This window comes from Thermus amyloliquefaciens (assembly GCF_000744885.1).
GTDB lineage: Bacteria > Deinococcota > Deinococci > Deinococcales > Thermaceae > Thermus > Thermus amyloliquefaciens.
Genome location: NZ_JQMV01000003.1, coordinates 1,698,020 through 1,751,469, shown reverse-complemented (window position 1 = coordinate 1,751,469; position 53,450 = coordinate 1,698,020). Strand labels below are relative to the sequence as shown.

The following is a 53,450-nucleotide window of genomic DNA, read 5'->3' as shown; positions in this document are numbered from 1 at the left end:
GTAGAACCAGCCCGTGTCCCACATCACTAGGGGCTTGGCCTCAAAGCGCACCCCCGCCCCCACCACCTCCGCCACCACCACGCTGTGGTCCCCACCTTCGTAGATGTGGCGCACCTCCGCCTCCAGCCAGTAGGGGAGCTCGCGGAGAAGGGGAAGGCCGAGGATGGGGGAGGGCTCAAAGGGGTGGCCGTTCAGGGTGTTCCCCTCCCTCTGGGTGGGCTTGAAGAAATCCTGGGCGATGGCCTTCTGGTCCTGGGCCAGGGTCATGAGGGCCAGCTTCCCCGTGCGCCCAATCAGCTCGTGCAGGCGGCTATCCCGCTTCACGCCCAGGGCGATGAGGGGTGGGGTGAAGGAGGCCTGGGTGACCCAGTTCACCGTGCCGGCGGCGTACTCCTCGCCGTCCTTCGCGGTCAGGATGTACAGGCCGTAGGTGAAGCTCCGGAGGACTTTCTTTTTGGCCTCGAGGTCCATACCGGCTTTCATTCTAGCCCTGGGCCAAGAGGGTCTGGATGAGGGCCTCGTGGATGTGCCCGTTGGTGGCCACGATGTAGCGGTGGCCCAGGCGGTAGGGCTTCCCCTCCAGGTCGGTGACCCGGCCCCCCGCCTCCTCCACGATGAGCCAGCCCGCGGCCACATCCCAGGGGTTCAGCTTCACCTCCCAGAAGCCGTCCAGCCTCCCGGCGGCCACATAGACCAGGTCCAAGGCCGCCGCCCCGGGACGGCGCACCAGGAGCCCCTTGGACAGGGCCCGGTGGAAGTAGGTGAGGTTCTCCGGGTCCTTGGCCACGTCGTAGGGAAATCCCGTGGCGAGGAGGCTTCCCAAAAGCTCCTTCCGTTCCGTGACCCGGATGGGCCGGCCGTTCAGGAAGGCCCCCTCCCCCCGCACGGCACAAAAGGCCTCGTCCCGGCTGGTGTCCAGCACCACCCCCACCTGGATGGCCCCCTCCACCTCGAGGGCCAGGGAGACCCCGTAAAAGGGGAAGCCGTGGGCGTAGTTCACCGTGCCGTCCAGGGGGTCCACGATGAAGCGCAGGGCCTTGCCCCCCTCGCTCCCCCCTTCCTCCCCCAGGAAGCCCGCCTCGGGGAAGCGGGAGAGGAGGAGCTCCTTGATGGCCTCCTCCGACTCCCGGTCCGCCTGGGTGACCAGGTCGGTGGGGCCGGACTTGGTGCTGTGGGTGAAGCCCTTTTCCAGGTAGTAGCGGTGGATCCCCTGGGCCAGGTGGGCGGCTTCCAGCATGGCCTCCAGGTAGGGGAAGTAGGGATGCTTCCTGCCAATCACTTCCCCATCATACGCCGGGATCCCAGGCCCTTACTTTAGCGAAAAGGGCGCGGAGCTTGGCCTCGTCCTTTATCCCCGGTGCCCTTTCCACCCCGCTGGCCAGGTCTATGGCGTAGGGCCTGAGGGCCAGGACCTCCTCGAGGTTCTCCGGGGTGATCCCCCCGGCCAGGATGATGCGCTTGCCCGTTGGCAAAAGGGGCTTGGCCCAGTCCCGGGGGTAGGCTTGGCCGCTTCCGGGGGCCTTGCTGTCCAGGAGAAGGGCCTCCGCGGGGTACTGGGCCCATCCCGGGTCCGCGGGCCCCGTGAGGGGAAAGGCCTTGATCACGGGGAAGTGCCTGCCGATGGCCTCGGCCCACTCTGGGGGTTCCTGGCCGTGGAGCTGGGCCACCTGGAGCCGGGCCTTTTCCATGAGCCTTAGCACCGCCTCAGGCTCCTGGTCCTGGAAGACCCCCACCCGCACCACGAAGGGCCCCAGGGCCTCCGAGATCCTCCGGGCGGCCTCCGGGGACACCCACCTCCGGGAGGCGGGGGCAAAGACGAAGCCTAGGGCATAGGCCCCCAGGGCTTCCGCCAAGAGGGCGTCCTCGAGGCGGGTAAGGCCGCAGATCTTCACCCGGACCCTCATGGGGGAAGTATAAGGCCGGGCCCTTAGGCCCGGCCCCTGGCGCTCAGCGCCTTACCCGCACTTGGAGTACCCGCACACCTGGCACTTCCAGCACCCCTCTTCCCGCACCAGGGCCTTTTCCCCGCAGGAGGGGCATTGAGCCGCCCCCGCCAGCTCTATCCCGCCCCCGGAGAGGCTGGGGAGGGGCTCCGCCTCTTGGGATGGGGCCGCCGGGACCCCCTTGAGGTCCTTGGGGATGGTCTCCAAGGCCACGGCGATGAGGTCCGCCTTGCTGGACACGAGCCTCCCCTGGTAGGTGCCGTAGAGCCCGCCGTTGATGCCCCGGAGGGTGCGGATGATGGCCTCGGGGGGCACCCCGTACTGTAAGGCGATGGACACCACCCGGCCCAGGGCTTCGGAGTCGGCGTTGGCCTCATCCCCCGCCTTGCCCGAGGTGAGGATGACCTCAATGGGTTTGTCCCCCAGCAGGTTCACCGTGACCAGGAAGCTCCGCTTCCCTCCGTCCGGGGAGAGGAGCTTCACCATGTCGGTGAAGCCGAGAAGCCTCCCTGGGCGCTCGTGGAGGGGCTGGCCGGGCCGGGAGGGCATGGAGGCCTCTCCCCCGGGAGCGGGGCTTGCCGCCTGGGTTGCGGGCGAGACCCGCGCCTTGGCCTCTTTGGGCTCGGGCGCAGGCTCGGCCTTCTTCTCCACCCCCTCCTCCTTCTTCACCGTGAGCACCTGGAACTCCCTGGAGCCGTCCCGGTAGACGGTGATGCCCTTGCACCCCGTGCGGTAGGCCTCCAGGTAGGCCTCCTCCACCTCCAAGACCGTGGCGTGGTTGGGCAGGTTCACCGTTTTGGACAGACTGTTTGCAGCTAAGCCCTCCGCATCAAAGGCCCGCTGCACCGCCCCCTGCATGCGCACATGGTCCAAGGGGTGGACGTCGTGGGCGCACTCAAAGACCCGCCGGATGGCTTCGGGCACGAAGGAAAGCCCCTTCACCGAGCCGTGCCCGTCCTCCTGGATGGCGGCGATCACCTTGTCCCAGTCCCATCGCCCGTCCTTGGCGTAATCGGGATGGGGCGGGTAGGCCTCCATGAGCTCCACGAAAAGGGGGTGGAGGAGGGGCTTGTACTCCCCCCCGATCCGGCGCCAGACGAAGGGGCTGAAGACGGGCTCGATGCCGCTGGAGACCCCCATGAGCATGCTGGTGGTGCCCGTGGGGGCCACGGTGAGGACGGCCACGTTGCGCCTGGGCCGCACCCCCAGGGCCTGGAAGTACCCCCGGTGTTCCTCGTAGAGGGGGAAGACCCCCCGCTCCTCCGCCAGGGCCTCCGAGGCCCGGATGGCCTCCTCCCGCAGGGCGGACATGATCTCGTAGACCTTCTCCCTGGCCGCCTCCGAGGAGTAGGGGAGGCCCATCTTGATGAGGGCGTCCGCCAGGCCCATGACCCCGAGGCCCAAGCGGCGAAGCTTCTTGGCCGCCTCCTCGTTGTCCTCGAGGGCGAAGCGGTTCACGTCCAGGACGTTGTCCAGGAAGCGGATGGCGGTGTGGACGTCCTTCCGGAACTCCGCCATCTGGAACTCCCCGTCCTTCACGTAGGCCGCCAGGTTCAAGGCCCCCAGGTCGCAGGGCTCGCCTGTGGTGAGGGGTATCTCCCCGCACGGGTTAGTGGAACGAATCCAGTATTTAGGCCCAAGCCCCTTGAGGGCGGAGAGCTCGTTCACCCGGTCCACGAAGATGAGCCCCGGCTCCCCCGTGGCCCAGGCGTGCCAGGCGATCTCGTGCCAGAGCCAGCGGGCGGGCACCTTGCCCCCGTAGAGGGGCACGGCCTTGGCCCCGTCCTCCCGCTCGGGGAGGTTGGGGATCTGGCCCGTGTAGGGGCCTTCCAGGGGGTAGGGGTAGTACTTCCCCGGCACCTCAATGGGGGTCACGGGCCAAAGGGCGTCCTCCTCGAGGGCCTTCATGAAGGCCTCGGTGACCAGGACGGAGATGTTGAAGGTGGAGATGTCCCCCTCGGCCTTTTCCCGGTCCAGGTCCTTGGCGGTGAGGAAGTCCAGGAGGTCGGGGTGCTCTATGGAAAGGGTGGCCATCCCCGCCCCACGGCGGGTGTTATGGCTGACCAGCCCGTTGGCCAGATAGGTGTGGTTGCCCTCCACGGACAGGTCCAGGGTGAGGATGGGGCCGCCCTCCTCCACGGAGGCCACCCGGACGTAGTACTCCTTGAAGTCAAAGTCTGGGGCGGAAAGACCCGCGTGGTGGGCTTTCTCCAGGACCAGGGTGTACCCCGTGGCGGTAAGCCGCCTCTCTCCCCGCATGTAGCGGAGAAGGTCTTTGCGCAGCGGGGCGTGGGGCGAAGGGTGCCCCCTCTTGCCGGCCTGCGTGGCCCCAAGAAGGGGCTCCAACAAGCCCTTGGCGTGGGGAAGGGGCCAGCTGGACTCCCTGCGCGTGTCCGGCTGCCCGGCCAGAAGGGCTTCAAAACGGGACCCCCGGGGGACGCCCACCCGTTCCAAATAGCGCTCGAGCCCCTTGGCGGTCACCACCCGCACCCGGTAGTGCTCGGCCTTGGAGAAACGCCCAGGCAAGGGGTTGTAGCGCATGAGCTTTGCGGGGATGCCCAGGCCGCCCAACAGGACCATGACCTCCTGGGCCAAGCGCCGGGAGGCGGTGGTGAGGGTGGGGTAGCCTGCGGTTATGAAGCCATCCGCCTCGAAGAGCCCCCGCAGGAAGGCACCTAGGACGGGCCTGGGGCTTTGCCGGATGGCCCGTGGGACCTCGAGCTCCCGCGCCTTTCCCTTGAGGAGGCCATTTTTACGGAGCCAAGCCACGAGGGGCGCGCTCCGCACCACCAGGGTCACACCCCTGTCCTGGGGTTTCCTTTCCTCCCGAAGCTCCAGGCCAAAGAGCTCCCGGAAGAGCCGCTTGGCCTCTTCCCGCATGGGCTCGTCCTCGTGTAGGGAGAGGCCTACCCGGTCCCCGCTGACAAACCCCTCTCCCCACAGAAAACCCAACAGGAAGGCCAGCTCCTCCGTCAGCAGGTGAGGGGTGCGGATGGGGGTGGCGTTGGGATGGAGGGGCTCATCCAAAGGGGCCAGCGAAACCGGCGTGCCCGTGTGCTCGTCCAGAACCCAGATAACCCAGTCCCCCGGCCTCAGGTGCTGTAGCTCTACCCATTCCCGGCTGCCGTCTTCCCGGAGCACCTTTAGCTTGTGGTTGGGGGTCCCTTGGACCTCGAGGCCGTTTTCCAGGACCACCCGGAGCGTGGGCGCAACCCCGTTGTTGTAGCCCTCGGGGCTAAAGCGCCATCCCTGGTCGGTGGCCACGCTTAGGACATGGCGCTGCCAACCCTTGCGGAAAGGGTCCACGATTTCCCGAAGCCGGAGGGTTCCCCGGTCGGTGTGCACCAGGGTGTCGGGGTGGAGGCATCCCCCTTGGCGCACCACCCGGAGGACCGGGGCGTACACGTAGCGCAGGGTGGCCACCGGGCCCGCCTCCTCCGCCCCCAGGGCGGCCCACTCCAGGAAGTGGTCAAAGATCTCAAAGAGGAAGCTCACCGGCCCCGAGCTGGTCCCCCCGGAGCCCCGGATGGGGGCCCCCTCCGGCCGCAGGAGGCTGAAGTCCACGTGGGGCTCCTGGCCCTTTCGGGCCAGGTCGGCGGCCTCCTTGGCGGCCTCGATGATGCCCCCCATGTCGTCCGGCACCAGGATGCGCTCCTTGGGAGGCTCCTTCACCGTAAGGACCCCGTGGCGCTCTGCCAGGGCCTTCAGCTCAGGGGCCAGCTCCCCGTAGACCACCCGTGCGAAGTTCTTGAGGGCGATCTCCTCCTTGGGCCCCTCGGGGTTGGTGGGGGGGCGCATGAGGCCCCGGATGAAGTCCTCCACGTCCGGGTGCCCCGCAAAGAGGTAGGCCACCCCCCGCACCCCCTGGCGCTTGCGGTTCCCTTTGGAGCGGTAGGGGTCCAGGTTGACCCCATTCCCCCCGCCCACCTTGGTGACCAGGGCCAGCTTCTTGGCCACCTCCATGATGCCCGCAAAGCTCTCCGGCGGGTTTTCCGTGGCCCCTTGCACGAAGCAGTTCAGGAGGTTGCCGTGGGGGGTGCCCGCCCCCGCCAGGATCCGCCCCCCGGGGGAGAAGCGCTTGCTGGCCATGAGCCGGAAGAAGCGCTCCTCCCAAAGGGAGCGCTCCTCGGGCTTTTCGGGCTTGGCGATCTCCCGGGCCACCCGACGGAACATGCCCAGGATGTCCCCGTCTCCTTCCTGCAAATACTGACGTTTGGCGATGGCCTGTGCGTGTTCGTCAAAGAAATGCTCCATAAAATCCTCCCCGCCCCTTTGGGCAAACAGAACCGCCAGCCCCGAGGGCGTTCCCCCATATCTTGGGGCGGACGAGGGTGATACTACAATCCCTGGGGTTTGCCCCGCAAGTGGGGGGGATCACACTCTGGCTTTAGCTGTTGACTGGGCCCCCTTAGCCTACCAGAATGGAAGGGATGCGCGCGGCCTTTCGCACCTTGGGGTGCAAGGTGAACCAGGTGGAAACCGAGGCCTTGTTGGGCTTCCTCAAGGCCCTGGAGCCCGAGGTGGTCCCCCTCGAGGCGGGGGCCGACCTGGTGGTCATCAACACCTGCGCCGTGACCACCACCGCCGAGGCCGACGCCCGCAAGGAGATCCGCCGGGCCAGGCGGGCCAACCCTGGGGCCTTCATCGTGGTCACGGGGTGCTATGCGGAGCTCTCCCCCGAGGCGGTGCGGGAACTGGGGGCCGACGCCGTGGTGCCCAACGCCCGCAAGGCGGAGCTTCCCAAGGTGATCCTGGAACACTTCGGCCTCCCTTCGGATCCCGTCACCACCCCCCCCAACGAGTTCTGGGGGGCGGGGGAGCGGGGGCTACTCAATAGCCGGGTGCGGGCCTTCTTGAAGGTGCAGGATGGCTGCCAGGCGGGGTGCGCCTACTGCATCATCCCCCGGCTCAGGGGCAAGGAGCGGCACCGGGACCACCGGGATGCCTTGGCGGAAGCCGAGGCCCTTCTCCGGATGGGCATCCAGGAGATCGTGCTCACGGGGGTGCGGCTTGGCAGCTACCGGGGCCATCCCAAGGGCCTTGCGGGTCTGGTGGAGGACCTCCACCACCTGGGGGCCAAGGTGCGCCTTTCCTCCATTGAACCCGAGGATACGGGGGAGGACCTCCTTGAGGTCATCGCCCGGTACGCCCCTGGGGTCAGGCCCCACCTGCACCTTTCCCTGCAGACGGGCTCGGACCGCCTCCTCAGGCTCATGGGCCGCCGCTACGACAAGGCCTACTACCGCCAGCTGGTGCAACGGGCCTACGAGCTCATCCCCGGCTTTGCCCTCACCACGGATGTCATCGCCGGCCTACCCACGGAGACCGAGGAGGAGCACCGGGAAACCCTGGCCTTCCTGGAGGAGCTTAGGCCCACCCGGGTCCACGCCTTCACCTACACCCCCCGCCCCAAGACCCGGGCGGCTTCCATGCCCCAGGTGCCCCCGGAGGTGCGCAAGCGCCGCACCAAGGAGATCATCGCCCTGGCCCAGCGCCTGGCGGAAGAGCGCATGAGGTCCAAGCTGGGGAGCCAGGTGGAGGTCTTGGTGGAGAGGCTCCAGGATGGATGGGCCTTGGGCCACACCCCTGACTACTACGAGGCCCGGCTTTCCGGCCCTGCCCGGCCAGGGGATACGGTCTGGGCCCGGGTGGAGGGGGCGGAGGGGTACACCCTTTTGGGCCGGGTGGAGGGGGTGCAGGAGGAGGCTTCGCTTCCCTTGGCCCTCCCCTTAGGGTAGCCTTTTCCCATGGGGTGCGTGTTCTGCCGCATCATCGCCGGAGAGCTTCCTTCCCGGAAGGTCTACGAGGATCGGGACTTCGTGGCCTTTCACGACATAAGGCCCAGGGCCCCGGTGCATGTTTTGGTGGTGCCCAAGGAGCACATTGAAAAGCTTTCCGACTACCCCGACACGGAAGAGGGGGAGAGGAAGCTCGGGGCCCTTTTCCGCACCGCCAACCGGGTGGCGAAGGCCCTTGGGCTTGAGGGCTACAAGCTCCAGGTGCACGTGGGGGAGAAGGGGGGGCAGGAGGTCTTCCACGTGCACGTGCACGTCATGGGGAGCCCTTCCTGAGGGTGAAGCGGTCCAAGACCCGTCCTTCTGGGGTCAGGGCGTACCCCAACAGGGTCTCCTCGCCCACCTCCAGGAAAAGGGCGTGGTGGGCCACCGCCAGGGCCTGGGTATAGGGGGAAGGGGGCTTGGTGGGGTAGAGGCCCGCCCCACCCCCGCCCACCACCAGGTGGGTGGTGGGGCCCACCTGGAGGCGCTCGTAGTGGTGGTCGTGCCCCGCCAGAACCAGGGGCAGGCGGTGCTGGCGCAAGAGGGGCTCGAGGAGGCTCCGTAGGCTGGGGCTTCCCCCGTGTAGCCCCGAGGAGTATAGGGGGCGGTGGAGGATCACCACCCGCCATGGTGCCTGTGTTCGGCTAAGGGCCTGGGCCAGCCATTCCCGCTGGGCCTTTAGGTCTCCCTCCGTGTAGAGGATGAAGAACGCCATTACCCCTAGGCGCACTTGGTAATAGGGGCTTTCCAGCTGGAAGCGCTTGAGCTGGGCCTCGAGGTGGGGGGCGTCGTGGTTGCCGAAGGCGGGGTAAAGGGGTATGGGAGGAAGCTCCCTTAGGAAACGCTCCACCACCAGCCCCCGGGGATAGAAGTTGTCCCCCGCGGTGAAGAGGGCGGCCATGGGCTTGCGGGCGTGCTCGGCCCGAAGCAGGCTGGCCACCTGGGCCCGGCCCGGGGTGTCCTGGCCCCAATCCCCTATGACCGCCAGGCGCTGGCCGAGGGCCCACCCCAGGAAGAGGACGAGGAGAAGGACCCGCACTAGGCCTCGGCGGCCCCATGGGGTTTGAGGCTGGCCTCCTCCACCCCGGCCTTCTCCACCACCTCCTCCGCCACCAGGATGGGGGCCCCGGCCCTTAGGGCTAGGGCCATGGCGTCGGAGGGCCTTGCGTCCACCTCCAGCTCGATGCCCCGGTGCTCCAGGATGAGGCGAGCGTAGAAGGTGCCGTCCCGCAGGTCAATGATTTCCACCCGGAGGAGTTTTCCTTGAAGCATTTCCATCACGGAAAGGAGGAGATCGGGGGTGAGGGGGCGGGGGGGTTTTTCCCCTTGCAGGGCCACCACGATGTGGTGGGCCTCGAGGGGACCAATGACGATGGGAAGGAGCTTGTCGTTTTCCGTCCTGAGCAGGACCACCACGCTTCCGTTTTGGGGATCCACGCCCAGGGTTTCGATCTTGGCGCTTAGCATACCTAGAGTATAGACTAGCGGCGTGAGGACCTACCCTGTGGAGATCGCTGGGGTTCGGCGCGACCTTCCCATCGTTCAGGTGGGCCCGGATGTGGCGGTGGCCCTTTTGAACCTTCTGGGGGACACCGAGCTCACCGAGGCCGCCGCTGAGGCACTGGCCAAGCATCTTCCCCCCGAGGTGGAAACCCTGGTTACCCCTGAGGTCAAGGCGGTGCCCTTGGCCCACGCCCTTTCCCGGATCACCAAGAAGCCCTACGTGGTGGCCCGGAAGACGGAGAAGCCCTACATGATCAACCCCGTGAGCCGCCAGGTGCTCTCCATCACCACGGGCAAGCCCCAGCTTTTGGTGCTGGACGGGGCGGATATCCCCCTCATCCGCGGGCGCAAGGTGGCCATTGTGGACGACGTGGTGTCCACCGGGTCCACCCTTTCCGGTCTCAGGGAGCTCATTGAGAGCGTGGGGGGCCAGGTGGTGGCGGTCCTGGCGGTCTTCACCGAGGGAACCCCCCGCCAGGATGTCATCGCCCTAGGCCACCTGCCCCTCTTTAAGCCGGAATAGGAGGTCTTATGGAAACCTATCCCATCACCATCGGCGGCGTTACCCGCCACGTTCCCCTCATTGAGCCCTTACCCGGGCGGCGCATCCCCCTGGTGGAGTTTTTGGGGGATCCTGAGCTGGTGCGGGCTGCGGCCCAGGCCCTAAGGCCCTTGGTGCCTGCGGGCACCGAGGTGCTTTTCACCACCGAAACCAGCCCCATCCCCCTCACCCACGTGCTGGCGGAGGAGATGGGCCTGCCTTACGTGGTGGCAAGGAGGCGCCGCCGCCCTTACATGGAGGACCCCATCATCCAGGAGGTGCAGACCCTGACCCTGGGGGTGGGGGAGGTGCTCTGGCTGGACCGCCGTTTTGCCGAGAGGCTTCTCAACCAGAAGGTGACCCTGGTATCCGATGTGGTTGCCAGCGGGGAGACCATGAAGGCCATGGAGAGGGTGGTGCTTAGGGCAGGGGGGCAGGTGGTGGGACGGATCGCCGCCTTCCGCCAAGGTACGCCTGCCGTGGATGTGCTGACGGTGGCTGAGCTTCCCGTGCTGTAAGCAAAGGGTCTGGAGGAGCCCCTTGCCGGTGCGACCGGTGGCCAAGGTGTGGAGGCCCCGGACCGGCTCCTCACGGTAGCCCTCGGGAAACTGGTGCGGATTCAGTTGCCCACGGCCCTTTGGTGAGGGCTATAGACCTCGGCCCGCAGGCCCAGCCTGCGGGCCGCTTCCACGTTTTCTGGATCGTCGTCCAGGTAAAGGGTTTCCTGGGGGGGTAGGCCCAGGCCCTCGAGGGCCATCTGGAACGCCCTGGGGTCCGGCTTGGCTACCCCCAGGGTGCAGGAGGCGAAGAAGCCGTCCACGTACCGGTCCAAGCCGTGGTGGGCCAGGCTCTCCCGCAGGCTTGGCAGGGTGTTGGAGAGGACGCCCACCTTGAGCCCTTGGGCTTTCAGGCGCCGAAGGAGGGCCTCCGCCCCGGGGGCCTTGCGCAGGAAGTGGTAGTAGCGCAAGGGGAGGAGCCGCTCTTTGGGCACGTGGAGTTCCCGGGAGGCTTGGGCCACCAGGCCCCGCCAAAAAAGGACCTCCTCCTCCAGGGTGCGCACCTTGAGGGTGCGCACCGCCTCGTGGATCTGGTGGACCACCTGGGCCAGGACGGCCAGGGCCTTTTCCAGTCCCGCCCCGTGGAGGGAAAGCTCCAGGGCCTTCTTGTAAAGGGCTTCCTCGTCCATGAGGAGGAGGACCCCGTCCCGGTCCAATAGCGCTCCCCGCATAGGGCCAAGTCTAGCACCCGGTACCCATGACCCATGGGTCACCTGACCCGATGCACCCCCTCCTCCGTGGCCAGGTGGCCCACGGGCACGTCCCAGGGGTCGTGGGGGAGACGGGGGAAAAGCAGGGCCGTGGGCACCACCCCCACGCTCTCTGCCCGCACCGAGGCCAGGAAGCGGTCGTAGTAGCCCTTGCCGTGCCCCAGACGGTACCCCTCACGGTCAAAGGCCAGGCCGGGGACCACCACCAGGTCCAGCACCGCAGGGTCCACCGCCTCGGTGGTGGGTTCCAGGAGGCCGAAGGGCCCGGGGGCCAAGGGGCCCAGGGGGTGTACCGTGAGCCCCAGGTCGGCCACCTTGGGCAGGTAGTAGTGGGCAGGGTAAAGCTGGGTGAGGGGAAGGAGGTTCAGCTCGTGGGGCAGGGGATGGTAAAGGAGGATCGCCTGGAAGCCCCGGCGCTTCAGCCAGGGCACCAGGGCTTCCGCCACCTGCCGGGAAAGGCGCTCCCGGTCCAGGGTCCGCCAGAGGCGTAGGCAGCGGCGGCGCAGGGTGGGCTTGTCCACGGAGGGAGGGTACCATTCGCCCCTCTTGACACTCAAGGCATTTGAGTGTCAGAATGGCCCAACGGGAGGGTAGGTATGCCGGTCTACGTCTACAAGGGGCTGGAAACGGGCAACTACTACGAGTTTGAGCAGGGCTTTCACGACGAGCCCCTCAAGGCGCACCCGGAAACCGGGGAACCCTTGAAGCGGGTGATCACCCCGCCCGCCATCGTCTTCAAGGGTTCGGGCTGGCACGTGAAGGACTACGCCAAGAAGGACTCCGGTTCCAAGTCCGAGGGTTCGGAGTCCAAGGAGTAAGGGGAAAGCCACCGGGCCCGAGGCCAAGGCCTTGGGCCTTATACTTTTTTCATGCTGAACCTAGCGGCCTTGGTGCTCGTCCTCCTGGGGGTGGCGGTGTTCTTAACCCCCAAACGGGCGTACGCCCTTCCCCTCCTGGGGGCGGGCGTACTGCTCCTGGTGCTGGCCAACAGCTTCGTGGTGGTCCCCGCCGGACACGTGGGGGTGGTCTTCAACGTGCTCCGGGGGGTGCAACCCACCCCTTTGCAGGAGGGGGTTCACTTCGTGCTTCCGGGGGTGCAGCAGGTGATCCTCTACGACGCCCGGGTGAAGGAGGTGACCCTGTCCGCGCCCCATGAGGGGGAGCGCCGGGCGGACACCTCCATCCGCGCCCGTTCCAAGGAGGGTTTGGAGATCGGGGTGGACGTCACGGTGCAATACCGCATCCTCAAGGACCAGGCCCCCAGGCTGCACCAGGAGGTGGGGCCCGGCTACCTGGAAACCCTGATCGTGCCCCAGGTGCGCTCCAAGGTGCGGGACGCCGTGGGGCAGTACAACGCCGCGGAACTCATCAGCACCCAGCGCACGGCCCTGGAGACCTCGGTGATCCAGGGCCTCGAGGAAACCCTCCGCCAGTACCACATTGAGCTGGTCTCCGTGCTCCTCAGGGAGATCCGCATCCCGGAGAGCGTGGCCAAGGTGATCGAGGAGAAGCAGACCGCGGAGCAGCAGGTCCAGATCGAGATCAACCGCCGCAAGCAGGCGGAGATCGCCGCCCAAAGGCGGGTGATCGAGGCCCAGGGGGAGCGGGACGCCGCCATCCTGCGGGCGGAGGGGGAGGCCAAGGCCATAGAGCTTCGCGGCCGGGCCCTGAAGAACGCCCCCGAGGTGGTTCAGCTCACCTTCGCCGAGAAGCTGGCCCCTGGGGTGCAGACGGTCTTCGTGCCCAGCACGGGGAACTTCCTCCTGGACCTCAGGGGCCTGCAGGGCGGCGGACAGGGCCGCTAGGGCAGGACCCGGTCCCCCGGGGAGAGGTCTAAAACCCCCTCCCGCACCTCCAGCACCCCCCGGTAGGCAAGGCCGGGGGCGTAGGTTCTGTCGGGTTCCAAACGGATTACCTTCAGCACCTGGCCCTGGGCGTCCAGAAAGGCCAGGGTCACGGGAAAACGGTAGCCTGCGGTGCTAAAGGGGGCGTCGGTGGCCTGGGGGAAGAGGTAGAGGAGGGCCTCGAGGGGCTCGTTCCGCACGCCAAGGCCCCGGGCCCAGGCCTCCGGGGTGCGGGCCAGCCGCGCCTGGAGGGTGCGGGGGCCTTTTTGCGTCTCCACCACCACCCGTTGCGGGGGAGGGGGGGTTTGCCACCTTCGCACCGCCAGGAGGTATCCCATGAAGGAGAAGACCGAAAGCGCCACCAGGAGGGCGAAGGCTACCAGGGGGAAAAGGGGGTTGCGGTCCACTATCTGGGCCAGAGCTTGAGGGCCTCGCCCCCCACCCGGGCCCCGGGGGTGAGGCCGCGCCGGGCGAACCAGCCTTGGTTGACCTCGAGGGCGCCCTGGTAGACCACCAGGGGGTAGTAGACGGGGCAGGGGTCCGCCCGGCAGGGTTCCATGTCCAGGATGCGCAGGATGACCCCCTGCCGGTCAAAGAAGGCGATGGAGAGGGGAATGAGGGTGTTTTTCATCCAGAAGCCCCCGTGGGTGGGGGTGGGGAAGAGGAAGACCATGCCTTCGTCCTCTGCCAGGGCCTTGCGGAACATGAGCCCCTGGGCCTGGCGCTCGGGGGTGTCGGCCACCTCCACCCTCAGGGTGTGGCGTTTTCCCCCTTGCTCCACGTAAAGGGTGCTCTTGGGGAAGGTTAAGCCCTGGGCGAGGGCCGCAAGCCCCAGGACCAAGGGGGCCAGCCACCGGGCGAAAGAAGGGCCCATGGGGCCATTATGGCAGATGGGGGCTTTCCCCGAAGAGGGGGAGGAGGCTGGACCGGATGGCCCCTTGCACCTCCGCCACCGGCCGGGTGGCGTCCACCACCCGGAAGCGCCCGGGCTCCGCCTCCGCCAGCCTCAGGTAGCCTTCCCTGACCCGCCTAAAGAACGCCAGCCCCATCCTTTCCAGGCGGTCTGGCGTGGCCACCCGCTTTAGGGCCTCCTCCGGGGAGAGGTCCAGGAGGAAGGTGAGGTGGGGCTTAAGGCCCAGGGTGGCCCTCCCGGCCACCTGCAAAAGCCAGGGGAGGGGAAGCCCGTGCCCATACCCCTGGTAGGCCAGGCTGGAGTCCAGGTAGCGGTCGGATATGACCCAGAGGCCTTCCTCCAGGGCGGGGAGGATGACCTTGCGCACATGTTCCGCCCGGTCGGCGCTGAAGAGGAGGTACTCCGCCTCCGGGGAAAGGGCCTCTCCCCTGAGGAGGAGGTCCCGCACCTCCCTAAGCCCTTCCCCGGGCTCCCGGGTCAGGCGGACCCGGATCCCCCGTTCTTCCAGAAACCCTGCCAGGAGCCGGGCCTGGGTGGTCTTGCCGGAGCCGTCCAGGCCCTCGAGGGTGAGGAAAACGCCCTTCATAGCCCCGTGGGGTGGTCCAGGAAGACCCAGGGCAGGCCGAAGCGGGCCTCCAGGTGCCTTGCCAGGGCCTTGACCCCGAAGACCTCGGTGTCGTAGTGGCCGGCGTAGATGACGTTGAGCCCCCGCTCAAAGGTCTCGTGGAAGACGCTGTGCTTGGGTTCCCCGGTGATGAAGAGGTCCGTGTCCACCTGGCCGATGAGGTTCGCCGCCCCCCCGGATACCAGGGTCACGGTTTCCACCAGGCCCTTGCCCCCTTGGTGGACCAAGGGTTGCATCCCGGTGAGCTGGCCCAGCATCTCCGCCACCTGGACCAAGGGGGTGGGCAGGGGGAACCGCCCCTTCACCCCCACGTCAAAGGGCTCCAGCTCCACCAGGCCCAGGGCCCGGGCCAGCTCGTGGTTGTTCCCCACCTCAGGGTGGGCGTCTAAGGGGAGGTGGGCGGCGTAGAGGCTGATGCCTCCTTGGAGGAGGAGCTCCAGGCGGCGCTTGTGGTGGCCCACGATGGCAAAGGGCCTGCCCCAGAAAAGGCCGTGGTGCACCAGGAGGAAGTCCACCCCTTCCTCCAGGGCCTTCCGGAAGATGGCCTCGGCGGCGTCCACCGCCGCCCCCACCTTGCGCACCTCCCTCTTCCCCTCCACCTGCAGGCCGTTCAGGGAGGGGCCCTGGGGGAAGTCCTTGATCCGCAGGTAGGCGTCCAGGTAGCGCACCAGCTCGTCCCGGTCCATGGGGCCTAGCTTACCCACCCCGGCCGGGGGATGCCAGGCGGGGCGTGGCGAATGACCGGTCAGTATCATGGGGGCATGGAACCGGAAATCCTCCTTAAGCTCCGCTTCCTCTCGGACCTGACCCCTGGTCCTGAAGGCTTTCCCCTCTTCCTTCTCACGGATATCGTGGAAGGGGATCCTCCCCGGTACCGTTCCCGGCTCGCCCTTTTTGACGGCACCTTGCGCCTTCTCACCCAGGAGGAGGCCAAAAAGCCCCGCTACGCCCATCCTTACATCTACTTCCTGCGGAGGGTGGGGGAGGTCCAGGAGCTTTTCCGCCTGGACGTAAGGGGCGGGGAGGCGGAGCGGGTTACGGAAACCCCTGGGGTTTTGGACTTCGCCCTGGGGCCTACGGGCGAGGTGGTCTACTTGGCCCTCAAGGAGGCGCTCAAGCCCGGAAGCCCCCGGGTCTACGAGGGGTGGCCCTTCAAGTTTGACGGGCGGGGCCTTCTGCCCGAGGGGAAGGTGGCCCTCTACGCCCTTAGGGAGGGCAGGCAGGAGCTCCTGCTGGACCGCTACCCCGCCCCCAAGGAGATGGTCTTCGCCCCCGAGGGGCTTTACCTGGTGATGCCGGAGGACATCCGGGCCCAGGCGGAAGGGCAGGACACCCTCTACCTCCTCAGGGAGGGCGCTTTGGAGAAGGTCTACGGGGGCTTTGGCCCCATCTTCGCCCTGGAATGGAGCCCGGAGGGGCTTTTCTTCCTGGGCCACGCCTTTGAGCGGGGAGGGGGCACGGAGGCCCGGCTTTACCACCTGCGGGGCGGGGAGGCCCGGGTGATCCTGGAGGGTAGCCTGCAGAACTCCCTCAACTCCGACCTCCGCCACGGCGCCCACCCCCAGGGGCCCAGGTGGGGCGGGGATGGGGTCTATGTGGTGCGCACGGAGGAGGGGAGGGGCAGGCTTTACCGGGTGGGGCTAGGGGGGGAGGCCGAGGCCCTTTCCGCAGGGGGAAGCGTCCTCTCCTTTGCCCTTACGGAGCGGGGCCTCTTCCTCCTCACCGAGGACTTTACCCGCCCGGCCCGCCTCGAGGGGCCCCTGGGGACCTTTGATCCCAACGAGGGGCTTTCCCTACCCTTGGCCGAGCCGGTCTACACCGAGTGGAAAAGCCCCCAGGGCCACCGGGTGCCGGGCTGGGTGCTCCTTCCGGAGGGGGAGGGCCCCCACCCGGTCATCCTTTACATCCACGGGGGGCCCCACACCGCCTTCGGCCAGGCGCCCATCCTGGAGTTCCAGCTCTTCCGCCAGGCGGGGTATGCCGTGGCCTTTGCCAACCCGCGGGGCTCCACGGGCTACGGCCAGGACTTCGCCCTCCTGGAGGGGGCTTGGGGGGAGAGGGACGAGGAGGACCTCTTGGGCTTCCTGGACCACGTCCTGGCCCACTTCCCCCTGGACCCCGCCCGGGTGGGGGTGGCCGGGGGAAGCTATGGGGGGTACATGGTGAACTGGCTCACCGCCCGCCACCCCGAGCGCTTCCGGGCGGCGGTCACCGACCGCAGCATCTGCAACTGGCTGAGCTTCTTCGGGGCCAGCGACATTGGCCCCCGCTTCACCTTCCTGGAGCTTTTGGCCAAGCCTTGGGAGAGGCCGGAGGTCCTCTGGGAGAAGAGCCCCCTGCGCCTGGTCCACCGGGTACGGACCCCTACCCTGGTGGTCCACTCCGAGCAGGACCACCGTTGCCCCATAGACCAGGGGGAAACCTGGTACACCGCCCTCCTTCACCTGGGAGTCAAGACCCGGTTTTTCCGCGTGCCCGAGGAGGGGCATGAGCTTTCCCGCTCCGGCAGGCCAGACCGCCGGATGGCCCGGCTCAAGGCCTACTTGGACTGGTGGCGGGAAAACCTCTAGAAAGGCCCGAACCCTTAGGCCTGGCTTTCCGCCACCGGCTCGGGGATGGGGCCGAAGGTTTCCTCGTACCGGGCCACGTTTTCCGCCAGGCTCCGGAGAAGGGCCTTGGCGTGCTGCGGGCTGGTGATGACCCGGCTCACCACCATGGCCCCCCCTTGGGGCTGCAACAGGGCGAAGTCCAGGATGAACTCGTTCTTGGTGTGGGCGATGAGGGCCAGGTTGGTGTAGCGGCCCAGGGCGATGTCCTTATCGATTTGGATATCCAGCTTCAGCTCGCTCATCTAAGCGCCTCCTCATTGGGGTCCCTGCCCCAGATGAACCTCTAGCTTGGGAACGGCCCTTTTCAAGGCCAGACGCACCCGTCCCAGGCTTCGCACGCTGTCCAGGAGCAGGAGCAGGTGGTAGCCGGAAAGGGGCACCAAAAGCAGGGCCCCTTCCGGATACTCTACCATGACTTCCTCCACCCCTTCCTGGCCCAGGGTCTGGGCCAAGGCCTTGGCGGTGCCCAAGGCCGTGGCGGCCCGGGCGGAAAGAAGGCTGGCTTCGGGGGCCCCCATCTCCTTCACCTCTTCCACCACGAACCCGTCCTCGCTGAGGAGGGCCGCCACCCGCACCCCCTTGGTGGCCTGGAGTTCTTTTAGGATTTCCTCCACCATGCCTCCTTAATGGCTCAGAGGTTTTGCACCCTAAGGGCGATGCGGGAAAGCTCCTGGCCGATGGCCTTGCGGTCCATGCCCCGCTCCACCACCGCCCCCAGGATGTACTCCCCTACCCGTAGGGCCAGGATCTCGTGGGTGTCCGTGGCCAGGGTAAACCGGCGCACCTCCCCGGAAAGGGCCTCCGCCAAGGGCGTCATATGCCGCACCAGGGAGGCCAGCTCCGCCGCCAGGACCTCGGCCGGGGGGTGGCCCCGGCCTAAGGCCTCGATGACCAGGCCGTCCAGGCCCGTGAGCACCGCCCGCTTGACGCCAAAGGGCCCTAGGCTCTCTAGGTAAGCCATCCTGCCACCTCCGCCAGCTTCCCCGCGGCCTTGGCCGTCTGCCAGCGTGCCTGGCCCAGGTTGGCATCCGGCCCCATGAGGAGGAGGAGGAAGAGTTCCTCTGGGCCCGTGCCTCGCTGAGGGTTTGGACCTGCCCTGCGCACCACGTGGGCATAGCCTACCACGGGGTGGCCTCCCACCAGGAGTTCCTGCACCCTAGGGGTGCCCAGGCTTCCCGCGTAGGCGGCCTTGGCCTGGCGCAGAAGGGCGGCATGTTCGGCCACGGCCGCCTCGAGGTCCACCCGCCTGCGCCTGGCCCCTTCCACCAAGAGCCCGTCCAGGGTCCCGATGGCGGCGGCAAAGGCGCCTTCCACCTGGTCCAGGAGGTGTTGCAAAAGCTCCTCCATACCCCCTTCCCCAGCGCCTAGAGGGGTTTCCTACCCTCCAGGGCCCGGCCTAAGGTGACCTCGTCCACGTACTCCAGGCTTCCCCCCACGGGGAGGCCGTAGGCCAGGCGGCTGGTCCTGATCCCCCGCCGCTTGAGCTCCTCCGCCAGGAAGAGGGCGGTGGCCTCCCCCTCCACGGTCATGGAGGTGGCCAGGACCACCTCCTCCACCCCAGAAAGCCTGGCCCAAAGGCTTTCCAGGTTGAGCTCCCTGGGCCCCACCCCCTCCAGGGGGTTTAGGGATCCCCCCAGCACGTGGTAAAGCCCGTGGAACTCCCCGCTCCGCTCCAGGGCGTAGAGGTCGGAGACCGTCTCCACCACGGCGATCACCGAGCGGTCCCGGGCTTCGTCCTGGCAGATGGCGCAGACCTCCCCTTCCGCCAGGTTCCCGCAGATCCGGCAGACGCCCAAGGTCTCGAGGCCAGCCAAGGCCCTTTCCAGCTCCTCGGCCTCCTCCCGGTGGAAGGCCAGGTGGAGGGAAAGCCTCTGGGCGGTCTTGGGGCCGATCCCGGGCAGGCGGGAAAGGGCGCGGGCCAACTTCAGGAGGCTTTCAGGGTACTTCATGGGTTCTTTCCCGGGGCCCCCGCCAGGGGGCTAGCCCTGGCGGGGCTTCAGAAAAGCTTGCCCAGCATCTGCCCCACGCCCCCCAGCTCCCGGGCCATCTCCTTTTCCGAAAGCTCGTGGGCCTTCCGCTGGGCGTCCTGGATGGCCACCAGAAGGAGGTCCTCCAGGCCCTCGAGGTCGTCCTGGAAGCTCGTTAGCACCTCGGGTTTCAGGCGGACCGCCAGGATCTTGCCGTGGCCGTTGGCCTCCACCTCCACCAGGTTCTGGGCCGTGCCCACCACGGTCATGGTTTCCAGCCGCTCCTGGATCTCGGCGGCCTTCTTCTGGGCTTTTTGCGCTTCCTTCAAGAGCTTCTGCAGGTTCATGCTCCCTCCTCCCTGAGTATAGTGGAAGGCATGGAGCGCCCAAGAAGGCTGCGTTCGCCCCTTCTAAGGCCCTTGGTGGCGGAGGTGGAGCTTTCCCCCCGGCACCTGATCCTGCCGGTCTTTGTGAAGGAGGGAGGGGAGCCGGAGGAGGTTCCCTCCATGCCCGGGGTTTTCCGGTATCCCCTGGCTCAGCTTCCCCGGCTGGGGGAGGAGGTCCTTAGGGCAGGCCTAGGCGGGGTGATCCTCTTTGGGGTGTTGCCCGAGGGGGAGAAGGATCCCCTGGGGCATGGGGCCTACGCGGAGGAGGGGATTGTCCAGAGGGCCATCCGCCTTTTGAAGCGGGAGTTCCCCGGGCTTCTGGTGGTGGCCGATACCTGCCTTTGCGAGTACACGGACCACGGCCACTGCGGGGTGGTGCGGGAAGGCCCCCTGGGGTTTTACGTGGACAACGACGCCACCCTGGAGCTCCTGGCCAGGACCGCCCTCTCCCAGGCCCAGGCGGGGGCGGACGTGGTGGCCCCCAGCGCCATGATGGACGGGCAGGTCAGGGCCATACGGGAGGCCTTGGACCAGGGGGGGTTCGCCCACGTGCCCATCCTCTCCTATGCGGTGAAGTACGCCTCCGCCTTCTATGGCCCCTTCCGGGAGGCGGCGGGGAGCGCCCCCCAGTTTGGGGACCGCACAGGCTACCAGATGGACCCGAAGGCGGGCCTTTGGGACGCCCTGAGGGAGGCGGGGCTGGATGACCTCGAGGGGGCCGATATGCTCATGGTCAAGCCCGCCCTGCCCTACCTGGACGTGCTCGCCGCCCTCAAGGGCCGCTTCGCCAAGCCCCTTTTCGCCTACCAGGTCTCCGGGGAGTACGCCATGCTGAAGGCGGCCAGCCAAAGGGGCTGGCTGGAGGAAAGGAGGGCGGTTCTGGAAAGCCTTTACGCCCTTAGGCGGGCCGGGGCCCAGGGGATCCTCACCTATTATGCCCTGGATGCGGCCCGCTGGTTGCAGGAGGCTTGAGCATCCCCCCCTGGCGCTTAGGCCTCCTGGGTCTTGTGGGCCTCCCGGGGGGCGGGGATGCCTCCGGTGAGGAGGGTGTAGAGGGCGGCCAGGCTCACCAGGCTGCCGGCCAGGAGGAAAACCCCAGGGGCCCCGAGGGAACCCTCCAGGGCCCCGCCCCACATGGTGCCCAGCAGGACGGCGGCGTTCATCACCGCCCCGAAGGCGGCGAAGATCCGCCCCCGCATCTCCTGGGGGGTGTTGAGCTGCAGGATGGAGCGGGCGGGGACGATGAAGGCCATGTTGAGGAAGCCGCTGATGAAGAAGGCCGGGAGCACCCAGGCGAAGACGGGGAAGGCCCCGATGGAGGCCTCCACGATCCCAAAGAGCAAAAGGCCCAAGAGGAAGAGCCTTTCCCTGGGGATGCGCCTTAGGAGGTAGGGGAGGGCGAGGCCCCCCAGGATGGCCCCCAGGGCCATGGCCGCCTCCATGAAACCGAAGCCCGCCGAACCCACCCCCAGCCACTTGATGGCCAGGACCACCCCAAGGGCGGTCTCCACGGAGCCGAAGGCGGCGGCCGCGAACAGGGTGCCCACCGCCCGGCGGAGGGCGGGATGGCTTGCCAGGTGGCCGATCCCCTCCTTCACCCGGGCGAAGAAGCCGGCCTTGGGAAGCCTTTGGGGCTTGAGGGAGGGAAGCCCCATCAGGATGAGCCCCGAGACCAGGTAGGTGGCCGCATCCAGATAGAAGGCGAAGGCCGGTCCCACCGCCGCCACCAACACCCCCGCCACCCCCACGAAGAGCACCTCGGAAAGCCGGTCTGCCAGGAGGACCAGGCTGTTGGCCTCATCCACCTCCTCCTTGGGCACCAGGTCGGGGACCACGGCGTTCTGGATGGGGTCGTGCAGGTCCCGCAAAAGCTCAATCAGGAAGACCAAAAGGAGGAGGACGGGAAGGCTTTTGGCCCCCAGGAGGGGGATAAGGGCCACCAGGGGAGCCCGCAGGAGATCCGACCAGACGAGAAGGCGCTTGCGGTCCTGGGTGTCGGCCCAGGCGGAAAGCAGGGGGGAGAAGACCACCGTGCCCAGAAGCTGCGCCCCCAGGACCAAGGAGACCCATAGGGCCTTTTCCGTGAGCAGGTAGACGAGGACCAGAAGGGCTACCCGGTGTACCTTGCTCCCCGCCTGGGAAACCAGGTAGGAAAGGATCAGGCGGGCGAAGGCCTTGTGCCGCAAGGTTTTCATAAAACCCCCTTGTCCAGGAGTATACCAAGAGCCTTTTCATATCAAGGTTTATCCAACACCAGATAGGCCAGCCGCCTTCCCTCCCGGGCCAGGACCACGGTTCCCTCCGGGAGGCGGTAGACCAGGAGGTCCTTAAGGCGGCGCGGCATCTCGCCCGCCTGGCCCACATAGAGGGCATCCCCCAGGGGGTCTTCCGCGGGGGCGTTCCTGGGGCGTACGTAAAGGACGGTGGCCCCCACCTTGAGGGCCAGGGGTTCGGCGCCGAGGGAAAGGAGGTGCACCTCCCCCCCGAGGGTTTCCCGGGTGGGGGGGCGGCGGCCCAGGTACTCCCTTAGGGCGGAGGCCAACGCCAGGGCTTCCCGCTCCCGTCCCAGGGCCTGGCCCACCTCCTGGAGGAGGGGGGCGGGGTCGGCGGCCCCCAGGCGTCTGGTGGCGAGTTCCAAAACCTTACGGGCAAAGTCCTGAAGCGCCTCAGGGGGGGCTTGCCGGTACTTTTCCGAGAGCTCGGGGCCGAAGGCCTGGGGGGTGAACTCCCCCTTGAGGCGGGCGGAGAGGGCCCGCAAGAGGCGCAGGTGGGCATAGTCTTGGGCGGGGTCCAGGAGGAGGGTCAGCACCCGCCCCTCGGAGAGGAGCTCGTAGAGCCGAAGCCCGCTTCGGGCCTCGAGGCGGAGGTGAAGGAGCCCTCCCTCCCGCACCGCCAGGACCTCCAGGTCCTCCCAGGGGATCACCAGGGTGTCCTCCAGGATGCGGTCCTCCCCCGCCATGCCCAGGTGCCAGTTCCCCTCCACCTGGCTTAGGGTGAGGGTAAGGGGGCCCAGGGTGATCCGGCCGGGCTTCAAGGGGAGGGTGAGGAGGCTTTCCTCCCCCTGGCCGGGCTCGGGGACCTTGGGCCAGGGGGTCTCCCCCTGGGGTGTGGGGAGGAGCTGAAGCAGGGCCAGCACCTTTTCCAGGGCCACGTGGAAACGGCGCCTTTCCTCCTCCAGGAGAAGTGCCCGCCGCCTTTCCTCCTGGGCTTCCTTCCTCAGGCGCTCCTCCAGCCGGGCGATCTCCTGGGCGCTGGCCCCCAGGTGCTTGGCCTCCTCCAGGGCCTTTTTCAAGGAGAGGAGGTCCCGCTTGGGGGGGAGGCCGAAGGCTTCCTCCCATTCCAGGATGCGGTTCAGGAAGCGGCGGATGTAGGTGCGGGTTTCCTCGGGGGGCAAGGGGAGGTCCTGGGGAATGCGCAGGGCGGTTTCCAAAAACTCCAGCACCAGGGCCTCGGCCACCTTGGGGTCCTCGAGGTCCACGAGGCTGTCGGAGAGGGAGGGGATGGGGTGGGTGGGATGGAAGCGGGAGAGGTTGAAATCCCGCTTGAAGGTTTCCTTCTCCCGGTAGTCCAGGTAGTTCTGCAAAAAGGCATGGATGAGCCGGAGTTCCTCCCGCCTGCCGGCGAGAAACTCCTTGGCCCGGGCCTTGACCTCCCGGACGGTGAGAAGGCGCCAGACCTTTAGGGCGAGGGCCCGCAAGGGGGAGGCATCCTGCCCGGGTTCCTCTTGGGCTTCGGGGATCGCGATGGGAAGGTCCAGGGGCAGGGCCTCCGGGGGTGGGGGAGGGTTTTGGCCTTGCCGCAGGGCCCTAAAGCGGGCATCCGCCTGGCGGAAGCGTTTGGCCAGGGCGCCAGGCAGACGGGACTGGATCAGGAAGGCCCGGAGGGCCAGGAGGGCCTTCCTGCCCCCCTTGGGGGTGCGCCCTGCCACCAGGTCCTCCACCCGGTACTCGTAGAGGTCCACCAGGTCGGCCAGGTGCTCCACCCCTTCATCCTATAATGGGTCCGATGCGCCTTGCCCCCCGTTACACGGTGGCTGCGGTTTCCCACGTGGGCCGCCGCCAGAACAACGAGGATTTCCACCGGGTCATGCGCCTGGAGGTTCCCCAGGGCCACCTTTTCCTCCTGGCGGTGGCCGACGGCATGGGGGGGATGGAGGCGGGGGAATGGGCCAGCAAGGTGGCCATAGAGGCCCTTTCCGAGGCGGTGCGGGCCTACGCCGACCACCTGAAGGGGGGCCGGCCGGCGGTGGGCCTGGCCAAGGTGATGGAAAAGGCCTTTACCCTGGCGGCCAGGCGGGTGGAGAAGGAGGCGGAAAGGTTGGGGAAAAGGGGTATGGGCACCACCCTCACCGCCTTTCTCTATGCGGACTGGCTCAAGGAGGGGGTGGTGGGGCATATCGGGGATTCCCGGGCTTACCACCTCACCCCCAGGGGGCTGAAACGGCTCACCGAGGACCACTCCTGGGTGGCGGAGCGCGTGAGGGAGGGGGTTCTCACCCCCACCGAGGCGGAGCGCCATCCCTACCGCAACATCCTCACCCGGGCCTTGGGTCTGCCCGAGGCCCGCTTTGACCTGAGGGAGGTGCGCCTCGCCCCAGGGGAAGGGGTGCTTTTGGTCACGGATGGGCTCTACGGCCTGGTCCCTGAGGAGGAGTGGGTCTTGGGGAAGGACCTGCAGGGGAGCCTCGAGGGCCTCCTGGCCGAGGCCTTGCGCCGGGGCGGGGACGATAACGTGACCGCCATCGCCTTACGGGTGGAGTGATGCAGGGGCTATTGGCTTTTCTCCTGGTGCTCCTTACCGCCGCCTTGGCCTCACGCCTCTTCCCTTGGCCCCTTTGGTTCCTCCTGGCCTTCCTCTCGGGGGCCGCCTGGGCTACGGGGGTACGGGCGGAGGCGGTTTTCCCCTGGCTTCTCCTGGGCCTGGGGGTCATGGCGGCACCTAGGGTCTACCTGGGTTCCCGGCGGCGGGCCCCAAGGCGCCCCCGTACCCAGGCCCGGGCCTCCACCGCCTCCAAAACCACCGAGGAGGCCCGGGCTCTGGGAAAGCAGTACGAGATCCTGGAGAAGGTGGGGGTGGGGGGCATGGCCACCGTCTACAAGGCCAAGGACAAGAAAACGGGCCGCCTGGTGGCCCTCAAGGTGCCCCAGGAGCGCTTTGTGGGTGACCCCCGCTTTGTGCGCCGCTTCCACCGGGAGGCGGAGGTCTTGGCCAAGATGGACCACCCCAACATCGTCAAGGTCTACGACCACGGCCAGGTGGATGGGGTGCACTTCATCGCCATGGAGTTCCTGGAAGGGGAAGGGCTGGACAAGCTCATTGAGGAAAGGCGCCTTTCCCTTAGGCAGGCGGCGGCCATCCTGGCCCGGGTGGCGGACGCCCTCAGGCACATCCACGCCCAGGGCATCGTCCACCGGGACATCAAGCCGGGCAACATCATGGTCCTCAAGGGGGCCCTAAGGGAGGACGGGGTGGACCCCCGGGGGGTGCGCCTCATGGATTTCGGCATCGCCGCCGGCAAGGTCCTCACCCGCCTCACCATCACCGGGGCCCGGATCGGCACCCCGGTTTACATGAGCCCCGAACAGGCTAAGGGGCAGAAGCTGGACCACCGCTCGGACATCTACTCCCTGGGCATCGTCCTCTACGAGGCCCTAACCGGCCAGCCCCCCTTCACCGGGGGGTACGAGACCGTGATCCACCAGCAGATCTTCCAGGTGCCCACCCCTCCCAAGCAGCTCAACCCCCAGATCCCCCAGGTTCTCTCTGACCTGGTTTTGAAGATGCTGGAGAAGGACCCAGCCAAGCGGCCTTCCTTGGACGAGGTGATCCAGGTCCTCTCCGGTTCCTGGGAGGAGGAAAAGGGCTTGCCCCATCCCTTCTACCTCCTGGTGGGGGTGGAGGCCAAAAAGGGCACGGTGCGGCTTCTGGACCTTTCCGGCACCGCGGCTCGGCTCATTTCCGGCATCGGCTCGGGCCCAGGCTTCTTCCCGGCCCCTCCCCTTTCCGTGGCCGCGGATGGGGAGGGGGGCATCTGGATCTCGGTGTTTGAACATGGGGCCAAGCTCCTTCACCGGTTTTCCCCGGAAGGGGAGTTGCTCCTTTCCACCGGGCCCTATGGCATGAAGCCGGGGGAGTTCCTCTTCCCCGTGGCCCTGGCGGTGGCTGACGGTAGCCTTTTCGTTTTGGACTCGGAGACCGCCACGGTGAGCCGGCTGGACTTAAAGGGGAGGTACCAGGAGCGCTTTGGTGGCCAAGGGATGGGGCGGGGCACCTTCCAGGATCCCAAGGGCCTGGTGGCTTCTTCCGGGTTTCTCTTCGTGCTGGATTATGGAAACCGGCAGGTGCAGCGCCTTTCCTTGGATGGCCGCTATTTATCCCGCTATGCCTTCCGCCGCTCTAAGGAGAGCGAGGAGCTCAGGCTCCTGGGCGGGGTGGGGGTGGAAGGGGAGAGGCTTTACCTCTACGATGTGGAGGCGGCCAAGGTGCGGGTGGTGGATCTGGCCGGGTCCCTCCTCGCCTCCTATGCCCTACCCCTTTTGGAAGGGGAGGACCGGATGAGCCTGGTGGAGCTTTTGCCCTTCGGGGGCATCCTCTACGCCGCCCGGCGCGGGGCGAGCCGCATCCACCGCATAGACCTGAAGACCGGGGAGGCCCTGCCGCCTTTGGAGGCGTACGCCCCGGTGCGGAGCCTCTCCCTTTGGCGGAACCCGGCATGAGGGTGCTTCTGGTGGAGGACGACCCAGGGGTGCGGGAGGCCTTGGAGCTGGGGCTTTCCCTCGAGGGGCACGAGGTCAGGGCCACGGAAAGCCCAAAGGAGGCCTTGGACCTCCTCTCCTGGGCGGAGGTGGTGGTCTTGGACGTGCTCCTGCCCGAAAGGGATGGCTTTTCCCTGCTTAAGGATATCCGCGCCCGCTCGGAGGTGCCCGTGCTGATGCTCACCGCTTTGGATGCGGTGGAGTGGCGGGTGAAGGGCCTGAAGGAGGGGGCGGACGACTACCTGGTGAAGCCCTACAGCCTCTCCGAGCTTCTGGCCCGCCTCGAGGCCCTCCACCGCCGGGTCCACCGCAAGGAGGAGGTGCTGGCCTACAAGGACCTCCGCCTCTACCCCAAGCGCATGGAGGCCTACCGGGGGGAGAGGCGCCTGGAGCTTTCCCCCAAGGCCTTCCTGCTCCTGAAGGCCTTTTTGGAGGCCCCGGAGGAGGTGATCCCCAAGGGGGCCCTGATGCTCCGGGTCTGGGGGGAGGAGGTGGAGCCCGCCACCTTGGAGGTGCACCTTTCCCTCCTGAGGAAGGCCCTGGGGGAGCCCAATCCCATCCAGACGGTGCGCGGCCATGGCTACCGCCTTTTCCTCCCTTAGGGGGAGGCTTTTCCTCCTCCTCTTCCTGGCCCTTCTGGCCCTGGCCTTTCCCTTGGCCTTCCTCTCCGCCAAGGAGGCGGAACGGGCGGCCAGCGAGGACCTGCGGAGGGCCCTCTTCACCCGGCTTTACCTCCTAGGGGAGGAGGGCCCGAGGGAGGAGGAAGCCCTCCTCTTGGAGCTTTTCCGCCTGGCCCAGGTCTACGGGGGCGGGACGGGGTTCGTGGTGGGGGAGGGGGGTGTGGCCTTCACCGAGGAGCCCCCGCCCCCCCTGCCCCCGGACCTCCCCGCGCTTTTGGCGGAGGGGCGGGCTTACCAAGGGGTGTGGCGGGGGACGCTGTACGTGGCCCTGCCCCAGGCGGGTGGGGGCTTTGGGCTGGCGGTGCCCTTGGAAGGGGTTGCGGGGCTTGGGCGGCGGCTTCTGGGGCTGTACGCCACCTGGGGCGGGGGGGTGCTCCTTGGGGTCTTCCTCCTCTTTGCTTTGGGCCTCTCCCTGGCCCTCCGGCCCCTGGAGGGCCTGGCCCGCCTCCTTGCCCTCCGTCCCCCCGAGGACCTCAGCCCCCTGCCCGACCCTGGCCTCCGGGAGCTCCGGCCCCTGGTGGAGGCCCTGAACCGCCGCCTGGCCCAGGTGGAGGGGCTTTTGCGGGAGCTTTCGCAGAAGGAGGAGGCGGCCCGCCGCTTCGCCCGCCACGCCTCCCACGAGCTCCGCACCCCCCTCACCGCCCTAAAGGGGTACCTGGAGGTGCTCCGGCGGGTCCCCGAGCCAAGGGCCCTGGAGGGGGCTTGGCGGGAGGCGGAGCGCATGGAGGCCCTCCTTTCGGGCCTCCTCCGGCTTTCCCGCCTCGAGGCCTCCCCCCTAAGCCCCAGGCCCCTGGACCTTAGGGCCTTCCTGGAGGAGCGGGGGGTGGCGGTGGCGGGGGAAGGGGTGGTCCTGGCCGACCCGGAGCTTCTGGCTTTGGCGGTGGAGAACATCCTGGAAAACGCCCGTCGCCACGGAAAACCCCCCGTGCGGGCCGAGCTCCACCGCGAGGGGGAAGGGGTCTGGCTCTGGCTGGTGGACGCCGGCCCCGGCTTCCCCGAGGCCCTCCTGCCCCGGGCCCTGGAACCCTTCGTGCACGGGGGGAAGGGCACGGGCTTGGGCCTGGCCCTGGTGGCGGCGGTGGCCCGGGCCCACGGGGGCAGGGCGAGGGTGGAGAACCGGGGCGGGGCGGCGGTGGGGCTCTACCTGCCTTTGGCTTCCCTTAAGGTTTCCCCCGGTGCGCCCTTTGGGAAGGGGGGCTAGCCTGATTCCTTGGAGGTGAGGGTATGCGCAAAGGGTTGTTGGGCGTGATGTTCCTTTTGGCGGGCCTTTCCCTGGCCCAAGGGGTGGACTACCGGCAGGCGGCGGTGGCCTCGGCGGCCTTGGCCCGGCTCCAGGCGGTGGCGCAAACCGCCACGGGTGAGGAGAAGTTCCTCACCTGGGCCAAGGAGGTGAAGGCCCGGGCGGAGAAGAGCTACGAGGCCAAGGCCTACTTCAAGGCGGCCCGTGAGGCCCAGGCGGCCCTCCTCCTCTTCCGGGCGGCCCAAGGGGAGCTCCAGGTGCGGGCAAAGGTGCCTGCCGCTCCCCGCATGGGGATGGGCCTGCACCATGGTTGGGGGCATGGGCGGTGGGATAGGGGCGCCATGGGCCAGCCTCCCCGCGCGGTAGCCCCCCAGGCCAGGCTGGCCCAAGGGGCCCAAGCGGCGGTGGACCGGGCGGAGAAGGAACTGGCCTACTACCGGGCCCAGGACAGCCTGGTGAAGGACCTGGTGGCCGAGGCCAAGAATAGGCTTTCCAAGGAGCCTGACCGGGCCTTCCTGCTGGCCCGGGCGGCCTTGGCCCTGATCTCGGCGGAGCGGGGCTTCTAAGTGCCGATGGGTGGAGGTTGCCGCCATAGGCAGGGAAGAAGGGCGATGCCCAAAGCCTTTCTGGGGTCCCCGTCGTGGCGTAAGCCCCGGCGGGGTACTTAACCCCACCCTGGCCAAGCCAGGGTGGGGACCCCGTTAAGCCCCATCCCGGGGCGGGTATGGGCGAGAAAGGGCCTAAGGCCAGATCGGTCAAACTGGGAAGGATGCGGTGGCTTGGGGTCTTCCTCCTTCTGGCCCTCGGGGGCTGGGCCCGGGGGGAGGAAGGCCCCTGGGGTTTAGGCCCTCCCCCGGAGGAGGTGCGGGAGCGGTGCTTTGCGGTGGTGCGGACCCTCGAGGTCCAGGCCCTCTACCGGGAAGGGGATACCCTGGTCCTGGTCCTGGGCAGGGCGGCCAAGGAGAGCCCCCTCCTCCTCTTGGCCCTCGAGGGGGGTAGGCCCATGCCCCACATGGGCCCCATCCGGGGAAAGCCCGTGCGGATGCGCCCCTTTTTCTTTCTGCAGGAGCTTTCCCTGGCCCGGCGGGTGGTGGCCCTGCCGGGGGAGTACCGTTGCTTCGTCCTCCACCGGGGGCGGGTGGTGGGGGTGTTGCGCCTAGGCCTGGACCTCACCCCCTTGCCCCTCCCTCCCGGGAACGCCCTTCCATACCCGGACCCCTCCCAGCGTGCCCCTTAGGTGCCCCGGGGTGGCCTGCGCGCTTGGGCAGGGCCTTTGCCCCTGGGTCGCCTAGCCCCGTTTAGGCCCAAAGCCCCTTGGGTTTTAAACTGTCCCCGTATGAAGCCCGGCCTCTATCCCCTCCTGGGCCCCCCTGCCTCGGGGAAGACCACCTTGGCCCGGGAATGGGCCTTGGAGGTCTTGGGGCGGAGGGGAAGGGTCTACTGGGTGGGCTTGCCCCACCAAAGGGCCTACGTGTACCGCCTGTTCGGGGCCCAGGGGGCGGTGCTGGGCCTGGAGTTTTTGTCCTTCCAGGCCCTCTACTACCGGGTCCTGGCCGAGGCGGGCCGGCTTGGCCCCTTGCTTCCCGGGGCGGGAAGGGTGGCCCTGGTGGGGGAGGCCTTGAGGAGCCTCCAGGGGGAGGGGATCGCCCCGGGGGAGGCCCGGCTTTTCGCCCGGGCCATTGCGGAACTCAAGCGCTATGGCCTCTCCCCCTTCGCCCTGCCCAAGGAGGGGGAGGCGGGGCGGCTCAGGCGGGTCTACCTCACCTACGAGCGCCTGAAGGGAAAGGCGCTGGACTACGACGACGTCCGCCACCGGGCGGGCCGCGCGCCCCTTCGCCTCTTTCCCAGGCCGGATCTGGTGGTGGTGGACGGCTTCCGGGAGGTGGGGCCTTTGGACCTGCGCTTCCTAAGGCGCCTGGCCCGGGAGGTGCCCGTCCTTCTCACCCTGGAGCTCCTTCCCGAGGGGCTGGAGCCCTGGCGGGAGCTTCCCCCTAGGCCCGTCAGGAAGGAGGTCTGGGCCCTGGCCAACCCCGTGGAGGAAACCCGCCATCTCCTCAGGGCCTTGAAGCGGGCCCTGGCCCCAAGGGAGATGGGCGGGGAGGGGCTGGACCCTTGGGAGGTGCTGGTGGTGGCCCCGGAGGAGCGCATCGGGGGGCTCCTCCTCCTCAAGGACGAGTACGGCCTCCCCCTTTACGACGGCCGGGAGAGGGCCCTGGGGGAGACCGAGGAGGGAGAGCGGGTTTTGGCCCTTTTGAACCCCTTCCCCACGGGGCGGGACCTCTTGGCCCTGGGGTTTGCCGCCTTGGGGAGGAAGGCCTTGAGGCTGGGCCTGGTGGGGGAGGAGGCCTTGGGGGCCTTGGCGGAGCGGGAGGGGCTTGGCGAGGAATGGAGGGCCTTCCAGGAGCTCCGCACCCCGGGGCCCGACCCCTTGGCCTGGGAGGAGGAGGTCCTGGAGCGGCTTGGGGTTTCGGCCAAGGAGCCCTTTCTCCTCCGCCTCCGCCTGGCCTTAAGGGCGGATGCGGGAAACCCTTTGGCCTGGTGGCGGAGCCTTTTGCTGGACGAAAGCCTTCCCCCGGAGCCCAACCGGGGGGTGGCCCTGCTTCCCCCCTTAAGGGCCCTGGGTATCCGGGCGAGAAGGGCTTATGTGCTGGACTGGGTGGCGGGGCGGTACAGCTTGCGGGAGCGGGAGGACTACTTCCTCCTGGAGGAGCTTAGGGAAAGGGGTTTCCTGAAGGGGCTACCCCGGCGCCTCAAGGGCCTTGACCCCCTTTTTTGGGAGGAGGTGTCCACCCGGGGGGAGGAGGTCTTCCTGCTCTACCCAGAGGCGGGGCCCTCAGGGGCCCACGCGCCCCTGGAGCGGGGGGTGAGGCCCGAGCCCTTGCCCCCGGCAAGCCGCCTCGAGGCCCTGCCGGAGGAGCCCTTTGCCGCCCCTTTGCCCACCTCCAGCGCCCCCCCCGCCCACCTGGAGGTGCTCCGCCGCCACGGGGAGTGCCCCTTCCGGGCTTACCTGGAGCGCTTCCCCCTCCGGGCGGAGGATGGGGCCTTGGGCTGGCACCTCCTGCCCGAGGGGTGGGACAGGCTCCTGGCCGACCCACGGGTGGGCCCTTGGCTCAAGGCCCATGAGGACCTCCTTCAGGCCATGAGCTTTTGGGTGCGTTGGCCGGGGAAGAGGTTCGCCCTGCGCCTGGACGGGGTGCGCCGGGAAGAGGGGGGCCGGGTGGTCCACCTTTACCGCCTCCTTCCCCCAGGGAAGGATCCGGACCTGGGCCCCCGGCACCGCTGGACGGAGTGGTATGCCCTTTGGGCCTTCTTGCAGAGGGAAGAGGTTAGGGAGGTTTACCTCTGGACCTGGGCCTTTCTGGGGGAGCCCCGCCCATACCGCAAGAACCCCTACCGAAGGGGCGAGAGGCTCCCTCAGGTGGAGGAGGTGCGCCCGCAGGTGGACGAGGCCCTCCGCCGCTGGGGGATGGGGGGGTTTTCCCCACGGCCTGGCCCCCACTGCTTCACCTGCGGCCTTCAGGACCTCTGCCGAAAGGAGGACGTGTGAGGCTCTACGTGGCCTCGGCGGGCACGGGGAAGACCCACACCCTGGTGCAGGAGCTTTTCGCCCTCCTGCGCCAGGGGGTACCCCTAAGGCGCATGGCCGCCCTCACCTTTACCCGCAAGGCGGCGGAGGAGCTCAGGGAACGCATCCTGGAGGAGGTGAGGGCCCTTGGGGACGGGGAGGCGGGGATAAGTGCCCCGGGACCCCAGAAAGGCTTTGGGCATCGCCCCGCTTCCCTGCCCATGGCGGCACCCTCCATGCATTGGCACTTGGCCCAGCGGGAACTCTATGGCGCCCTTTTCACCACCATCCACGGCTTCATGGCGGAGGCCCTCCGCCACACCGCCCCCTTCCTCTCCCTGGACCCCGACTTCAACGTCTTGGACGAGTTCCTTGCCGAGGCCCTTTTCCTGGAGGAAGCCCGGAGCCTCCTCTACCTAAAGGGCCTGGACCCCGGGCAGGAGGGGGAGCTTCTGGACGCCCTGCAGGGCCTGTACAAGAAGCGCTCCCTGGCGACGGCCTTCACGCCCTTACCGGGGGCGGAGGGGGTCTGGGCCCTTTTCCAAGAGGCCCTCAGGAGGTATCGGGCGCGCACCCTGGACCTCTTGGGGCCCTCGGACCTGGAGGCCCACGCCCTCCGCCTCCTGGAAAACCCCCAGGCGGTTAAGCGGGTGGTGGAGCGGTTTCCCCATATCTTCCTGGACGAGTACCAGGATGTAAACCCCTTGCAGGCGCGGTTTTTCCAGGCCCTGGAGGAGGCGGGGGCCAGGGTGGTGGCCGTGGGGGACCCCAAGCAGTCCATCTACCTTTTCCGCAACGCCCGGGTGGAGGTTTTCCGCCAGGCCTTGGCGAGGGCCGAGGTGCGTCTTTTGGGGGAGACCTTCCGCCACGCCCCGGGGCTGGCCGCCTTTTTAAACGCCTTTGTGGAGAAGTTCTTCCCGGGTCCGGAAGGGGTGCAGGTGCAGCCCCGGCGCGAGGGGGAAGGGCGTGTGGAGGTTCACTGGGTGGTGGGGGAGGGGCAGCTGGAGGCGAAGCGGGAGGAGGAGGCGGGGGTGCTGGCCCGCAGGCTTCTGGCCCTCAGGGAGGAGGGCTACGCTTTTGGGGATATGGCGGTCTTGGTGCGAAGCCGCAGCAGCCTTCCCCACCTGGAGCGGGCTTTCCGCGCCCTCGGGGTGCCGTATGGGATCCGCAGGGGGCGCAGCTTCTTTAGGCGGCCAGAGGTGCGGGACGTGTACCATGCCCTGAAGGTGGCCCTTTTGGAGGGGCCCTTTTCCCCGGAGGAACGCCTTTCCCTCTTGGCCTTCCTCCGGGGTCCTTTCCTGGGCCTGGACCTGGGGCAGGTGGAGGAGGCCCTTCGGCAGCCCAACCCCCTGGACCACCTGCCCCCGGAGGTGAAGGGCCGCCTGGGCTGGCTGAGGGAGCTGGCGGGGAAGCGGCCCCTCGAGGCCCTCAAGACCCTGGTGCGGGACGAGACTTTCCTCAAGCGGCTTTCCGCCAGAGCCCGCACCAACCTGGACACCCTGCTTCTTCTGGCCGCCTCCGAGCGCTTCCCTGATCTTGAGGCCCTTTTGGAGTGGCTAAGGGCGCGGGCGCAGGATCCCGAGGCCGCCGAGCTTCCCGAGGGGAGCGAGGGGGTGAACGTCCTCACCGTCCACGCCGCCAAGGGGCTGGAATGGCCGGTGGTGGGGGTCTTTGACCTTTCCCGGGGGGAGTTCTCCCGGGAGGAGCCCCTTTTGGTGGGGCTTGGGGGGGAGGTGGCCCTGAGGGGCACCCCGGCCTATCCCCAGGTGAGGCAGGCCCTGAAGGAGGCGGCGGAGGAGGAGGCCTTGAGGCTTCTTTACGTGGCCCTTTCCCGGGCCCGGGATGTCCTTTTGCTCACGGGGAGCAGCTCGGCCCACCCGGGCCCTTGGGCCAAGGCCCTCATGGACTTGGGCCTGGGTCCGGACTCCCGGGATCCCCGGGTGCGGCTCCACCCCTCAGGGGGCGCCTTGCCGCCCCCTTCCCCGGGGCCTGGGGTTCTGCCCCCTCCCGCCCCTTACGCCTCCTTGGCCTTGGCACCCAAGCCCTTTCCCCCGGTGTATTCCCCCAGCGCCCACCGCAAGGCGGAAGGGGAGCCCTTGCCCCTGGCCGAGGCCATGGAGGGGGAGGTGTTGCCGAAGTTCGCCCGGGCCCTGGGCACCCTGGTGCACTACGCCCTGGCCCGGAACCTGGACCCGGAGGACGAGGGGGCCATGGGGGCCCTCCTCCTGCAGGAGGTGGCCCTGCCCTTCGCCGAGGGGGAGCGGGCGCGCCTCCTGGCCGAGGTGCGCCTCCTCCTTCGGAACCACCGGGGCATGCTGGGGAGGGCGCTTCCGCCCCTCGAGGCCCGGGAGGAGGACCACGCCGAGCTTCCCCTGGTCCTGCCCCTTTCCGGCACCGTCTGGTACGGGGTGCTGGACCGCCTTTACCGGGTGGGGGGGCGGTGGTACCTGGACGACTACAAGACCGACCGGGAGGTGCGCCCCGAGGCCTACCGCCTCCAGCTCGCCCTCTACTGGGAGGCCGTCCGCCGGGCCTGGGGGGTGGAGGCCGAGGCCCGGCTCGTGTACCTGCGCCCGCAAAGGGTGCACCCCTTTACCCCCGAGGAGCTGCGGGAGGCCCTCCGGGAGCTGGAAGAGGGGAAGACCCCCGGGGAGGTGCCCCCGGGGGTCCAGGGAGGTCTGCCCTAGCGCTTGGAGTACTGGGGTGCGCGGCGGGCCTTGTGCTTGCCGTACTTCTTGCGCTCCACCACGCGGGCGTCCCGGGTGAGGAAGCCCAAGGGCTTGAGCTTGGCGCGGTAGTCGGGGTTGTAGCGGAGAAGGGCCCGGGCCACCCCCAGCTTGATGGCGTCCACCTGGCCGCTCTTGCCGCCCCCCCGCACGGTGATGTAGGCGTCAAAGCGCCCCAGGGCGTCCACCACCCTAAGGGGCTCCAGGGCCGCCACCGCCCGCACCAGACCCTGGAAATAGTCTTGGAAGTCCTGGCCGTTCACGGTGATCTTGCCGCTACCGGGCCGGAGGAAAACCCGAGCCACCGCCTCCTTACGCCTTCCGGTGCCGTAGTACTGCTCCATCACTTGACCTCCAGCTTCACCGGCTTCTGGGCCTGATGGGGGTGGGTGGGGCCGGCGTAGACCTTGAGGCGCCTAAAGAGCCTCCGGCCCAAGGGCCCCTTGGGGAGCATGCCCTTCACCGCGTGCTCCAGCACCCTCTCGGGGTGGGTGGCCAGCATCTTCTCCGCGGGGATCTCCTTAAGCCCCCCCTGGTAGCCGCTATACCGGGTGTAGATCTTCTGCTTCAGCTTCTTGCCCGTGAGGCGGATCTTGTCGGCGTTCACCACCACCACGAAGTCGCCCATGGCCATGTTGGGCGTCCAGTCGGGGCGATGCTTGCCCCGGAGGAGGGTGGCGATCTGGGTGGCGAGCCGCCCCAGGGTCTTGCCCTCGGCGTCAATGAGAACCCACCGGGGTTCAATCTTTTCCGGCACGTACGTCTTGGGCTGCATTTCCAGGGCCCTCCTTAGCGATACACCCTGTTCTTGCCGGGGGATCGGGGGACCCCGCAAGAACGCCAAAGAAAACTCTACCATAACCCTAGCCCCTTTTGCCAGATGTGGTAGGCTAAGGTCCCGTGAACGGGGTTTCCGAGAGCAGGCCAAGGCCGAGAAAGTACGTGTTCGTGACCGGGGGTGTGGTGTCCAGCCTGGGGAAGGGCATCCTCACCTCCTCCCTGGGGGCCCTCTTCCGGGCCCGGGGCTACCGGGTCACGGCCATCAAGATTGACCCCTACGTGAACGTGGACGCGGGCACCATGCGCCCCTACGAGCACGGGGAGGTCTTCGTCACCGCCGACGGGGCGGAAACCGATCTGGACATCGGCCACTACGAGCGTTTCTTGGATCTGGACCTCTCCCGGGGCAACAACCTCACCACGGGCCAGATCTACCTTTCCGTCATCCAGAAGGAGCGCCGGGGGGAGTACCTCTCCCAGACGGTGCAGGTGATCCCCCACATCACCGACGAGATCAAGGAGCGCATCCGCAAGGTGGCGGGGGAGCAGGAGGCCGAGGTGGTGGTGGTGGAGGTGGGGGGCACGGTGGGGGACATGGAAAGCCTGCCCTTCCTGGAGGCCATCCGCCAGTTCCGCTTTGACGAGGGGGAGGCCAACACCTTCTACATCCACCTCACCCTGGTCCCCTACCTGGAGACCAGCGAGGAGTTCAAGACCAAGCCCACCCAGCACTCCGTGGCCACGCTGAGGAGCGTGGGCATCCAGCCGGACGCCGTGGTCCTGCGCTCGGTGAAGCCGGTGCCGGAGGAGGTGCGCAAGAAGGTGGCCCTTTTCACCAACGTGCGCCCGGGGCACGTCTTCTCTAGCCCCAACGTGGAGCACCTCTACGAGGTGCCCCTCCTCCTGGAGGAGCAGGGCCTGGGCCGGGCGGTGGAAAGGGCCTTGGGCCTCGAGCCCGTCTTCCCCAACCTCTCCTTCTGGCAAGAGGCGGTGCGGGTCCTCAAGCACCCCGAGCGCACGGTGCGGATCGCCATCGCCGGGAAGTACGTGAAGATGCCGGACGCCTACCTTTCCCTCCTCGAGGCCCTGAAGCACGCGGGCATCAAGAACCGGGCCCGGGTAGAGGTGAAGTGGGTGGATGCCGAGGCCCTGGAGGGGGGGGACCTGGAGGAGGCCTTCCGGGACGTGGCGGGCATCCTGGTCCCGGGGGGCTTTGGGGTGCGGGGCATCGAGGGCAAGGTGCGGGCGGCCCAGTACGCCAGGGAGCGCAAGATCCCCTACCTGGGCATCTGCTTGGGCCTGCAGATTGCGGTCATTGAGTTTGCCCGGAACGTGGCGGGGCTTTCGGGGGCCAACTCCACGGAGTTTGACCCCTATACCCCCCACCCGGTCATTGACCTCATGCCCGAGCAGCTGGAGGTGGAGGGCCTGGGGGGCACCATGCGCCTGGGGGACTGGCCCATGCGCATCCGCCCCGGCACCCTCCTCCACCGCCTCTACGGGAAGGAGGAGGTCCTGGAACGCCACCGCCACCGCTACGAGGTGAACCCCCTCTACGTGGACGGCCTGGAGCGGGCGGGCTTGGTCATCTCCGCCACCACCCCGGGCATGCGGGGCCGGGGGGCGGGGCTGGTGGAGGCCATTGAGCTCAAGGACCACCCCTTCTTCCTGGGCCTCCAGAGCCACCCGGAGTTCAAGAGCCGCCCCATGCGCCCCTCGCCTCCCTTCGCGGGCTTCGTGGAGGCGGCCTTGAGGTACGCTGGGCTCTAAGAGCCGCTGCGTGGAGGTTGCCGCAAGGGAAGAAGGGCGCTGGTCAACGCTTTTCTGGGGCCCCCGTCGTGGCTTAGGCCACGACGGGGTACTTAGAGCAGGCTTTGGGCGAACTGCCGGGCCACGCGCCCGGAGAAGCCCTTTTGTAGGGCGAAGCGGAGGGCCTTCCTTTCCTCTTCCGGGGTCAGGGGGCGGCCCAGGTGGTGGGCCACCGCCCGCAGGAAAAGGCCCTTGTCAAAGGGCGGGAAGGTGAGGACCAGGCCGAAGCGCTCGGAGAGGGCCAGGGTGTCCTGGAGGGCGTCCCAGGCCTGGGGATCTTCCCCGGGAAGCGGGTTTTCCCCGGTCCTGCGCACCAGGTGGCGGCGGTTGGAGGTGGCCAGGAGGAGGACGTTCTCCGGGGGCCCCTCGAGGCTTCCCTCCAGGAGGGCCTTCAGGTGGTGGAAAGCCTCCTCCTCGGGGTCCAGGGAGAGGTCGTCCAGGAAGAGGAAGAAGCGGTGGGGGAGGAGGGCAAGCCGCTCCAGGAGGCTTTCCAGGTGGGCCAAGGCCTTAGGCTCCACCTCCACCATGCGGGCTTCGGGAAGGCGCAGGAGGCCCTTGGCCGCGGTGCTCTTGCCCGTGCCCCGGGCCCCGTAAAGGAGGGTGTGCAGGGCGGGTTTGCCGGAGAGAAAGCGCCTGGCGTTGGCCTCCAGGGCCTGGAGCTGGGCCTCGTAGCCGATGAGCTCCCCCTCCCGGGGCAGGCGGGGCTGGGGCAGGGGGCGCACCTCCCCCCCGAAGCGGAAGGCCCGGTGGAGGGCGAAGGGGTAGGGGCCATGGGCCTGAAGCACCCGGGCCAGGGCCTCGGGGTTGCGGGCGAGGAGGGCGGCCAAGGCCTCCTCCTCGGCGGGGTGGGGGGGGCGTTCCCCCAGGTCGGACAAGGGGTACGCCCTTCGCCTCTCCTCCAGTTCCCGGGAGAGGGCCTCGAGGTCCTGCCCCATGAGTTGCAAAAGCCCCGGGGTGGGCCGCAAGGCGCGCCAGGCCCAGGGGGCTTGGAGGAGGCTTTGGGCAAAGGCGTAGCCCCAGGGTTCGCCCCGGGGGAGGTCCAGGTCCAATAGGTCCAAAGGGGTTCGGGGGAGCCTCATGGGCCCCATGGTAACGGAAAACCCCGGGGGTTCCCCGGGGTCGTTTGGTGGGCCGCACAGGACTCGAACCTGTAACCCACCGATTAAGAGTCGGTTGCTCTACCGGTTGAGCTAGCGGCCCAAGCGCCAAAGGCTAGTCTAGCCTTCCCCCTTTGCCCTGTCAAGGAGGTGTAGTCGGTCAACACATTTGAGACTCTGTGGGGACCGCCTCCCCCCGTATTCTAGCCAGGTACTCTAAAGGGGCCAGGCCCCCCAAGGCCCGGTGGGGTCGCCGGCGGTTGTAGTGGTCCAGGTAGGCGTCAAGCTCCCTTTGGAGCTCGGGGATCTGTGAAGGCAACGGCCGTGTGTAGAACTCATCCCTAAAGGTCCGCTGCATCCGCTCCACGTGACCATTGAGCTTGGGGCTCCTCGGAGGAAGAACGAAGAGCTTAACGCCCAAACGTTCACAGACCTCCTCAAAATCGGACATAAACTCGCTGCCCCCATCCACCTGCACCGCACGGATAGGAAAAGGCGCTTGCACCATCAGGCGGGCAAGAAAGCTGGCCGCCAGGTTGGCCGTGGCTCGGGTGTGGACTTCCGCAAGGGAGAAACGGGTGAAGAGGTCGACGGCCGAGAAGTGCTGGATCGTCTCCCCAGGGCCCAGGGTCACGGTGAGGGTATCCACCTGGATAAGGTCGCCAGGGTGACCCACCTCGTATCCCTTGGGCTTCCTTTGCGCATAGGGCCTCCTGGGTCTTCCCCTTCCCTTTCCCCTTCCCCTCCTGGCCAAAAAACTGGCCACGCTCTCCACGCGTCCGCTCCCTTCAAGGTAGGCCAGGATCCGCCCCACGGTGCGCTCGCTCACCGCAAAGCCCTCCTTCCTTAGGGTCAGCCAAATCGGCCAGCGGCCCCAGGTGGGGTTCTCCTTCCTTAGGGCTTCCACCCGGATCAGCAGATCGGAAGACCAGTAAATCCTCCTCCGCAAGCGCTGAGGACGTCTTGACCGAGGCTTAAGACCGGCAAGGCCCTCTTCCTTGAGGCGTTTCCGCCAGCGGTAATAGGTGGCCCGGCTGATCCCCAAAAGCTCCTGGATCTCGGGCCAGCCCACCCGGTATTTCCTGAGCGCCTCCACCTGTTTGAGCTTCCGTAAGCGCTCCTGAACCGTGGGATCGCCGGCCCCGGCCTCTTGGAGTTCCCGGGCCTTCCGCGCTCCCCCAGACTTGACCGTTATACCCCTTTTGGGGTAAATGATTCCCATGACCCTGCGCGAAGCCCTATCCCAGGTTCCCGACCCCCGGGCCCACAACCGCCGCTACCCCCTCTGGGGCCTGCTGGCCCTGGTTCTTTTGGCCTTCCTCTCCCGCGTGGACTCCCTGCGCGGCGTCTCCCGCTTTGCCCGCGCCAACCCCCACCTCCTCCCCCACCTGGGCCTGCGCAAGGCCCCGGGCCACACCGCCCTCACCCAACTCCTTCACCGCCTGGACCCCCAGGCCCTGGCGGAGGCCCTGGCCAAGGTCTTCCCGGGAAGGGAGCTGGAAGGGGAAAAGGTCCTGGTGGCCGACGGCAAGGTGCTGCGAGGGAGCGGGAAGGGCAAGAGCCCCCAGGTCCGCCTGGTGGAGGCCTGGGCCCTTTCCCTGGGGCGCACCCTGGCCCAGGCCAGGGCGGAGGGAAGGGAGGACAAGGCGCTTCTGGAGCTTTTGGAGCGCCTGGGGGCCGAGGGGCTTGTGGGGAAGGTGGTGGTGGGGGATGCGGGGTTTTTGTACCCCGAGGTGGCCCGCCAGGTGCGGGCAAAGGGGGGGAGTACCTCCTGGTGGTGAAGGGGAACCAGGGGGGGCTTTTGGGGTGGGTGCGGGAGGTGTTTGCGGGGATGGCGCGAGGAGCCCTGCCTGGGGAGACGCGGGCGGAGTGGGTGCGGGAGGCAGACGGGGAGGTGAGGCGGTACGAGGTGTGGGCTTCTCCGGTGTTGCCCCCGGAGGTGGCGGCCTTTCCTGGGGCCAGGCAGGCGGTGCGGCTGGTGCGGGAGGTGGTGGTGAAGGGGACGGGGGAGGTGAGGCGGACGGAGGGGTACGCGCTCACGAGCCTGGGGCCGGAGGAGGCGGACGCCCGGGTGCTGGGGGAGATTTGGGTGGGGCGATGGGGGGTGGAGAATGGTTCCTTCTGGGTGCGGGATGTGCTTTTGCGGGAGGACGCCTTTCAGGTGCGGGGGCGAGGGGGTGAGGTGCTGGCGGTGTTGCGGGCGCACTTGGTCTCGTGGTTGAACTGGAAGGGGGTGCGCCGGAAGAAGGCGGCCTTGGAGGTTTTCTCCTTCAACCCCCTGGCTGCCCTGCGGTTCCTGGGGCTCTATGCAGAATAGCGGTCAAGTCTGCGCGCTCCCCGCAAAACCTCTTTGCCAACCGTGGTAAGCTGCATCCGTGGGGACCCCCTCTCTCCTGGAGTGGTCCCCACATTTTTACTCGTCCAGTCTCACATGTGTCTGTCCGGGTTCAGGAGGGGCGGGGCCACCTTCCTCTCCCGGCCGGCCCCCTGCTGGGCTTCCGGGGGTGGGGTTTTTCAGAAGAGGTAAAGCACCGCCCGCCCCGCCTCCACCCGAACCCGGATGGGCCCTAGGGCCTGGTTTTCCAGGGTCAGCGAGGTGGCCTTAAGGGGGGTAGGGGGAAGGTTCCAGCGGGCTCCCTCCAGGGCCAAGGTGGCTTCGGGGAAGGGCAGGAGGCTGAAGGAACGCCCGGCTTCCAAGGGAAAGGCATGGCCCCCAGGAAGGAGGGGGAAGGCCCGGGTAAGCCCCTCGGTGAGCTCCACCCTGATCCCTCTTTCCGCCAGGTGAAAGGCCAGCTCCAGATGGGCCAAGGTGTGGTCCAGCCGGCCGCCAATGCCCCCCAGGAGGAGGACCTCCTCCGCCCCCAACCCCAGGGCTTTCCGCACCAAGGCCTCCCCGTCCGTGAGGTCCTTTTCGCGGGGGAGCACCTCCTTGGGGGCGGGAAGGAGCTGCTGGAGCCAGGGGGGGCTGGAGTCAAAGTCCCCTAGCCAAAGCTCCAGGGGGAGCCCCAGGGCTAGGGCGTGCCGCCCGCCGGAGTCCGCCGCCAGGAGGCGGTAGCCTTGCAGGCGGGCCCGCAGGGCCTCGGTGACCAGGAGGGGACCCCCTAGGAGAAGGGCAAAGCGCCTCATCCCTCCAAGGCTACCGCCTGGGAAGGGTCTAGGCTTAGGGAGACCTTGGCCCCTTCCTGAAGGTCGGGCAGAGGCTCCAGGGCCTCCAGGTAAAGCCTAACCCCCTCGAGCCGCACCCAAAACCCCACCCGGTTTCCGAAAAAGAGGCGCTCCTCCACCCTCCCCTCCAGGCCTCCCCCTAGGCGCAGGGCGGCTTGGGGCAGGAGATGGGGCCTGGGGGGCAGGCCCAGGGCCTGGCTCTCCGCGGGGGAAAGAAGGTTCTTGTGGCCCAGGAAGCGGGCGGTCCAGGCGTCCTTGGGCTGGGTGTAGACCTCTTCGGGCCGGCCCACCTGGACCAGGCGCCCTTGGCGGAGCACCGCCACCCGGTGCGCCAGGAGGAAGGCCTCCCCCTGGTCGTGGGTGACCACCAGGGTGGTCACCCCCTCCCCCCGGAGGGTCCTCCGGAGGAAGAAGAGGAGCTCCTCCCGTAGCCTTAGGTCCAGGGCCCCCAAGGGTTCGTCCAGGAGGAGAAGCCTTGGCCTTGGGGCCAAGGCCCGGGCCAGGGCCACCCGTTGTTGCTCCCCTCCTGAGAGTTCCTGGGGCCTTTTCCTGGCGTGGGGTAGGAGCTCCATCCGCTCCAGGAGTTCTTGCACCCGGGCTTCCCGCTCGGCCTTGGGCCAGCGGGCCTCCACCAGGCCGAAGGCGATGTTTTCCGCCACGGTGAGGTGGGGGAAGAGGGCGTAGTCCTGAAAGAGGAAGCCCACGCCCCGCCTTTCCGGGGGCAGGGGGGTGAGGTCCAACCCCCCAAAGCGCACGAAGCCCCGGTCTGGGGTCAGGAGCCCAGCGATGAGCCGCAAGAGGGTGCTCTTGCCGCTTCCCGAAGGCCCCAGAAGGGAAAGAACCTCTCCTTCTTGGGCGGTGAGCTCCAGGGTGAGCCGGAAGCCAGGAAAGGACTTCTCCAGGGAAAGCTCCAGCACCCCTTCATTAAAAAGGAACCCGGAGCCTTAGGCCCCGGGTTCCAAGGGAAGATAATCCTTACTTCAAGCCCAGCTTCTTCCGCTCCTCCAGCACCTTCTGGGGCGTCAGCTTCTTGTCCCTCAGGGCCTTGACCTCGGCGGCGGTGAAGGGCTTGAAGCCTTGGACCTTCTTGTCGTCGCCCCAAGCGGTGGCGATGTGGTTGAGGACGGCGGCGATCTCCTCGTCCTTAAGGCCGTTGTAGGCGGGCATGGCGCCATTGTACTTCATGCCCTTTACCTCTATCTGGCCCTGGAGGCCCCAAAGGAGAACCTTGATCAGGTACTCCCGCCCGCCCTGTTTGCCTAGGATCTCCGCCACGTGGCCCGCCAGGGGCGGGAAGGCCCCAGGGAGCCCCTGCCCGTTGGCCTGGTGGCACCCTGCGCATTGGGCATACACCTTGGCGCCGTCCGCCTGGGCAAAAGCCAGGCTGCCGAGAAGGAGGAGAGCTATAAGGGTCCGCTTCATCTTTACCCTCCGGGGTATCAGGGTATTTTGTCCTTTTGCCCCTTGTCAAGAGCTTTGGCTAAGCCTCAGACTTGACCGCTATTCTGCATAGAGCCCCAGGAACCGCAGGGCAGCCAGGGGGTTGAAGGAGAAAACCTCCAAGGCCGCCTTCTTCCGGCGCACCCCCTTCCAGTTCAACCACGAGACCAAGTGCGCCCGCAACACCGCCAGCACCTCACCCCCTCGCCCCCGCACCTGAAAGGCGTCCTCCCGCAAAAGCACATCCCGCACCCAGAAGGAACCATTCTCCACCCCCCATCGCCCCACCCAAATCTCCCCCAGCACCCGGGCGTCCGCCTCCTCCGGCCCAAGGCTCGTGAGCGCGTACCCCTCCGTCCGCCTCACCTCCCCCGTCCCCTTCACCACCACCTCCCGCACCAGCCGCACCGCCTGCCTGGCCCCAGGAAAGGCCGCCACCTCCGGGGGCAACACCGGAGAAGCCCACACCTCGTACCGCCTCACCTCCCCGTCTGCCTCCCGCACCCACTCCGCCCGCGTCTCCCCAGGCAGGGCTCCTCGCGCCATCCCCGCAAACACCTCACGCACCCACCCCAAAAGCCCCCCCTGGTTCCCCTTCAGCACCAGGAGGTACTCCCCCCCTTTGCCCGCACCTGGCGGGCCACCTCGGGGTACAAAAACCCCGCATCCCCCACCACCACCTTCCCCACAAGCCCCTCGGCCCCCAGGCGCTCCAAAAGCTCCAGAAGCGCCTTGTCCTCCCTTCCCTCCGCCCTGGCCTGGGCCAGGGTGCGCCCCAGGGAAAGGGCCCAGGCCTCCACCAGGCGGACCTGGGGGCTCTTGCCCTTCCCGCTCCCTCGCAGCACCTTGCCGTCGGCCACCAGGACCTTTTCCCCTTCCAGCTCCCTTCCCGGGAAGACCTTGGCCAGGGCCTCCGCCAGGGCCTGGGGGTCCAGGCGGTGAAGGAGTTGGGTGAGGGCGGTGTGGCCCGGGGCCTTGCGCAGGCCCAGGTGGGGGAGGAGGTGGGGGTTGGCGCGGGCAAAGCGGGAGACGCCGCGCAGGGAGTCCACGCGGGAGAGGAAGGCCAAAAGAACCAGGGCCAGCAGGCCCCAGAGGGGGTAGCGGCGGTTGTGGGCCCGGGGGTCGGGAACCTGGGATAGGGCTTCGCGCAGGGTCATGGGAATCATTTACCCCAAAAGGGGTATAACGGTCAAGTCTGGCTAAGCCTGGGCTTTAGGTTTTCTTAAGGGTATAGCCCCGGGGGGTAGGGGGAAGAGGCCATATAAGCGAACTCCTATGAGAAGGGGATCTTGTGTCAAAGGAGCTTGACACGGCCCCAGGGGGGATGCTAGGGTGCAAATGTCCTTGGGTGTACCCAGGCGGTGTATAACATGTACGCATACCGGGTACTCTGGCTCCTCTCGGTGCTAATCCTGACCGTAACCCTGGCCGCGCCGGACTTTGCGCGGTGGTATCCCCATGGCACGGCGCTAGAGCTGGCCCAGGCCCACGGTCGGGTGGTCATGGTATACTTCCATTCCCCCCATTGCCCCTACTGCGATCAGATGAACACCTTCGTCCTCTCCGATCTCCAGGTGAGCCGGCTTCTAGAGGACCGGTTTGTGGTGGCCTCTGTGGGTACGGAGACCCCGGAAGGCCAGGAGCTTGCTCGGCGTTATAGGGTGCCGGGTACCCCCACCTTTGTCTTCCTCGTCCACCGCAAGGGGACGTGGGAAGAGGTGGGCCGGCTTTTTGGCAGCCGGCCCCGGGCGCAGTTCCTTTTGGAGCTGCGCCAGATGTGTGCCAAGGGAGGTGTGTGTGAATAGGCGAGCGTTTTTAAGGACCACCGGCGTAGCCCTCGGGGCCGTGGCTTTGGCGGGGCTTCCCGTAAGGGCGCAGGGTTTAGAGGGCGAGGACTTGGCCAACCTGGAGAAGGCCCTGCAGGCAGTTTTGGGCAAGGGGTTTAAGGACCTCACCCCCTCCAACCTCATTAAGCTCACCATGCCGGCCATTGCCGAAAGCGGGGCCAACGTTCCCGCTGAGGTGGAGGTGAACCTGCCCTCCAATCAGGTGAAGGCCATCCACCTCTTCGCCGACAAGAACCCCACCCCCCATCTGGTGGCCTTCATGCCCATGAAGGCCCTGCCCTACTACGCCACCCGGGTGCGCCTGGCGGAGACCAGCGCGGTGCGGGCGGTGGTGGAAACGGCAGACGGCAAGCTCCTGTTGGCTTCGGCCAGCACCCGCGTGACCGTGGGTGGTTGCGGTTAAGGAGGTAGAGGATGCCCATTCGCACCATTGTTCGCTTGACCCCGGCCAAGCCCAAGGCGGGCGAGAACTTTAAGCTCCAGGTGGTGGCCCAGCATCCCAACGAGCCCGGCACTCGTAAGGATGCCGAGGGCAAGCTCATCCCGGCCAAGTACATCAACCTGGTGGAGGTCTACTTTGAGGGGGAAAAGGTGGCGGAGGCCCGCCCCGGTCCCTCCACCAGCGCCAACCCCCTTTACGGCTTCATGTTCAAGGCGGAAAAGGTGGGGACCTTTACCGTAAAGCTGAAGGACACCGACGGGGACACCGGTGAGGGCACGGTAAAACTGGAGCTGGCCTAAGGTTGGGCGCCCGGAAAACCGGGCGCCTTTATGGAGGAGGATATGCCCCTTAAGGCGTGGTTGGCGGCTGCTGTTTTGGCCCTGGCGGTCCTTGCCCTAGCCCAGGAGGGGGTGGACCCCCGGGAGGAGGCCAAGCGGCAAAAACAGCTCCTTTTGGAAACTGCAGGCATTCTGCCCACCGAGCTCATTGTGGAGCAGGGCAAGGAGCTTTTTAACCGCAAAGGGCCCAGCGGCAAGACCATGGCCGAGTGCGACTTTGGCCTGGGCAAGGGGGTGCTGGAGGGGGCTGCTGCCCGGCTTCCCCGCTACTTCCTGGACACAAACCGGGTGGAGGACTTGGACGGCCGCATCGTCACCTGCATGACCCGGGTCCAGGGGTTTAAGCCGGAACAGGTGAAGCGGTCCGAGGTGGTGGCGGTGGCCTTCTACATCGCCAGCTTCTCCACGGGGAAGCCCATCCAGGTGAGGCTTCTCTTTCCTCAAGAAAGGGAGCTCTATGCCCTTGGGGAGAAGCTCTTCTACGCCCGCAGCGGCTCACGGGACATCGGTTGCGCCACCTGCCACGTGACCTACGTGGGCAGGCGGGCCGGGGTCTTGCCTTACGCGGACGTCCTGGGCAAGGACAAGTCCTGGACCCACTGGCCCGCTTACCGCTACTCCAACGACCAGATCTGGACCATGCAGGACCGCATCCGGGCCTGCTACGGCAACATCGGCCATCCCCAGCCCAACCTTTATTCCCTGCCCATCCTGGCCCTGGAGCTTTTCATGGCCTACAACAACAACGGGGCGGTGGTGGAGGAGTGGCCGGCTTTTGTGCGCTGAGGAGGGGGCGATGAAGGCGAAGAAGTCTATCTTTTTGGCCGCGTTCCTGGTGGGGGCCTTGGCCCAGTCGTACCTCAACCCTCCCGAGCTGGAGGCCGTCAAGACCGGCGGCAAGGCCTATGCCGAGGTCTTCTTGAACCAGCGGCCGGATCAGGCTCTTTGCTCCATCCACCGGAACCGCCTGCCCTCTGACCTCCTCCCCAAGTTCCTGGAGGAGCAACGGGCCCTCATCCGCTACCCCCAAAGCGGCAAGCTCATGGGGGACTGGAGGAAGGGCGGGGCCATCTTCAACAACCTGCAGAAGGCCAACTGCTTCTCCTGCCATTTCGGCTCCCCGGTGCACCTGGGCGGGGACGTGGGGCCCAGCTTGGAGAAGTACGGCCTAAAACGGGGGCAGTCGGAGGCCATCCAGCGCTACACCTACGAGGTCATCTACAACGCCTGGGCTTATTTCCCCTGCACCGTCATGTACCGCTTCGGGGCCCAGGGGCTTCTTACCCCGGAGGAGATTGCGGACATCGTGGCCTACCTCCTGGATCCGGAGTCGGACTTCAACACCAAGCCTGCGGTGGGGTCTAAATGAACCGGAGAGAGCTCCTCTACCTTTTTTCCGCTTTGGCGGGCCTAGGTCCCAAGGCCCTGGCCCAGGTCCTGGAAAACCCTGGCCGGCTCTATGAGCTTCCCCCCTACGGCGACGCCACCCTGCTTTACTTCTCCGACCTTCACGGGCAGGCCTTCCCCCACTACTTCATGGAGCCGCCCAACCTCATCGCCCCCAAGCCCCTCATGGGCCGCCCCGGATACCTCACCGGCGAGGCCATCCTGCGTTACTACGGGGTGGAGCGGGGCACGCCCTTGGCCTATCTCCTTTCCTACGTGAATTTTGAGGAGCTGGCCCGGGCCTTTGGCCCCATTGGGGGGCTTTCCGCCTTGACGGCCCTGATCCGCCAGCAGAAGGCCCAGGTGGAGGCGGAGGGGGGCCAGGCTTTGGTCCTGGACGGGGGGGATACCTGGACCAACTCCGGCCTTTCCCTGCTCACCCAGGGGGAGGCCATCGTGGAGTGGCAGAACCTCACCGGGGTGGACCACATGGTCTCCCATTGGGAGTGGACCCTGGGGCGGGAGCGGGTGGAGGAGCTCTTGAAGCGGTTCCGGGGTGAGCACCTCTCCTACAACGTGGTGGACGAGCTTTTCGGCGATCCCCTCTTCCCCGCTTACCGCATCCACCAGCTGGGCAAGCACGCGGTGGCCGTGGTGGGGGCCACCTATCCGTACGTGAAGGTCTCCCACCCGGAGGAGTTCACCCAGGGGCTTTCCTTCGCCTTGGACGAGCGGCGGTTGCAGGAGGCGGTGGACCAGGCCCGGGCGGAAGGGGCAGAGGCGGTGGTCCTCCTCTCCCATAACGGCTTGCAGCTGGACGCCGCCTTGGCGGAGCGGATCAAGGGCCTTGACCTCATCCTCTCGGGCCACACCCACGACCTCACCCCCAGGCCCTGGCGGGTGGGGAAGACCTGGATTGTGGCGGGGAGTGCCGCGGGCAAGGCCTTGATGCGGGTGGACCTGAAGCTCTGGAAGGGGGGCATCGCCAACCTGCGGGTGCGGGTCCTGCCGGTGCTCTCCCAGCACCTTCCCAAGGCGGAGGATGTGGAAAAGTGGCTTCAGGAGCGGGTGGCTCCCCACCGCCAACACCTCTTTGAGCCCTTGGCGGTTTGCGAAAGCCTCCTTTACAAGCGGGATACCCTCTATTCCACCTTTGACCAGATGGTGGGGGAGGCGGTGCGGGCTCTTTACCCCGAGGTGGAGGTGGTCTTCAGCCCTGCGGTGCGCTGGGGGACCACCCTCCTTCCTGGCCAGGCCATCACCCGCGACCACCTCTACGCCTACACCGGTTTCACCTATCCGGAGCTCCACCTTTTCTGGCTCCGGGGGGAGCAGATCCGGGGCGTTCTGGAGGACATCGCCAGCAACGTGTTCAGCCCCGACCCCTTCTACCAGCAGGGCGGGGACGTGAGCCGCACCTATGGTCTGCGCTACGTCCTGGACCCCGACGCCCCCACGGGCCAGCGGGTGCGGGAGGTGGAGGTGGGCGGCAAGCCCCTGGATCCCAATCGCCGGTACCTGGTGGCCGCCTATGGGGGGAGGCTGCAGCGGGTGGGGGAGGCCAAGGCGGGCTTCGAGCCCAGGCCCATCTACGCGGTGCTGGAGGAGTACCTGAAGGGGGTAGGCAGGGTGAGGGTTCTCCCCAACCCCAACGTGCGCGTGCTCGGCAGGACGTATCAGGTTCCGGAGGTGAAGGGATGAGAAGGACAGCGGTTGCGATTGGCGGCCTTTTGCTTTTGGGGCTAGGGCTTTCGCAGGTGGGCCCCTTCAGAGCCCGCTTTGAGGCGGCTTTGCATGCGGGCGGCCATGAGTTCGCCCAGGTCATGCTCTCCCAGGACAAGGGGCAGGCCCTCTGCTCCCAATACCGGGACAAGCTCCCCGCGGACCTCATCCCGGGCTTTTTGGCGGAGCAGAAGGCCCTCATCAAGTACCCAGCGAGCGGCAAGCTCATGGGGGACTGGAGAAACGGGGAGAAGGTCTTCACCGACCCCAAGCGGGGCAACTGTTACGCCTGCCACGCGGGGGTGGCCACGGAGGTGGCCTACGGCACCATGGGGCCGAGCCTGACCAACTATGGGCAGCGGGGCACCTCGGAGGCGGTGGTGCGGTACACCTACGAGAAGATCTACAACGCCTGGGCCTTCGTGCCCTGCTCCCTCATGTACCGGGGAGGGGTGCACGGCCTCTTCACCCCGGAGGAGACCGCTGACCTGGTGGCCTTCCTCTTGGACCCCAGCTCTCCCATTAACCGGAGGTGAGCCGTGAGGAGCCACAAGATGCGTTTCATGTTTCTGGGTGCGGTCGCTTTTGGCGCCCTGGCTGGCGTGGTGGCGTATACTCAGCAAAGCAAGCCCCTGGATCCTTTTGAGGAAGCCATGCGCCAGCGGCAGATGTATCTGGAAACCTTTGGGGTGCTTCCGGGCGAGCTCTTCGCTAAGGAGGGCAAGGAGCTCTTTTTCCGCAAGGGGCCCAGCGGCAAGACCCTCGAGGAGTGCGACTTCGGCAAGGGGAAGGGGGTTTTGGAGGGGGTTTACGCCATTCTGCCCAAGTACTTCCCGGACAGCCGCCGGGTGGAGGACCTGGAAACCCGGGTGTACACCTGCATGCAGACGGTCCAGGGGTTTAAACCCAACGAGATCAAGCGGGACGAGGTTAAGGCCATCACCACCTACATCGCCTCCTTCTCCTCCAAGGCCAAGATTCAGGTGGTGCCCAAGCACCCCGCTGAGCTTGCCATGTACAACCTGGGGCGGGAGCTTTGGTACACCCGGGCCGGGGCCCGGGACATGAGCTGCGCCATCTGCCACGACCAGTACGCGGGCCAGAGGGTGCGGCTTTCCCCCGTTAGGAGCCCCAAGCAGGGCTTGGGCAACGAGTGGCCCGCCTACCGCTTTGAGGAGGACAAGCTCTACACCATGGAGGACCGCATCAACTTCTGCTACGAGTCCATCGCCATCCCCAAGCCCGAGTTCTACTCCGACGTGCACATCGCCCTCACCCTGTACATGCTGGCCGAGGCCACCAAGTCCGGGCACTCCTTTGAGGAGCTGCCCTTCTTCACCCGCTAGCCATGCGCCGCCGGGACCTCCTCGCCCTTCTTCCCATCCTGCCCTGGGCCCAGGCCCAGGGGGGAGGGGGCGTGGGGGGGGGACTGGGTGGTGGCCTTCGGGGCCTTTCTCAAGCGGGTACCCCCGGCCAGCTACCTGGTCTACCCCACGGAGGCCAAGGACCTTCTCCTCTTTGACCCCTTTATCCTGGACGTGCGCACGGAGGAGGAGCGGAAAAAGGGCTACATCCCCGGTTCGGTGCACATCTACGCCGGGCAGGTGCCGGACCGCCTGGCGGAGCTTCCCAAGGACAAGGAGGCCCTGATCTTGGTCTACTGCAACTCGGGGAGCGTCTCCATGGTGGTGGCGGCCTACCTGCAGGCTTTCGGTTACAACAACGCCAAGAACATCGCGCACGGCTTCAAGGGCTGGCTGGACGCCGGCCTGGAAGTGGAGGGAGGATCATGAGGAAACTGCTGGCTCTTTTGGCGCTGATGGGCCTTTCCCTGGCCCAGTCCCTGGTGGTGGAGGTCCGGGGCTCCTTGGAGGAGGTGGAGGCTAAGACCCTGGAGGCCCTGAGGTCGGTGGGCCTGGAACCGGACCGGGTCCTGAACCTGGGGGAGCAGGTGCGGCAGGTGACCGGCCCTGGCTTCCCCGAATACCGCCTGGTGGTGCTGAAGCCCGAGAAGGGAAGCGTGGAGGCCGTGTCCAAGAACCCCATGGCCGCCATCGTCTTGCCCCCCACCGTCTTCATCACCGGGCAGGGGCAGAAGTACCAGGTGGGCACCTTTGACGGGCGGCTCCTCTTCGGCATGCTGCAGGTGTACGGGGGTGAGGTGGAGCGGCTCACCTGGCGCCTCGAGGCCGCCTTGGGCCGCCTGGGCATCGTGCGCCGCCTGCCCCCTGCGGTGATGCCCGACCCCAGGAGCGGCATGATGCCTGCCCTCCTCTACCGCGTGCCCTCCGCCAAGGTGGAGGACGTGGTGCTCATGGTGGAGACCGAGCTCACCTCCAACGGGCTTAACCTCCTCCCCAACGTGAAGGTGGGCCCGGTCACGGTGATCATGCCCTGCAAGAGCGAGTGGGCCCGCATCATGTTCCTCACGCAACCCGCGGGTGGGTTTGCCGCCCCTTGCCGCTTCTTCGCCATGCAGATGGGGCCGGATGTGCTGGTGGGGGCCATTGAGCCCATGCTCATGACCATCATGCCGGGGGTGATGGGTAGCCCGGCGGTGGCCATGCTCCAAGAGGCCCGCCAGGTGATGTCCCAGATCCTGGAAGCCACGGGCGGTAGCCCTTACCGTCCTGGCCAATAGGTGCGTTCAAGGGAGGGAGCATGAGCAAGGTTAGTCGGCGTCAGGTTCTCAAGTCGGGGGCGGCCTTGGCCGCGGCGGGGGCCCTTTCCGGGCAGGCCTTCGCCCAGGAGTTCTACAGCCGCCCGGCCACCCTTCTCCCCCGGACCCGCAAGCCGCGGGTGGTGGTGATCGGGGGTGGCTGGGGGGGCACCACGGTGGCCCGGAAGCTGGCCCAGTCCGGGGTGGATGTGGAGGTGGTGCTCATTGAGCAGAAGCCCATCTTCATGTCCTGCCCCATGTCCAACCTCTTCCTGGCGGGGGTGAAGCCCCTGGAATGGCTGGTCTTTGACTACACCAACGTGGTCAAGGACGGGGTCATCTTCGTCCAGGAAAGGGTCTTGGACATCAACCGGGACCGCCGCCTGGTGCGCACCAGCGGGGGCTACATCGGCTACGATTATTTGGTCTTGGCCCCGGGCATTGACTATATGTACGAGGCCATCCCAGGCTACGCCGAGGTGAAGCACCTCATGCCGGTGGGCTTCAAGCCCTTTGAGCACATCGCCTTGAGGCGCCAGCTGGACCAGTTTGATGAAACGGGCGGGGAGCTGGTCATGTACATCCCCAATCCCCCCTACCGTTGCCCCCCTGGCCCCTACGAGCGGGCGGCCATGCTGGCCTGGCGGCTCAAGGAGAAGAAGGTCAAGGGGAAGCTCATCGTCCTGGATGCCAACCCCCAGCCCGTCTCCAAGGCCCCGGGCTTCCTCGCCGCCTACAACGAGCTCTACAAGGGCTACCTGGAGTACGTGCCCAACACCCGCATCACCGGCTTGGACTATGGGCGAAAGGTGGTCAAGACCGAGCTCGGGGACGTGCCCTTCACCGTGGCCGACATCATCCCCCCCATGAAGGCGGGGGAGCTGGTGCGCACCGCGGGCCTGGGGGAGCGCTGGGCCAACGTGAGGATCCCCTACTTCCTCTCCGAGAAGGACGACCGCGTTTACCTGGTGGGGGATATCACCGGGAACACCCCCTACCCCAAAAGCGGCATGGTGGCCTACGTGTCCGGCACCATCGTGGCCCGGCACCTGGTGGAAAGGCTTAAGGGCAAGCCCCTGGCGGAGATCCCCCCTGAGCTTCCCCATAACATCTGCTACTCCTTCGTGGACAAGGAGGAGGCCATCTGGGTGGCGGCCAACTACTCCTGGGACGAGGCGGCCAAGCAGATCAAGGCCCAAAGCTCCGTGGACAACCAGCGCTCGGCCGCCAACGGGACCGCCGCCATCGGCTGGGCCACCGGGATTTGGAACGACATGTTCGGCCCCGCCTGAGGCGGGGGCCCCGCCCCGGAGTGGGGCGGGGTTTTTCTTGCCGGCAAAGGATACGATGGGAGGGTATATGGACCGAAGGAAGTTCTTCCGGCTCTTAGGCGCGGGGGGCGTGCTGGGCCTCCTCAAGGCCAAGGCCCAGACGGCCCCTTGGGACGAGGAGACCTTTGCCCCCACGAAGACCCTGGGGGCTCCCCTTTCCGAGTACGGCCAGAGGAGCCCCTTTGAGGAGGGGGTGGTGCGCTACATCTCCCCCAACCTGCGCACCCGCCATTCCGGGGCGGACTTCGCCCCCTTGGAGAAGCTGGAGGGGGTCATCACCCCCAACGGCCTGCACTTTGAGCGCCACCACGGGGGGGTGCCGCAGGTGGACCCGGCCAAGTACCGGCTGGTGATCCACGGCATGGTGGAGCGCCCCCTGGTCTTTACCCTCGAGGACCTCAAGCGCTTCCCCTCCGTGACCCGCACCTACTTCATTGAGTGTGCAGGCAACGGGCAAAACGGCTACCGCAACCCCCCAGACCCCAACCTCACCGCCACCCGTAGCCGGGGCCTGGCCTCCAACGCCAGCTGGACGGGGGTGCCCCTGGCCCTCCTCCTCAAGGAGGCGGGGGTGAAGCCCGAGGCCAAGTGGCTTATCCCCGAGGGCATGGACGCCGCCATGTACACCCGCTCCCTCCCCTTGGAGAAGGCCATGGAGGACGTCCTGGTGGCCTACGCCCAAAACGGGGAGGCCCTGCGCCCCGAGCAGGGCTACCCGGTGCGCCTGGTGGTGCCGGGTTGGGAGGGGAGCATCCAGGTGAAGTGGCTCAGGCGCATCCTGGTCACGGACCTCCCCGCCATGGCCAAGGACGAGACCAGCGAGTACACCGACGTGATGGCGGACGGCAAGGTTTGGGCCTTCACCTGGGTCATGGACCCGGAGTCCATCATCACCTACCCCTCCGGCCTCCAGGAGATCAAGCCGGGCTTCCACGAGATCCGGGGCCTGGCCTGGAGCGGGTACGGGCGCATCACCAAGGTGGAGATCTCCTTTGACGAGGGGAGGACCTGGCGCCAGGCCACCTTAGAACCCCCGGTGGAGCGCTACGCCTTCGTGCGCTTCAAGATGCCCTGGCACTGGGACGGCAAGGAG

General features: G+C 67.5%; 58 protein-coding genes, 1 tRNA gene and 2 pseudogenes (2 of these 61 running past the window's edge). 31 read left to right on the top strand and 30 right to left on the bottom strand.

Features of this window, described 5'->3' with window-relative positions:
* The 4 genes in view from BS74_RS09385 to BS74_RS09370 are tightly spaced (at most 51 nt apart) and all read right to left on the bottom strand, a layout consistent with a single transcriptional unit that may run on beyond the window.
* On the bottom strand, positions 1-471 hold the 5' portion of the coding sequence (locus BS74_RS09385; protein WP_038058225.1) for a flavin reductase family protein. The gene continues 9 nt to the left of window position 1, outside the view; the window shows 471 of its 480 coding nt (coding positions 1-471); its start codon is at positions 469-471; its stop codon lies off the left edge, out of view.
* A gap of 13 nt (positions 472-484) precedes the next feature.
* Positions 485-1,279 carry an inositol monophosphatase family protein gene (locus BS74_RS09380; RefSeq protein WP_185747720.1) on the bottom strand — a complete coding sequence of 265 codons (795 nt, stop codon included), beginning with the start codon at positions 1,277-1,279 and terminating at the stop codon, positions 485-487.
* Positions 1,280-1,286: 7 nt separating this feature from the next.
* A complete protein-coding gene (locus BS74_RS09375) occupies positions 1,287-1,904 on the bottom strand; it encodes a phosphoribosylanthranilate isomerase (RefSeq protein ID WP_038058224.1) in 618 nt (205 codons plus the stop codon).
* A gap of 51 nt (positions 1,905-1,955) precedes the next feature.
* Positions 1,956-6,197, bottom strand: a complete 4,242-nt coding sequence (locus BS74_RS09370) for an adenosylcobalamin-dependent ribonucleoside-diphosphate reductase (RefSeq protein ID WP_038058223.1) — start codon at positions 6,195-6,197, stop codon at positions 1,956-1,958.
* Between the two features lie 176 nt (positions 6,198-6,373).
* On the opposite strand from BS74_RS09370, the gene BS74_RS09365 reads away from it, so the two are divergent.
* Together BS74_RS09365 and BS74_RS09360 are read left to right on the top strand one after the other, a co-directional pair.
* Positions 6,374-7,681, top strand: coding sequence for a MiaB/RimO family radical SAM methylthiotransferase (locus BS74_RS09365; RefSeq protein ID WP_038058222.1), 1,308 nt, complete (start codon positions 6,374-6,376; stop codon positions 7,679-7,681).
* Between the two features lie 9 nt (positions 7,682-7,690).
* The gene (locus tag BS74_RS09360) at positions 7,691-8,014 is read left to right on the top strand and encodes a histidine triad nucleotide-binding protein (RefSeq protein WP_038058220.1); all 324 of its coding nucleotides are present in this window, start codon (positions 7,691-7,693) and stop codon (positions 8,012-8,014) included.
* Here the strand turns inward: BS74_RS09360 and BS74_RS09355 are convergent.
* The gene (locus BS74_RS09355) at positions 7,995-8,759 is read right to left on the bottom strand and encodes a metallophosphoesterase (RefSeq protein WP_038058218.1); all 765 of its coding nucleotides are present in this window, start codon (positions 8,757-8,759) and stop codon (positions 7,995-7,997) included. The two genes, BS74_RS09360 and BS74_RS09355, sit on opposite strands and share 20 nt — an antisense overlap.
* Positions 8,759-9,187 carry a bifunctional nuclease family protein gene (locus BS74_RS09350; protein WP_038058217.1) on the bottom strand — a complete coding sequence of 143 codons (429 nt, stop codon included), beginning with the start codon at positions 9,185-9,187 and terminating at the stop codon, positions 8,759-8,761. Before BS74_RS09350 ends, BS74_RS09355 begins: the two co-directional genes overlap by 1 nt.
* Before the next feature lie 22 nt (positions 9,188-9,209).
* Between BS74_RS09350 and BS74_RS09345 the strand changes: the two genes are divergently transcribed.
* Together BS74_RS09345 and BS74_RS09340 are read left to right on the top strand one after the other, a co-directional pair.
* Entirely contained in the window at positions 9,210-9,746 is a 537-nt protein-coding gene (locus BS74_RS09345) for a phosphoribosyltransferase family protein (protein WP_185747719.1), read from the top strand.
* 8 nt (positions 9,747-9,754) lie between these two features.
* Positions 9,755-10,282, top strand: coding sequence for a type I phosphoribosyltransferase (locus BS74_RS09340; RefSeq protein ID WP_038058216.1), 528 nt, complete (start codon positions 9,755-9,757; stop codon positions 10,280-10,282).
* A 101-nt stretch (positions 10,283-10,383) separates the two neighbouring features.
* Here BS74_RS09340 and BS74_RS09335 read toward each other — a convergent pair whose 3' ends face one another.
* Both BS74_RS09335 and BS74_RS09330 read right to left on the bottom strand, forming a co-directional pair.
* Entirely contained in the window at positions 10,384-10,992 is a 609-nt protein-coding gene (locus BS74_RS09335; protein ID WP_038058214.1) for an HAD family hydrolase, read from the bottom strand.
* Between the two features lie 38 nt (positions 10,993-11,030).
* Positions 11,031-11,552 carry a 5-formyltetrahydrofolate cyclo-ligase gene (locus BS74_RS09330; RefSeq protein WP_038058213.1) on the bottom strand — a complete coding sequence of 174 codons (522 nt, stop codon included), beginning with the start codon at positions 11,550-11,552 and terminating at the stop codon, positions 11,031-11,033.
* Positions 11,553-11,627: 75 nt separating this feature from the next.
* Between BS74_RS09330 and BS74_RS09325 the strand changes: the two genes are divergently transcribed.
* Positions 11,628-11,849: an FmdB family zinc ribbon protein gene (locus tag BS74_RS09325; RefSeq protein ID WP_038058211.1), complete on the top strand. Its 222-nt coding sequence runs from the start codon at positions 11,628-11,630 to the stop codon at positions 11,847-11,849.
* A 51-nt stretch (positions 11,850-11,900) separates the two neighbouring features.
* A complete protein-coding gene (locus BS74_RS09320) occupies positions 11,901-12,836 on the top strand; it encodes a prohibitin family protein (RefSeq protein WP_038058210.1) in 936 nt (311 codons plus the stop codon).
* Here BS74_RS09320 and BS74_RS09315 read toward each other — a convergent pair.
* Genes BS74_RS09315 through BS74_RS09300 form a run of 4 tightly spaced genes read right to left on the bottom strand, consistent with a single transcriptional unit; the run spans position 12,833 to position 15,099 of the window.
* The gene (locus tag BS74_RS09315; RefSeq protein ID WP_038058208.1) at positions 12,833-13,282 is read right to left on the bottom strand and encodes a DUF192 domain-containing protein; all 450 of its coding nucleotides are present in this window, start codon (positions 13,280-13,282) and stop codon (positions 12,833-12,835) included. The two genes, BS74_RS09320 and BS74_RS09315, sit on opposite strands and share 4 nt — an antisense overlap.
* Positions 13,282-13,749, bottom strand: a complete 468-nt coding sequence (locus BS74_RS09310; protein WP_185747718.1) for a DUF192 domain-containing protein — start codon at positions 13,747-13,749, stop codon at positions 13,282-13,284. The genes BS74_RS09315 and BS74_RS09310 overlap by 1 nt, the downstream gene beginning before the upstream one ends.
* Positions 13,750-13,756: 7 nt before the next feature.
* The gene (tmk, locus tag BS74_RS09305) at positions 13,757-14,374 is read right to left on the bottom strand and encodes a dTMP kinase (RefSeq protein WP_038058206.1); all 618 of its coding nucleotides are present in this window, start codon (positions 14,372-14,374) and stop codon (positions 13,757-13,759) included.
* On the bottom strand, positions 14,371-15,099 hold the full coding sequence (locus tag BS74_RS09300) for a Nif3-like dinuclear metal center hexameric protein (protein ID WP_038058205.1): 729 nt from the start codon (positions 15,097-15,099) through the stop codon (positions 14,371-14,373). The genes tmk and BS74_RS09300 overlap by 4 nt, the downstream gene beginning before the upstream one ends.
* A 75-nt stretch (positions 15,100-15,174) precedes the next feature.
* Between BS74_RS09300 and BS74_RS09295 the strand changes: the two genes are divergently transcribed.
* On the top strand, positions 15,175-16,983 hold the full coding sequence (locus tag BS74_RS09295) for a S9 family peptidase (protein WP_038058204.1): 1,809 nt from the start codon (positions 15,175-15,177) through the stop codon (positions 16,981-16,983).
* Between the two features lie 14 nt (positions 16,984-16,997).
* Here BS74_RS09295 and BS74_RS09290 read toward each other — a convergent pair whose 3' ends face one another.
* The 6 genes from BS74_RS09290 to BS74_RS09265 are packed head-to-tail and all read right to left on the bottom strand — an operon-like array spanning position 16,998 to position 19,336.
* Complete coding sequence (locus BS74_RS09290; protein WP_038058203.1) at positions 16,998-17,264, bottom strand: DUF3467 domain-containing protein; 267 nt, start codon at positions 17,262-17,264, stop codon at positions 16,998-17,000.
* 12 nt (positions 17,265-17,276) lie between these two features.
* A complete protein-coding gene (locus BS74_RS09285) occupies positions 17,277-17,636 on the bottom strand; it encodes a roadblock/LC7 domain-containing protein (RefSeq protein ID WP_038059125.1) in 360 nt (119 codons plus the stop codon).
* Between the two features lie 17 nt (positions 17,637-17,653).
* Positions 17,654-17,983 carry a roadblock/LC7 domain-containing protein gene (locus BS74_RS09280; protein ID WP_038058202.1) on the bottom strand — a complete coding sequence of 110 codons (330 nt, stop codon included), beginning with the start codon at positions 17,981-17,983 and terminating at the stop codon, positions 17,654-17,656.
* Complete coding sequence (locus tag BS74_RS09275; protein WP_038058201.1) at positions 17,971-18,369, bottom strand: roadblock/LC7 domain-containing protein; 399 nt, start codon at positions 18,367-18,369, stop codon at positions 17,971-17,973. Before BS74_RS09275 ends, BS74_RS09280 begins: the two co-directional genes overlap by 13 nt.
* Before the next feature lie 17 nt (positions 18,370-18,386).
* Positions 18,387-18,971: a recombination mediator RecR gene (gene recR / locus BS74_RS09270; RefSeq protein WP_038058199.1), complete on the bottom strand. Its 585-nt coding sequence runs from the start codon at positions 18,969-18,971 to the stop codon at positions 18,387-18,389.
* A gap of 47 nt (positions 18,972-19,018) precedes the next feature.
* The gene (locus tag BS74_RS09265; RefSeq protein WP_038058198.1) at positions 19,019-19,336 is read right to left on the bottom strand and encodes a YbaB/EbfC family nucleoid-associated protein; all 318 of its coding nucleotides are present in this window, start codon (positions 19,334-19,336) and stop codon (positions 19,019-19,021) included.
* 30 nt (positions 19,337-19,366) lie between these two features.
* Between BS74_RS09265 and hemB the strand changes: the two genes are divergently transcribed.
* Positions 19,367-20,347, top strand: coding sequence for a porphobilinogen synthase (gene hemB, locus BS74_RS09260; protein WP_038058197.1), 981 nt, complete (start codon positions 19,367-19,369; stop codon positions 20,345-20,347).
* Positions 20,348-20,364: 17 nt separating this feature from the next.
* Here the strand turns inward: hemB and BS74_RS09255 are convergent, their stop codons facing one another.
* Positions 20,365-21,570, bottom strand: coding sequence for an MFS transporter (locus BS74_RS09255; protein ID WP_038058196.1), 1,206 nt, complete (start codon positions 21,568-21,570; stop codon positions 20,365-20,367).
* Positions 21,571-21,611: 41 nt separating this feature from the next.
* Complete coding sequence (locus tag BS74_RS09250) at positions 21,612-23,357, bottom strand: hypothetical protein (RefSeq protein WP_038058195.1); 1,746 nt, start codon at positions 23,355-23,357, stop codon at positions 21,612-21,614.
* Positions 23,358-23,380: 23 nt separating this feature from the next.
* Between BS74_RS09250 and BS74_RS09245 the strand changes: the two genes are divergently transcribed.
* The 8 genes from BS74_RS09245 to BS74_RS09210 all read left to right on the top strand — a co-directional run bounded on the left by BS74_RS09245 (position 23,381) and on the right by BS74_RS09210 (position 34,302).
* On the top strand, positions 23,381-24,136 hold the full coding sequence (locus BS74_RS09245; RefSeq protein WP_038058194.1) for a PP2C family protein-serine/threonine phosphatase: 756 nt from the start codon (positions 23,381-23,383) through the stop codon (positions 24,134-24,136).
* Positions 24,136-26,091 carry a protein kinase domain-containing protein gene (locus BS74_RS09240; RefSeq protein ID WP_038058193.1) on the top strand — a complete coding sequence of 652 codons (1,956 nt, stop codon included), beginning with the start codon at positions 24,136-24,138 and terminating at the stop codon, positions 26,089-26,091. Before BS74_RS09245 ends, BS74_RS09240 begins: the two co-directional genes overlap by 1 nt.
* Positions 26,088-26,732 (top strand): response regulator transcription factor, encoded by a 645-nt coding sequence (locus BS74_RS09235; RefSeq protein ID WP_038059124.1) that lies wholly within the window; start codon positions 26,088-26,090, stop codon positions 26,730-26,732. Before BS74_RS09240 ends, BS74_RS09235 begins: the two co-directional genes overlap by 4 nt.
* Positions 26,707-28,011, top strand: a complete 1,305-nt coding sequence (locus BS74_RS09230) for a sensor histidine kinase (protein ID WP_038058191.1) — start codon at positions 26,707-26,709, stop codon at positions 28,009-28,011. The genes BS74_RS09235 and BS74_RS09230 overlap by 26 nt, the downstream gene beginning before the upstream one ends.
* 23 nt (positions 28,012-28,034) lie before the next feature.
* A complete protein-coding gene (locus BS74_RS09225) occupies positions 28,035-28,616 on the top strand; it encodes a hypothetical protein (protein WP_038058190.1) in 582 nt (193 codons plus the stop codon).
* A 203-nt stretch (positions 28,617-28,819) separates the two neighbouring features.
* The gene (locus tag BS74_RS09220) at positions 28,820-29,287 is read left to right on the top strand and encodes a hypothetical protein (protein WP_038058189.1); all 468 of its coding nucleotides are present in this window, start codon (positions 28,820-28,822) and stop codon (positions 29,285-29,287) included.
* A gap of 99 nt (positions 29,288-29,386) precedes the next feature.
* Positions 29,387-31,597, top strand: a complete 2,211-nt coding sequence (locus tag BS74_RS09215; protein ID WP_038058188.1) for a PD-(D/E)XK nuclease family protein — start codon at positions 29,387-29,389, stop codon at positions 31,595-31,597.
* Positions 31,594-34,302, top strand: a complete 2,709-nt coding sequence (locus BS74_RS09210; RefSeq protein ID WP_038058187.1) for a UvrD-helicase domain-containing protein — start codon at positions 31,594-31,596, stop codon at positions 34,300-34,302. Before BS74_RS09215 ends, BS74_RS09210 begins: the two co-directional genes overlap by 4 nt.
* On the opposite strand, the gene rpsI is transcribed toward BS74_RS09210, so the two are convergent.
* Positions 34,299-34,685, bottom strand: a complete 387-nt coding sequence (gene rpsI / locus BS74_RS09205) for a 30S ribosomal protein S9 (protein WP_038058186.1) — start codon at positions 34,683-34,685, stop codon at positions 34,299-34,301. The two genes, BS74_RS09210 and rpsI, sit on opposite strands and share 4 nt — an antisense overlap.
* Positions 34,685-35,116 carry a 50S ribosomal protein L13 gene (gene rplM / locus BS74_RS09200; RefSeq protein ID WP_038058185.1) on the bottom strand — a complete coding sequence of 144 codons (432 nt, stop codon included), beginning with the start codon at positions 35,114-35,116 and terminating at the stop codon, positions 34,685-34,687. Before rplM ends, rpsI begins: the two co-directional genes overlap by 1 nt.
* Positions 35,117-35,241: 125 nt before the next feature.
* Between rplM and BS74_RS09195 the strand changes: the two genes are divergently transcribed.
* On the top strand, positions 35,242-36,891 hold the full coding sequence (locus tag BS74_RS09195; protein WP_038058184.1) for a CTP synthase: 1,650 nt from the start codon (positions 35,242-35,244) through the stop codon (positions 36,889-36,891).
* Positions 36,892-36,983: 92 nt separating this feature from the next.
* On the opposite strand, the gene BS74_RS09190 is transcribed toward BS74_RS09195, so the two are convergent.
* The 3 genes and pseudogenes from BS74_RS09190 to BS74_RS09180 all read right to left on the bottom strand — a co-directional run bounded on the left by BS74_RS09190 (position 36,984) and on the right by BS74_RS09180 (position 39,249).
* Positions 36,984-38,018 (bottom strand): DUF815 domain-containing protein, encoded by a 1,035-nt coding sequence (locus BS74_RS09190; RefSeq protein WP_038058183.1) that lies wholly within the window; start codon positions 38,016-38,018, stop codon positions 36,984-36,986.
* A 36-nt stretch (positions 38,019-38,054) separates the two neighbouring features.
* A tRNA-Lys gene (locus tag BS74_RS09185) sits at positions 38,055-38,130 on the bottom strand.
* Positions 38,093-39,249: pseudogene (locus BS74_RS09180) on the bottom strand (integrase core domain-containing protein). Before BS74_RS09180 ends, BS74_RS09185 begins: the two are co-directional and overlap by 38 nt.
* On the opposite strand from BS74_RS09180, the gene BS74_RS12640 reads away from it, so the two are divergent.
* Both BS74_RS12640 and BS74_RS12635 read left to right on the top strand, forming a co-directional pair.
* Positions 39,248-39,808, top strand: coding sequence for a transposase family protein (locus tag BS74_RS12640; RefSeq protein WP_038058182.1), 561 nt, complete (start codon positions 39,248-39,250; stop codon positions 39,806-39,808). The pseudogene BS74_RS09180 and the gene BS74_RS12640 overlap by 2 nt on opposite strands.
* Positions 39,802-40,344, top strand: a complete 543-nt coding sequence (locus tag BS74_RS12635) for a DDE transposase family protein (protein WP_245606109.1) — start codon at positions 39,802-39,804, stop codon at positions 40,342-40,344. The genes BS74_RS12640 and BS74_RS12635 overlap by 7 nt, the downstream gene beginning before the upstream one ends.
* Before the next feature lie 197 nt (positions 40,345-40,541).
* Here BS74_RS12635 and BS74_RS09165 read toward each other — a convergent pair whose 3' ends face one another.
* From BS74_RS09165 to BS74_RS12625, 5 genes are all read right to left on the bottom strand, one after another.
* Positions 40,542-41,153, bottom strand: coding sequence for a thiamine diphosphokinase (locus tag BS74_RS09165; RefSeq protein WP_038058181.1), 612 nt, complete (start codon positions 41,151-41,153; stop codon positions 40,542-40,544).
* On the bottom strand, positions 41,150-42,109 hold the full coding sequence (locus tag BS74_RS09160; protein WP_038058180.1) for an ABC transporter ATP-binding protein: 960 nt from the start codon (positions 42,107-42,109) through the stop codon (positions 41,150-41,152). The genes BS74_RS09165 and BS74_RS09160 overlap by 4 nt, the downstream gene beginning before the upstream one ends.
* Positions 42,110-42,167: 58 nt before the next feature.
* Positions 42,168-42,614 (bottom strand): cytochrome C-552, encoded by a 447-nt coding sequence (gene cycA, locus BS74_RS09155; RefSeq protein WP_038058179.1) that lies wholly within the window; start codon positions 42,612-42,614, stop codon positions 42,168-42,170.
* Positions 42,615-42,692: 78 nt separating this feature from the next.
* On the bottom strand, positions 42,693-43,235 hold the full coding sequence (locus tag BS74_RS12630) for a DDE transposase family protein (RefSeq protein WP_245606111.1): 543 nt from the start codon (positions 43,233-43,235) through the stop codon (positions 42,693-42,695).
* A complete protein-coding gene (locus tag BS74_RS12625; RefSeq protein WP_038059120.1) occupies positions 43,229-43,789 on the bottom strand; it encodes a transposase family protein in 561 nt (186 codons plus the stop codon). Before BS74_RS12625 ends, BS74_RS12630 begins: the two co-directional genes overlap by 7 nt.
* 213 nt (positions 43,790-44,002) lie before the next feature.
* Here BS74_RS12625 and BS74_RS09140 point away from each other — a divergent pair, with 213 nt between their 5' ends.
* From BS74_RS09140 to soxC, 12 genes and pseudogenes are all read left to right on the top strand, one after another.
* The gene (locus tag BS74_RS09140) at positions 44,003-44,437 is read left to right on the top strand and encodes a SoxW family protein (RefSeq protein WP_038058178.1); all 435 of its coding nucleotides are present in this window, start codon (positions 44,003-44,005) and stop codon (positions 44,435-44,437) included.
* The gene (soxY, locus tag BS74_RS09135; protein WP_038058177.1) at positions 44,430-44,882 is read left to right on the top strand and encodes a thiosulfate oxidation carrier protein SoxY; all 453 of its coding nucleotides are present in this window, start codon (positions 44,430-44,432) and stop codon (positions 44,880-44,882) included. Before BS74_RS09140 ends, soxY begins: the two co-directional genes overlap by 8 nt.
* An 11-nt stretch (positions 44,883-44,893) precedes the next feature.
* On the top strand, positions 44,894-45,220 hold the full coding sequence (soxZ, locus tag BS74_RS09130) for a thiosulfate oxidation carrier complex protein SoxZ (protein ID WP_038058176.1): 327 nt from the start codon (positions 44,894-44,896) through the stop codon (positions 45,218-45,220).
* Between the two features lie 42 nt (positions 45,221-45,262).
* The gene (gene soxA / locus BS74_RS09125; RefSeq protein ID WP_425427252.1) at positions 45,263-46,045 is read left to right on the top strand and encodes a sulfur oxidation c-type cytochrome SoxA; all 783 of its coding nucleotides are present in this window, start codon (positions 45,263-45,265) and stop codon (positions 46,043-46,045) included.
* A 10-nt stretch (positions 46,046-46,055) separates the two neighbouring features.
* Positions 46,056-46,628: a sulfur oxidation c-type cytochrome SoxX gene (gene soxX / locus BS74_RS09120; RefSeq protein WP_051946833.1), complete on the top strand. Its 573-nt coding sequence runs from the start codon at positions 46,056-46,058 to the stop codon at positions 46,626-46,628.
* A complete protein-coding gene (gene soxB / locus BS74_RS09115) occupies positions 46,625-48,346 on the top strand; it encodes a thiosulfohydrolase SoxB (protein WP_038058174.1) in 1,722 nt (573 codons plus the stop codon). The genes soxX (BS74_RS09120) and soxB overlap by 4 nt, the downstream gene beginning before the upstream one ends.
* Positions 48,343-48,903 (top strand): sulfur oxidation c-type cytochrome SoxX, encoded by a 561-nt coding sequence (gene soxX / locus BS74_RS09110; RefSeq protein ID WP_038058172.1) that lies wholly within the window; start codon positions 48,343-48,345, stop codon positions 48,901-48,903. The genes soxB and soxX (BS74_RS09110) overlap by 4 nt, the downstream gene beginning before the upstream one ends.
* A gap of 18 nt (positions 48,904-48,921) precedes the next feature.
* On the top strand, positions 48,922-49,713 hold the full coding sequence (gene soxA / locus BS74_RS09105) for a sulfur oxidation c-type cytochrome SoxA (protein ID WP_038059114.1): 792 nt from the start codon (positions 48,922-48,924) through the stop codon (positions 49,711-49,713).
* A gap of 2 nt (positions 49,714-49,715) precedes the next feature.
* Positions 49,716-50,160: pseudogene (locus BS74_RS09100) on the top strand (rhodanese-like domain-containing protein).
* Positions 50,157-51,008 carry a translation initiation factor 2 gene (locus BS74_RS09095; RefSeq protein WP_038058170.1) on the top strand — a complete coding sequence of 284 codons (852 nt, stop codon included), beginning with the start codon at positions 50,157-50,159 and terminating at the stop codon, positions 51,006-51,008. The pseudogene BS74_RS09100 and the gene BS74_RS09095 overlap by 4 nt, the downstream one beginning before the upstream one ends.
* Positions 51,009-51,028: 20 nt before the next feature.
* The gene (locus BS74_RS09090; RefSeq protein ID WP_038058167.1) at positions 51,029-52,318 is read left to right on the top strand and encodes an FAD-dependent oxidoreductase; all 1,290 of its coding nucleotides are present in this window, start codon (positions 51,029-51,031) and stop codon (positions 52,316-52,318) included.
* Positions 52,319-52,385: 67 nt separating this feature from the next.
* A protein-coding gene (gene soxC / locus BS74_RS09085; protein WP_038058159.1) for a sulfite dehydrogenase crosses the window boundary here: on the top strand, positions 52,386-53,450 show its 5' portion. 219 nt of this gene lie beyond the right edge of the window; the window shows 1,065 of its 1,284 coding nt (coding positions 1-1,065); the start codon lies at positions 52,386-52,388; its stop codon lies off the right edge, out of view.

Bases quoted from the DNA above. Each gene is read 5' to 3' on its own strand.
- BS74_RS09375 (WP_038058224.1), bottom strand. From the start codon at position 1,904: ATGAGGGTCCGGGTGAAGATCTGCGGCCTTACCCGCCTCGAGGACGCC.
- BS74_RS09370 (WP_038058223.1), bottom strand. From the start codon at position 6,197: ATGGAGCATTTCTTTGACGAACACGCACAGGCCATCGCCAAACGTCAG.
- BS74_RS09365 (WP_038058222.1), top strand. From the start codon at position 6,374: ATGCGCGCGGCCTTTCGCACCTTGGGGTGCAAGGTGAACCAGGTGGAA.
- BS74_RS09360 (WP_038058220.1), top strand. From the start codon at position 7,691: ATGGGGTGCGTGTTCTGCCGCATCATCGCCGGAGAGCTTCCTTCCCGG.
- BS74_RS09350 (WP_038058217.1), bottom strand. From the start codon at position 9,187: ATGCTAAGCGCCAAGATCGAAACCCTGGGCGTGGATCCCCAAAACGGA.
- BS74_RS09340 (WP_038058216.1), top strand. From the start codon at position 9,755: ATGGAAACCTATCCCATCACCATCGGCGGCGTTACCCGCCACGTTCCC.
- BS74_RS09335 (WP_038058214.1), bottom strand. From the start codon at position 10,992: ATGCGGGGAGCGCTATTGGACCGGGACGGGGTCCTCCTCCTCATGGAC.
- BS74_RS09325 (WP_038058211.1), top strand. From the start codon at position 11,628: ATGCCGGTCTACGTCTACAAGGGGCTGGAAACGGGCAACTACTACGAG.
- BS74_RS09320 (WP_038058210.1), top strand. From the start codon at position 11,901: ATGCTGAACCTAGCGGCCTTGGTGCTCGTCCTCCTGGGGGTGGCGGTG.
- BS74_RS09310 (WP_185747718.1), bottom strand. From the start codon at position 13,749: ATGGGCCCTTCTTTCGCCCGGTGGCTGGCCCCCTTGGTCCTGGGGCTT.
- tmk (WP_038058206.1), bottom strand. From the start codon at position 14,374: ATGAAGGGCGTTTTCCTCACCCTCGAGGGCCTGGACGGCTCCGGCAAG.
- BS74_RS09300 (WP_038058205.1), bottom strand. From the start codon at position 15,099: ATGGACCGGGACGAGCTGGTGCGCTACCTGGACGCCTACCTGCGGATC.
- BS74_RS09295 (WP_038058204.1), top strand. From the start codon at position 15,175: ATGGAACCGGAAATCCTCCTTAAGCTCCGCTTCCTCTCGGACCTGACC.
- BS74_RS09290 (WP_038058203.1), bottom strand. From the start codon at position 17,264: ATGAGCGAGCTGAAGCTGGATATCCAAATCGATAAGGACATCGCCCTG.
- BS74_RS09280 (WP_038058202.1), bottom strand. From the start codon at position 17,983: ATGGCTTACCTAGAGAGCCTAGGGCCCTTTGGCGTCAAGCGGGCGGTG.
- BS74_RS09275 (WP_038058201.1), bottom strand. From the start codon at position 18,369: ATGGAGGAGCTTTTGCAACACCTCCTGGACCAGGTGGAAGGCGCCTTT.
- recR (WP_038058199.1), bottom strand. From the start codon at position 18,971: ATGAAGTACCCTGAAAGCCTCCTGAAGTTGGCCCGCGCCCTTTCCCGC.
- BS74_RS09265 (WP_038058198.1), bottom strand. From the start codon at position 19,336: ATGAACCTGCAGAAGCTCTTGAAGGAAGCGCAAAAAGCCCAGAAGAAG.
- hemB (WP_038058197.1), top strand. From the start codon at position 19,367: ATGGAGCGCCCAAGAAGGCTGCGTTCGCCCCTTCTAAGGCCCTTGGTG.
- BS74_RS09255 (WP_038058196.1), bottom strand. From the start codon at position 21,570: ATGAAAACCTTGCGGCACAAGGCCTTCGCCCGCCTGATCCTTTCCTAC.
- BS74_RS09245 (WP_038058194.1), top strand. From the start codon at position 23,381: ATGCGCCTTGCCCCCCGTTACACGGTGGCTGCGGTTTCCCACGTGGGC.
- BS74_RS09240 (WP_038058193.1), top strand. From the start codon at position 24,136: ATGCAGGGGCTATTGGCTTTTCTCCTGGTGCTCCTTACCGCCGCCTTG.
- BS74_RS09235 (WP_038059124.1), top strand. From the start codon at position 26,088: ATGAGGGTGCTTCTGGTGGAGGACGACCCAGGGGTGCGGGAGGCCTTG.
- BS74_RS09230 (WP_038058191.1), top strand. From the start codon at position 26,707: ATGGCTACCGCCTTTTCCTCCCTTAGGGGGAGGCTTTTCCTCCTCCTC.
- BS74_RS09225 (WP_038058190.1), top strand. From the start codon at position 28,035: ATGCGCAAAGGGTTGTTGGGCGTGATGTTCCTTTTGGCGGGCCTTTCC.
- BS74_RS09220 (WP_038058189.1), top strand. From the start codon at position 28,820: ATGCGGTGGCTTGGGGTCTTCCTCCTTCTGGCCCTCGGGGGCTGGGCC.
- BS74_RS09215 (WP_038058188.1), top strand. From the start codon at position 29,387: ATGAAGCCCGGCCTCTATCCCCTCCTGGGCCCCCCTGCCTCGGGGAAG.
- rpsI (WP_038058186.1), bottom strand. From the start codon at position 34,685: ATGGAGCAGTACTACGGCACCGGAAGGCGTAAGGAGGCGGTGGCTCGG.
- rplM (WP_038058185.1), bottom strand. From the start codon at position 35,116: ATGCAGCCCAAGACGTACGTGCCGGAAAAGATTGAACCCCGGTGGGTT.
- BS74_RS09190 (WP_038058183.1), bottom strand. From the start codon at position 38,018: ATGGGGCCCATGAGGCTCCCCCGAACCCCTTTGGACCTATTGGACCTG.
- BS74_RS12640 (WP_038058182.1), top strand. From the start codon at position 39,248: ATGACCCTGCGCGAAGCCCTATCCCAGGTTCCCGACCCCCGGGCCCAC.
- BS74_RS09165 (WP_038058181.1), bottom strand. From the start codon at position 41,153: ATGAGGCGCTTTGCCCTTCTCCTAGGGGGTCCCCTCCTGGTCACCGAG.
- cycA (WP_038058179.1), bottom strand. From the start codon at position 42,614: ATGAAGCGGACCCTTATAGCTCTCCTCCTTCTCGGCAGCCTGGCTTTT.
- BS74_RS12625 (WP_038059120.1), bottom strand. From the start codon at position 43,789: ATGACCCTGCGCGAAGCCCTATCCCAGGTTCCCGACCCCCGGGCCCAC.
- BS74_RS09140 (WP_038058178.1), top strand. From the start codon at position 44,003: ATGTACGCATACCGGGTACTCTGGCTCCTCTCGGTGCTAATCCTGACC.
- soxZ (WP_038058176.1), top strand. From the start codon at position 44,894: ATGCCCATTCGCACCATTGTTCGCTTGACCCCGGCCAAGCCCAAGGCG.
- soxA (WP_425427252.1), top strand. From the start codon at position 45,263: ATGCCCCTTAAGGCGTGGTTGGCGGCTGCTGTTTTGGCCCTGGCGGTC.
- soxX (WP_051946833.1), top strand. From the start codon at position 46,056: ATGAAGGCGAAGAAGTCTATCTTTTTGGCCGCGTTCCTGGTGGGGGCC.
- soxB (WP_038058174.1), top strand. From the start codon at position 46,625: ATGAACCGGAGAGAGCTCCTCTACCTTTTTTCCGCTTTGGCGGGCCTA.
- soxX (WP_038058172.1), top strand. From the start codon at position 48,343: ATGAGAAGGACAGCGGTTGCGATTGGCGGCCTTTTGCTTTTGGGGCTA.
- soxA (WP_038059114.1), top strand. From the start codon at position 48,922: ATGCGTTTCATGTTTCTGGGTGCGGTCGCTTTTGGCGCCCTGGCTGGC.
- BS74_RS09095 (WP_038058170.1), top strand. From the start codon at position 50,157: ATGAGGAAACTGCTGGCTCTTTTGGCGCTGATGGGCCTTTCCCTGGCC.
- BS74_RS09090 (WP_038058167.1), top strand. From the start codon at position 51,029: ATGAGCAAGGTTAGTCGGCGTCAGGTTCTCAAGTCGGGGGCGGCCTTG.